At 42.3% G+C, this 57,671-nt stretch carries 41 protein-coding genes (2 of these 41 running past the window's edge); 11 read left to right on the top strand and 30 right to left on the bottom strand.

Annotated elements, in window-relative coordinates; genetic code table 11:
* Together recB and recC are read right to left on the bottom strand one after the other, a co-directional pair.
* A protein-coding gene (recB, locus tag RM556_RS00720) for an exodeoxyribonuclease V subunit beta (protein ID WP_311373621.1) crosses the window boundary here: on the bottom strand, nt 1-3,338 show its 5' portion. Its footprint begins 538 nt before the window's first position; only the first 3,338 of its 3,876 coding nucleotides appear in the window; the start codon lies at nt 3,336-3,338; its stop codon lies off the left edge, out of view.
* Nucleotides 3,335-6,862, bottom strand: a complete 3,528-nt coding sequence (gene recC, locus RM556_RS00715; RefSeq protein ID WP_311373620.1) for an exodeoxyribonuclease V subunit gamma — start codon at nt 6,860-6,862, stop codon at nt 3,335-3,337. The genes recB and recC overlap by 4 nt, the downstream gene beginning before the upstream one ends.
* 404 nt (nt 6,863-7,266) lie before the next feature.
* On the opposite strand from recC, the gene RM556_RS00710 reads away from it, so the two are divergent.
* A complete protein-coding gene (locus RM556_RS00710; RefSeq protein ID WP_311360044.1) occupies nt 7,267-7,920 on the top strand; it encodes a dUTP diphosphatase in 654 nt (217 codons plus the stop codon).
* A gap of 77 nt (nt 7,921-7,997) precedes the next feature.
* On the opposite strand, the gene RM556_RS00705 is transcribed toward RM556_RS00710, so the two are convergent.
* The 7 genes from RM556_RS00705 to RM556_RS00675 all read right to left on the bottom strand — a co-directional run bounded on the left by RM556_RS00705 (nt 7,998) and on the right by RM556_RS00675 (nt 20,579).
* Nucleotides 7,998-9,137 (bottom strand): topoisomerase IV, encoded by a 1,140-nt coding sequence (locus RM556_RS00705; RefSeq protein WP_311360043.1) that lies wholly within the window; start codon nt 9,135-9,137, stop codon nt 7,998-8,000.
* A gap of 10 nt (nt 9,138-9,147) precedes the next feature.
* Nucleotides 9,148-9,558 (bottom strand): phosphate ABC transporter substrate-binding protein, encoded by a 411-nt coding sequence (locus RM556_RS00700; RefSeq protein WP_311373619.1) that lies wholly within the window; start codon nt 9,556-9,558, stop codon nt 9,148-9,150.
* Between the two features lie 224 nt (nt 9,559-9,782).
* A complete protein-coding gene (locus RM556_RS00695) occupies nt 9,783-10,202 on the bottom strand; it encodes a phosphate ABC transporter substrate-binding protein (RefSeq protein WP_311360041.1) in 420 nt (139 codons plus the stop codon).
* Between the two features lie 141 nt (nt 10,203-10,343).
* Nucleotides 10,344-12,017: an AMP-binding protein gene (locus RM556_RS00690; protein ID WP_311373618.1), complete on the bottom strand. Its 1,674-nt coding sequence runs from the start codon at nt 12,015-12,017 to the stop codon at nt 10,344-10,346.
* A gap of 172 nt (nt 12,018-12,189) precedes the next feature.
* Complete coding sequence (locus tag RM556_RS00685; RefSeq protein ID WP_311373617.1) at nt 12,190-16,692, bottom strand: EAL domain-containing protein; 4,503 nt, start codon at nt 16,690-16,692, stop codon at nt 12,190-12,192.
* Nucleotides 16,693-17,034: 342 nt separating this feature from the next.
* On the bottom strand, nt 17,035-18,879 hold the full coding sequence (dld, locus tag RM556_RS00680; RefSeq protein ID WP_311373616.1) for a D-lactate dehydrogenase: 1,845 nt from the start codon (nt 18,877-18,879) through the stop codon (nt 17,035-17,037).
* Complete coding sequence (locus RM556_RS00675) at nt 18,876-20,579, bottom strand: L-lactate permease (RefSeq protein ID WP_311373615.1); 1,704 nt, start codon at nt 20,577-20,579, stop codon at nt 18,876-18,878. Before RM556_RS00675 ends, dld begins: the two co-directional genes overlap by 4 nt.
* A 292-nt stretch (nt 20,580-20,871) precedes the next feature.
* Here RM556_RS00675 and RM556_RS00670 point away from each other — a divergent pair, with 292 nt between their 5' ends.
* Nucleotides 20,872-21,777, top strand: coding sequence for a LysR family transcriptional regulator (locus RM556_RS00670; protein ID WP_311360036.1), 906 nt, complete (start codon nt 20,872-20,874; stop codon nt 21,775-21,777).
* 71 nt (nt 21,778-21,848) lie between these two features.
* On the opposite strand, the gene RM556_RS00665 is transcribed toward RM556_RS00670, so the two are convergent.
* The gene (locus tag RM556_RS00665; protein WP_311373614.1) at nt 21,849-22,985 is read right to left on the bottom strand and encodes a DcaP family trimeric outer membrane transporter; all 1,137 of its coding nucleotides are present in this window, start codon (nt 22,983-22,985) and stop codon (nt 21,849-21,851) included.
* A gap of 151 nt (nt 22,986-23,136) precedes the next feature.
* Nucleotides 23,137-24,453: a ribonuclease J gene (locus RM556_RS00660; protein WP_311373613.1), complete on the bottom strand. Its 1,317-nt coding sequence runs from the start codon at nt 24,451-24,453 to the stop codon at nt 23,137-23,139.
* A gap of 339 nt (nt 24,454-24,792) precedes the next feature.
* On the opposite strand from RM556_RS00660, the gene RM556_RS00655 reads away from it, so the two are divergent.
* Nucleotides 24,793-25,482, top strand: a complete 690-nt coding sequence (locus RM556_RS00655; RefSeq protein WP_311373612.1) for a heparan-alpha-glucosaminide N-acetyltransferase — start codon at nt 24,793-24,795, stop codon at nt 25,480-25,482.
* Here RM556_RS00655 and RM556_RS00650 read toward each other — a convergent pair.
* From RM556_RS00650 to RM556_RS00640, 3 genes are read right to left on the bottom strand one after another with little or no spacing between them, the layout of a single operon-like run.
* The gene (locus RM556_RS00650; protein WP_311373611.1) at nt 25,474-26,235 is read right to left on the bottom strand and encodes a sugar-binding protein; all 762 of its coding nucleotides are present in this window, start codon (nt 26,233-26,235) and stop codon (nt 25,474-25,476) included. The two genes, RM556_RS00655 and RM556_RS00650, sit on opposite strands and share 9 nt — an antisense overlap.
* A gap of 39 nt (nt 26,236-26,274) precedes the next feature.
* Nucleotides 26,275-29,169 (bottom strand): gluconokinase, GntK/IdnK-type, encoded by a 2,895-nt coding sequence (locus tag RM556_RS00645; RefSeq protein ID WP_311373610.1) that lies wholly within the window; start codon nt 29,167-29,169, stop codon nt 26,275-26,277.
* A complete protein-coding gene (locus RM556_RS00640) occupies nt 29,132-30,514 on the bottom strand; it encodes an MFS transporter (RefSeq protein WP_311360030.1) in 1,383 nt (460 codons plus the stop codon). The genes RM556_RS00645 and RM556_RS00640 overlap by 38 nt, the downstream gene beginning before the upstream one ends.
* A 207-nt stretch (nt 30,515-30,721) precedes the next feature.
* Here RM556_RS00640 and RM556_RS00635 point away from each other — a divergent pair, with 207 nt between their 5' ends.
* The 7 genes from RM556_RS00635 (at nt 30,722) to RM556_RS00605 (ending at nt 37,884) form a co-directional block, all read left to right on the top strand.
* The gene (locus tag RM556_RS00635; protein ID WP_311360029.1) at nt 30,722-31,723 is read left to right on the top strand and encodes a LacI family DNA-binding transcriptional regulator; all 1,002 of its coding nucleotides are present in this window, start codon (nt 30,722-30,724) and stop codon (nt 31,721-31,723) included.
* Nucleotides 31,724-31,809: 86 nt separating this feature from the next.
* Entirely contained in the window at nt 31,810-32,472 is a 663-nt protein-coding gene (locus tag RM556_RS00630) for an ABC transporter ATP-binding protein (RefSeq protein WP_311360028.1), read from the top strand.
* A 42-nt stretch (nt 32,473-32,514) separates the two neighbouring features.
* Entirely contained in the window at nt 32,515-33,543 is a 1,029-nt protein-coding gene (locus RM556_RS00625; RefSeq protein ID WP_311373609.1) for an HlyD family efflux transporter periplasmic adaptor subunit, read from the top strand.
* Nucleotides 33,533-34,531 carry an efflux RND transporter periplasmic adaptor subunit gene (locus tag RM556_RS00620; RefSeq protein WP_311373608.1) on the top strand — a complete coding sequence of 333 codons (999 nt, stop codon included), beginning with the start codon at nt 33,533-33,535 and terminating at the stop codon, nt 34,529-34,531. Before RM556_RS00625 ends, RM556_RS00620 begins: the two co-directional genes overlap by 11 nt.
* The gene (locus RM556_RS00615; protein ID WP_311373607.1) at nt 34,528-35,754 is read left to right on the top strand and encodes an HlyD family efflux transporter periplasmic adaptor subunit; all 1,227 of its coding nucleotides are present in this window, start codon (nt 34,528-34,530) and stop codon (nt 35,752-35,754) included. The genes RM556_RS00620 and RM556_RS00615 overlap by 4 nt, the downstream gene beginning before the upstream one ends.
* On the top strand, nt 35,754-37,007 hold the full coding sequence (locus tag RM556_RS00610) for an ABC transporter permease (RefSeq protein WP_311373606.1): 1,254 nt from the start codon (nt 35,754-35,756) through the stop codon (nt 37,005-37,007). Before RM556_RS00615 ends, RM556_RS00610 begins: the two co-directional genes overlap by 1 nt.
* A gap of 82 nt (nt 37,008-37,089) precedes the next feature.
* The gene (locus RM556_RS00605) at nt 37,090-37,884 is read left to right on the top strand and encodes a transporter substrate-binding domain-containing protein (protein WP_311373605.1); all 795 of its coding nucleotides are present in this window, start codon (nt 37,090-37,092) and stop codon (nt 37,882-37,884) included.
* A 77-nt stretch (nt 37,885-37,961) separates the two neighbouring features.
* On the opposite strand, the gene RM556_RS00600 is transcribed toward RM556_RS00605, so the two are convergent.
* From RM556_RS00600 to RM556_RS00530, 15 genes are all read right to left on the bottom strand, one after another.
* Nucleotides 37,962-38,780, bottom strand: coding sequence for a tetratricopeptide repeat protein (locus RM556_RS00600; protein ID WP_311360022.1), 819 nt, complete (start codon nt 38,778-38,780; stop codon nt 37,962-37,964).
* Nucleotides 38,781-38,873: 93 nt separating this feature from the next.
* On the bottom strand, nt 38,874-39,416 hold the full coding sequence (locus RM556_RS00595) for an NTP transferase domain-containing protein (protein ID WP_311373604.1): 543 nt from the start codon (nt 39,414-39,416) through the stop codon (nt 38,874-38,876).
* Nucleotides 39,417-39,479: 63 nt separating this feature from the next.
* On the bottom strand, nt 39,480-40,283 hold the full coding sequence (locus RM556_RS00590) for a hypothetical protein (RefSeq protein WP_311373603.1): 804 nt from the start codon (nt 40,281-40,283) through the stop codon (nt 39,480-39,482).
* Complete coding sequence (locus RM556_RS00585) at nt 40,284-40,775, bottom strand: hypothetical protein (protein WP_311373602.1); 492 nt, start codon at nt 40,773-40,775, stop codon at nt 40,284-40,286.
* Between the two features lie 14 nt (nt 40,776-40,789).
* Nucleotides 40,790-41,341, bottom strand: coding sequence for a hypothetical protein (locus RM556_RS00580; protein WP_311360018.1), 552 nt, complete (start codon nt 41,339-41,341; stop codon nt 40,790-40,792).
* Complete coding sequence (locus RM556_RS00575; RefSeq protein WP_311373601.1) at nt 41,341-41,787, bottom strand: hypothetical protein; 447 nt, start codon at nt 41,785-41,787, stop codon at nt 41,341-41,343. The genes RM556_RS00580 and RM556_RS00575 overlap by 1 nt, the downstream gene beginning before the upstream one ends.
* 20 nt (nt 41,788-41,807) lie before the next feature.
* Nucleotides 41,808-42,701 (bottom strand): hypothetical protein, encoded by an 894-nt coding sequence (locus RM556_RS00570; RefSeq protein ID WP_311373600.1) that lies wholly within the window; start codon nt 42,699-42,701, stop codon nt 41,808-41,810.
* A gap of 13 nt (nt 42,702-42,714) precedes the next feature.
* The gene (locus RM556_RS00565; protein WP_311373599.1) at nt 42,715-43,281 is read right to left on the bottom strand and encodes a hypothetical protein; all 567 of its coding nucleotides are present in this window, start codon (nt 43,279-43,281) and stop codon (nt 42,715-42,717) included.
* A gap of 113 nt (nt 43,282-43,394) precedes the next feature.
* Nucleotides 43,395-44,687: a hypothetical protein gene (locus RM556_RS00560; RefSeq protein ID WP_311373598.1), complete on the bottom strand. Its 1,293-nt coding sequence runs from the start codon at nt 44,685-44,687 to the stop codon at nt 43,395-43,397.
* Nucleotides 44,688-44,744: 57 nt separating this feature from the next.
* A complete protein-coding gene (locus RM556_RS00555) occupies nt 44,745-45,305 on the bottom strand; it encodes a hypothetical protein (protein WP_311360013.1) in 561 nt (186 codons plus the stop codon).
* Nucleotides 45,298-46,899 carry a hypothetical protein gene (locus RM556_RS00550; protein ID WP_311360012.1) on the bottom strand — a complete coding sequence of 534 codons (1,602 nt, stop codon included), beginning with the start codon at nt 46,897-46,899 and terminating at the stop codon, nt 45,298-45,300. Before RM556_RS00550 ends, RM556_RS00555 begins: the two co-directional genes overlap by 8 nt.
* Nucleotides 46,896-49,124: an FHA domain-containing protein gene (locus RM556_RS00545; protein WP_311373597.1), complete on the bottom strand. Its 2,229-nt coding sequence runs from the start codon at nt 49,122-49,124 to the stop codon at nt 46,896-46,898. Before RM556_RS00545 ends, RM556_RS00550 begins: the two co-directional genes overlap by 4 nt.
* Nucleotides 49,114-51,705: a bifunctional serine/threonine-protein kinase/formylglycine-generating enzyme family protein gene (locus RM556_RS00540; protein ID WP_311373596.1), complete on the bottom strand. Its 2,592-nt coding sequence runs from the start codon at nt 51,703-51,705 to the stop codon at nt 49,114-49,116. Before RM556_RS00540 ends, RM556_RS00545 begins: the two co-directional genes overlap by 11 nt.
* 310 nt (nt 51,706-52,015) lie before the next feature.
* Nucleotides 52,016-52,519, bottom strand: coding sequence for a hypothetical protein (locus RM556_RS00535; protein WP_311360009.1), 504 nt, complete (start codon nt 52,517-52,519; stop codon nt 52,016-52,018).
* Complete coding sequence (locus RM556_RS00530) at nt 52,506-52,958, bottom strand: hypothetical protein (protein WP_311360008.1); 453 nt, start codon at nt 52,956-52,958, stop codon at nt 52,506-52,508. Before RM556_RS00530 ends, RM556_RS00535 begins: the two co-directional genes overlap by 14 nt.
* A 151-nt stretch (nt 52,959-53,109) precedes the next feature.
* Between RM556_RS00530 and RM556_RS00525 the strand changes: the two genes are divergently transcribed.
* Nucleotides 53,110-55,200: a S9 family peptidase gene (locus RM556_RS00525; protein WP_311360007.1), complete on the top strand. Its 2,091-nt coding sequence runs from the start codon at nt 53,110-53,112 to the stop codon at nt 55,198-55,200.
* 143 nt (nt 55,201-55,343) lie between these two features.
* On the opposite strand, the gene RM556_RS00520 is transcribed toward RM556_RS00525, so the two are convergent.
* Nucleotides 55,344-57,671, bottom strand: partial view of a M1 family aminopeptidase gene (locus RM556_RS00520; protein ID WP_311373595.1) — the 3' portion only. The gene runs 1,227 nt beyond the window's last position; the window shows 2,328 of its 3,555 coding nt (coding positions 1,228-3,555); its start codon lies off the right edge, out of view; its stop codon occupies nt 55,344-55,346.

Genomic DNA, 57,671 nt, shown 5'->3' with positions numbered 1-57,671 from the left:
ATCGGAAAATAAAACTCAGCTTCTCTGAGCGTTTGTGACAAACTAAGATCAGCTAAGCGTAATCCATCCTTAAGTGGACTTAATAAGCACGCTTCTAGCCAAACAAAAAGTGCGTCTTTGTCATTGTCATCTAAGTCAGTGAATTTAGTTAAGGCTACCTGTGACGCTTCAGCCCAATTGGCATTACTGAAATCTACGTTTTCTAAAATATCATGCAGCAAATTGCCTGTTTCAGCTCCTTTTTTGAGAGTAAACCTGAGCTCTGTTGGCAAATTCTGCTCAGTGTTGTTGTACTCTCTGGCATGCGTTTTATGCTCTAGATTTGATTCAACTTTGTGCAGAGTTAACTGCTTCGGTTGTGCGATATCAAAATGCTCATTGTCATGAGAGGCTGTGAAGCGACTGATATTCGAAAACGAACTAATAATCCAAGGTAAGCGCGTGCCTACAGCCAGCGTTTCGAACGCTGTCATTAGCTGAGGCTCATGTTCTGTATGTTTATCACGATTAGCGAAGGCCGGCGCTTCAAGCTCCAAAAAGCCATCACCGACCACTATCAGTGAGTTATGGTTACAAGTTACCGTTTCTTCATTAGCTGAATTCTGTTGCTTGTTTTCGCATACATTGGCTAACATCCAGGGTAGCAGTGTATTACTTGCGGCTTCTTTTTCATTACTACTATTAAGCACTCTTGATGGTATGCCCAAGCTACGATTTAATGACGAGTTAGCCGTTTTGATATCATCGACAAGTCCAAGGTAACAACGATGTTCAGCTCGCGTAATAGCCACGTACAATAAACGAACATCCTCCTCTTGAGACTGCGCTACAAAATGCTGTACAGAATGCGCAGTGGCCCCCAATTGATAAATGGCTTGATGTGTCTGAGGGTCTTGATAGCGAAAATATTGAATCGGCTTCATGCGGCGCATCGAAGGGTCTTTGTATTTATTCGCAAACGGCACGAAGACCACCGGATACTCTAAGCCTTTTGAACCATGTAAAGTGACAATTTTTATTAAGTTTGCATCGCTTTCAAGGCGCAGCTGCAACTCATCATCAGTAGTATGATCGAAAACCTGATGTCCTAACCAAGCAAGCTGTTGTTCCGGCAGTTTATTCAATGTCGCTATAGACGCTAAGGATTCTGCCACATGCATCATATTAGTGATACTGCGTTCTGGTTTCAAAGCTGGTTGATAGTTCGCTTTAATAAGATGCATTAGCAGGCTAAATACGCCCTCGTTTTCCCACAGCCGAAGGTAACTCTCACAACTAGCGCTTAGATTATCCCACGATGGGTGCAAGGGATCTTTTAGCATGTCGCTGACAAGAAGACGTGGGTCGGCACTCGCTCCTAACTCATTATTTTCGTTCAACACAGTGTTGGCCAACATGCTACTAGTTAGTCCCGCCGAAAGAACTGGGATATGCTTATGCTTGTGTATGGCCAGCAGCACTCGATAAATTTCTATTGCCTCTGCAGACTCAAATAACGGTTTCTTCTGGCTTAAATAAACTGATGATAAACCTTTTTGCGATAAACCTTGCTGCATGATATCGGCCTGAATACCATCTTTAACCAGAATCGCTATATCGCTCGGCTTAGTTCTCACGTTTCCAATCTTAGTTTCAGCCAGCAAACGCTGGATTTCGAAACAGCTCCAATCCACGATTTGAGATTCAAGCTCAGCGGGTTTGTTTCTTAAGCGTGACTGAGCATCTTGTCGAGCGCCATCACTAGCGACCATGTATGTGACCGCACTGCGTTTCTTCGATGGGTCGAATAAAGGATGCTTTGCTGCCTTGGCGCCATCCGTGGAGTGAATAATTTCGTAGTCTATGCCTTGCCCAAAAACAGGCCTAGGTAGTTTCTCACGTAAGGAGTGCCCCCAAAATATGCGATTGTATGCGGTGATCATAGCGTCACTCGAACGCCAATTAGTATCCATCATCCATATTTCGTCAGCTTCCTGCTTTGCTTTGAGGTAGACAAAAATATCCCCACCTCTAAAGCCATAAATCGCTTGTTTTGGATCTCCAATCATGACTAATAGACTTGTTGGGTCGTTGCGCGGGTAGAGTAAGTCTAAGACTTTGTATTGGTGGCTATCGGTATCTTGAAACTCGTCGACTAACGCAACTGGGTATTGTGCTCTAACCGCATCTATTAGTGTCTGATTACCGCTATCTAAGGCTTGTGCCAACTGTCTAACAAGATCATTAAAACTCAGTGTTTGCGCTTGCTCTTTCGCGCGTTTGAGATTTTTCTGAACATGCACAATACCCTCTTCGGCTATATCTAAGACTTGAGCAAGACGCAATTGTGCTAATAACTTAGTTCTCCACTTTTGGCTCTCAGCATTCAGTTTTTTTCTAAACTCTCTGACTGGTTCCAAGGCAGCTTTTAACTCAGGGAATTTTCCGTAGCGACCACCTTGTATAAATTGCCCAACTTCCTCTGGCGCTACAATTTGGTCTACAAATTCGCTGAAGCGCTCAATTAAGCTTTCCTGCTCACCCGTATAATCAACCTGGAGTGAGGACAACGCACTGAACGACTTTAACCAAGCTTCAAGTACAGCGTATTCTTCACTACGCTTATCGCAGTCTTTATGATGAGAAACTACCGCCTCAAATAAGTCAGCACGATGTTCAGTGACACTTTTCAACAGAGAGTCATCCAACACATCATTCTCGTCTAACCAATGGAAAATATTATCATAGGCACTCTGGACTATGTCCTTCAAGCTTGGTCGAGACAGAGACTGTTGACTATCAAACGCGGTTTGAAAACTGCGATGGAAGGCCGCAGGGTCGTGCCAGTCCTGCTCTGCCAGCGCTAATAACTTATCACTATCATGACTAATACTACGCACCCAATCTTGTACCGCTTGTAAGCTCATCGGTGCAGTGTCATTCAGCAGCTCTGGTTCTAACTCCATGTTCAGTGACACTGCGAATTGCTTTAACACTCGCTGACAAAAACCATGGATCGTAAAAATAGCAGCTTCATCCATCGACAATAATGCCGCTGTCAGTAGGTTGCGACCCTCTTCAATTCCCGTGATGGAAATCAACTCTTGGGTGAATGTGTCCGGCTTTTCCTTTTCCCAGTCATCTGCCAACTCTCGTAAAAAGGCTGCTACCCGTGACTTAATCTCTTCCGTAGCAGCTTTAGTGAAGGTCATGACCAGTATTTGTTGTACTGGTAACCTTTTCTCTAATACTAATCGGGCATACAAGCGTGTGATGTTGAACGTTTTACCTGTGCCTGCACTCGCTTCAATTAGATGCCTTGAGTGCAAGTTGAGGGCGAGAGGATCAAGTATCTTCATTTCGAATCCTCCCCTGAAAAAACACCTGCTGAGTTTACATCCGCTTCTTGTATTGGCGCTGAACTCATTTCAATACTTGCAGATAAACGTTGGAAACACGCTAAAAGTGCCTTCACACTTTGTAGTGAAAAATCAGGCACTTCGTCAAAATAGTGCGTAAAGTACGGCGAACTAACAAAACGAGCCGGCATAAATGAGTTAGTAAAAACATCTTCCCAACGTTTCAACATCAAGTGGTGATCCGCATATTCTTCTGCAGTTGCAGCGTGTGGGTCAAATGACTTATCGCTACTGATTTTTTTAATCAAACCTTCTGCTAATTCGGGGATCACTAGTGCTGGTTGACGCATTCCTTGCTTGTAGTATTTGATGAGTTCATCTAGCAACTCTCTCGCTTCAGATGACCCTATTGTTTTAAATCGTGTTACCCGACATACCGTATCGCCTTTCACTTTCTCAAGATTAAAAAATGCGCTGCTGTAGGGCTCGTCCGTCTCATCTGAGTCAGCAATGCAACACAAATACTGACACCAAATTTCAAACAAGCTTTTTAATTTGCGGTTACTGGTGTGAAAACCCAATACCGTATGCTTAGCCATTTCAAACTGATAGCTCAACTCACCATGACTCAATGCTAACTTTCCGGATTTTAATTCAAGAGGCCAATAATTTTGCAAATTTGCAGCTAAGACATGGCTCTGGCTTATCCATTCATTTAAGGTAGCCCTATTCACTTCATCTCTTGGAATATCACCAGAGCCTAGCAGACGTTGTTGCAGCAATTGGATCGGTGATCCTGCATTCACCGGCTCAAGTGTGTCATGTGCATTCATTTTATTCAGTTCTTCAGTACAGAAATGAATCACGCTATATTTATCTAAATGATTGACTACAAAGGGCTCTACATCCAGTATCTTAGGTTGAACCTCATCTAAGTACAGACCTTCAACTTGATTTGCGTAAGCTTTGACCGGGTCTTTATAAAATCGTACTAAATCATTCATACTCAGGCTTATTGGTGCCTGTGCACTCGTATTCTCATCGCAAGTCGTTTGCTCAGTACAACTCTCACGGCTTGGCTTTATTTGATTTTGATGAATGAGCGTCATCAATCGATACCAGCCCACATCATAACTTTGCTGTACTTTACGTATTGGTAGCGCGGCATAGTTTTCAGATGAAAATGGGTGCAAAGACTGCTGTTCACATTGCCCTACTAATTCGCCAAACTGCTTACCTATATAGTCTGTAAATTCGCTGAGCACCAAGCTGGGCTCTTTCACTTTATTGTCTTTGATACTGCGTCCTTGATAGCTCAGGTACAATGTTTCTCTTGCCGACAGTATGGCCTCCAAAAAGAGGTAGCGATCATCCCCTCGACGAGAACGGTCGCCTATTTTTCTGCCTAATTGGGGAATAAGGTCAATATCAATTTGACTGTTTTTACGCGGAAACCCTTCATCGTTCAAACCGAGTATTGCTATGATTTTAAAAGGAATACTGCGCATTGGCATCATTGAGCAAAATGTTACTTGCCCGGTCATAAAATGGTTTCTACTGTCGGGGGAAGAAAATGATTGTTTTAAGGCGTTTCGGATACTCAAATATGACCACTTTTTGGCTGTTGCATCTGTCTTATCATAGTGTTTAGCCATATCGACATGTTCGAAAAACTGCCCCAGAGTTTGACTTAATAAATGCAAGGCATAAGTATCGTTACCGGACTCGTCAGCGGTGCTAAAAATAGCATCTTTCAAGGCTAACAAGTATGCCTTCCATTCATCCATCGTGCGCATTTGAGTGAGCGTTTGACGATATTGTGCTAACTTCTCAATCACTTGAATAAGTTTACCCAAAGCCAGCGCGGACTGTCCTTCAAGTAAGTTTACCGGCACGCAGCCATCAGCAAGAATACTCGTGTTATCGGCGTGTACGAAACCTTCTAAGATCCGAGATAAACCCCATTCCCAAGTATAAAAAGCACTCTGTTCCGGCGAGCCCACAACAGCTTGTCGATGCTGCTCATTTAAGCCCCAAAAAATATTGCTACGTTCAATCCAGTGTTCGAACATATCAAGGTCTGTCGATTGAATTTGGAATTTAGACATTACGGCGGGCAGTTGCAGAAATGACAGTAACTCAATCACACTAAAACGACTATCAGGTAGCGATAATAATTGCATATAAGCCGCAATGAGAGGTTCAGCATCAAGTGCTGTGCGATCCGCTATTGAGCAAGGGATCTTTTTGTTTTCATCTCGGTTTAGCTCTCTAACACCTTTACCAAAAATCGCCCCAATATACGGAGAGTAGTCTTCAATAGCTGGACACATCACCAATACATCTTGAGGTGAAAGTTCAGGATCATCTGCCATTTTAGCAAGTAGAAAATCATGTAACACTTGTACTTCACGCAAAGGACTATGACATGACCTCAGTACGATTGATTCGTCGTTCTTTGACTCAGCGCCAGAGTTTGTTTTACTTGCAAGGCCTGTTGCATTGCTCCCCCCATTCTCACCTTGTAATATTTGTGATTGCACCTGATGAAGATAACTTATGCCAACCGAACTGCTGGGATAATCAGCATCGAAGGCCGATATTTCGTAATTGCTCGCATTCGAAAGCAGATTGAATAAATCTTTGCCCTGTTCACCGAGGTTTCGCAACAAAGGATTGATATTTTGTTGCGATACCCATGCATCAATTTGACCTTGTTTCAGTTTTGCAGCAATCGCTTTGTCAGAGCTCGCATCTCCCCAATAGTCAATACACGGGTTTAAATGATAGAAGTGAATATGTGAATACTTTGCGATTTGATTGAAGAAATCCAAGGTTTGTGGCGCCATGGTATTAATCGCAAAAAAATGTATTTCTTTGGGTAATACGTGCTTACTTTTTGCAAGTGCCTCTACTGCGTTTTTTTGCAGTCGAACCGGGTGGTTTGGTTCCTGTTTGACTAACGCTAACCATATCCAACGCTGCCATTGTTCATGTTTGAGTATACTTGCATTCACTCTATCGGAGGAAGCACCAGACGCAATCGATTCGCCCGCTTCCCAATCTAGTAACCATTGCGGACGGAACATTAAATATTGTTCAAATGTATCCGCAATAAGTCGAGCGAGATCAAGCCTTTTCAGTTCAGTTGTGTTGGAATCTTGCGAGTGCCAATACATTTCTAGCTTTGCTTCAAACCCTTGCTCAATGAAAGCTGGAGACGCTAGTATTTCCTCAATTCGCCATTGCATTACTTCCCGTTTGTAGGGCGATTGCAAAGGCACCTTATCATCTCCCAAAATATCGCGACACAGTTGCCATACAAAACGTGTTGGCATTGGAAAAGACAAATTCATAGCAATACCGCTATGTTGCGCAATCTGCATATTTAACCAATGTTGCATCCCTGTACTCTCGACTAAGATAATTTTAGGCGCTAGAACAGCTTGTTCACTTTTCTGGATAACGGCGTTAAGCAAATAGCTTAGATGCTCTAATTTGTTGGAAGGATATAGGGTTAGCACTACTTCTCGTGAGGTCCATTTGCGATGGATATACTATGCCATGATTCAGCATTTGATGTCATTGAGAATAAGAAAAAACCCAGCAAGCTAAGGACAAAAGCTTGCTGGGCTAAGTGTTCAGCGAAACATGGGACACGACACCCATATTCCGCGTGGGGTTGAACACACACACAACACCAATGTGTTTGCAAATTCATTGCCAACTCGCAATTTATATATAAATCATACACTTATGATTTTTTGTTTACTCTACAAGGAGCGGGATGTTTGCTACTTGTGCACTTTAATGCATTTCGCGCACACTTTTGGTGCTGTGATAATCTTCGCATGACGGATAAATCATTAGTGCTTCGCTTTCTAAGTCGATACAATCTCACCAATGTTTTTGAGGAGAAGAATGAGCAATGTTAAGTGAAACCCAATTATCGACCATGTTAGACCTGCAAGATGGTATGAATAAAAAAGTAAACCCACAATGGTTACACGCTGGTTACAGTTACTTGAGAGCAGCAATGATAGAGTCAGTGGAAGCCATTGAGCATCATGGCTGGAAATGGTGGAAAGCACAGCGCCTTGATCTTCCCCAAGTACAAATGGAACTTGTTGATATTTGGCATTTTGCCTTATCCCATATCATCATTCAGCATAATGGCAATATTCAAGCCGCTGCAAATGAGCTTGCGGCATCCTTAAATGACCAACATACCAGCGTGACTTTTGACGGAAAAAACATTGATTTTGCATCCGCAAATTTAGTTGAAAACTTAGAGTTAATGGCTGGACTTTGTGTCGCTAAACGCTTTGACATTGCCCTGTTTATGCATATTGTCAAACAAGCAGAAATGACTTCAGATGATTTGTTCGCTCAATATGTGGGTAAAAATGTGTTGAACTTCTTTAGGCAAGATCATGGTTACAAAGAAGGGACATATATTAAAATATGGGATGGTCGCGAAGATAATGAGCATCTGGTGGAAGTTTTACGCGAAATAGATAGCCAACAAGATAATTATGCAGATTTGTTGTACGCAGGTTTGCAAGGCCGTTATCCGCAATAAAAAAAAATGACTACTCACGCCTGTGGGTAGTCATCTTTATAGATATTAATCGGGAGCGAGTAACGCGCTACACCAAACTAAAAAACATAGTTAACCGCAAACCTAAGTAAGGTTCTGTCGGTATCATCAAGGTCATTAGTGTTGCGAGTAATATCTGCTTTGAGTGCTAAGTTTGTGTCTAAGTCATAGCGAGCGCCAACAGAAACGGTACTTTCCTCAGCGAGTGCTAGTTGCTGAACACCAACAACAATTTGAGTTAACGCAGGTTGAAATGGTGCAGGAGCTGCAGCAACTTCATCTAAAAATTTTGGTGGGTTATTCAAATCAGACTTTTCATAGGTAATAAACGGAGTCCATTTACCTGTTCTAATACCTGCTGTCACATAGTAGTTAAGCTCGTCAGGATAGAATGACTGTTCGATTTCAACGCCAGTAAACTCGGCTGCAACAAACCAATTGAATGTATCGTACTCGATACTCGCACCATAGAAGACACCAGTGTCATCATTTGCATCAAGTGTACTCGCTAAATCAGGTGCAAGCTGCTCGAGTTGCCCTATAGTCGGCGCTAAAGTAGGTATATCAAAAGTTGCTTTACCTGTTGCATAAACACCGCGGAACTTCCAATTGTTATAAGTGAAATCCCCTGTCAATACAACAACATTTTCAACGTTTAGATTTGCGCTGGCGCCACCTAATGTAAATTCATTATCAATCGTACCCGTCGTTGCTTGAAAGGTGTATTCCAAGTCACCTGAGTAGTCAGAATAATCAAGTCTAACGCCTTCAATATTGTTAAAAGGAACATTATAAACTGATTGCGGCGCCGCTACCCAGTGATAGGAGTAACCTACATCCAATGAAGCGGAATACCTAAATAAAGGCATTCTCAATCGACCACCAGAAATGCTGGTTTTGTCGCTAATCTCGTATGTAAGGTATGCCCACTCAAAGTCAGCAGAGAAATCATTACTGCCGCGCGCTACAACCTGACCGGTTGCGGTCGTTCTGCTATTGATGTCACCACTTACTTGAATAGCGAACAAACTCTGTGAACTAAAGTCAAGGCGGTCTTCATACCCATACAAGGTGTCGTCACTGCTCGTAATACCGCCAGTAAGATTTGCGAAGCCGTTAATTCGAACGTCTGCTTGCGCTTGAAAAGTAGCAATCACTGCTGTTGCAACTACTGCTAGTTTACTATTAAATTTTATCATGTTCATGTCCTTACAATTCAACGACTTTAACTGCGTCAGTTACAGATGACTTATTGATGTAACCAATGACACTCGGATTTTTAGATACTAGATCAACGACTTCTGCGTCATTCGCAACTTCTTTTGGTGGTATACCTTTGCCCGTGAAAACAAGCTTCGACCAATAAGCTGAAACTTGGCTTGAGCTTCGACCTAAGACAGCCTCATCGAATTCTTGACGAATCTGGTTGTCGGCAACTTGATTAACCGCAATCGTTTCATTGCCATCTGCAAATTTCTTATCTTTACCTAAGAAGATTCGCTGGACAGTTTTTGAATCAAGTGCATTCCCATTTGCCGGATTAACAACGACGACAAGTTCAGCAAAGGCTGAGTTTGCTGCCAGTAGCAAGGTTGCTGCAAAGAACATTTTTTTCAACATAGTTGACTTTCCTCTATAACAGATTGTGTGTGTTTTATTCGCTAAGTGAGGAAGCACAAAAAAATGGCAAAACTCTACTCTAGCGTTACAGTGCAAGTGCTCATCCATTTTCGACTTTACTATGACTTTTAAGGGCAACGTTTTGATCCTTTGCAGATCGCCCTCTATTTATTGCTATTCAGTTTTCTGGTCGTGCATCCAGGTACTTTTCCTATAGCGGATAATCAATTCAGTTTGATTATCGACACTGTGTCTCCGGCATCAGCGCTATCCAAGTAAGCAATCGCATTTGTATCACTCTCGATAGCAGCGATAATTGCTGCCGTATCATTCAGTTCTGCGGGCGGTACGCCCTTCCCGGTGAAAACCAACTTCGACCAATAGGCCGAGACCTGACTTGAACTTCTACCCAAGACTTGTTCATCAAAATCCGAACGTAGCGGGTGTCCACTAGAAAAGTTGATGGGATTTACAACATTACCGTTGCTAAACTTTTTCTCTTTTCCTAGATAAATGCGTTGTACTGATTTAGCATCGATGTTTGAAGCATTCGCTTTATTTACGATCATGACCAGTTCCGCATTTGCACTCGCAGCAGTCAGAAATAAAATGAACAAAGAGGTAAATACGGTAATTTTCTTCATATGCTCATTCCACTCTATTTGTTTACAGCAAGATTATATCTTTATCACCTTTTGCAATATGTATAAGATTACATACCATATTATAAAATTTACATATAAAAAAAGCGGCTAATGCCGCTTTTAAAATAATAAAAAATGATCTTAATCGTTCCAGACCACACTATCCGTGTAATTCGTCAAAATAACTGACTTGAACTTTTCTTCGATAACGTGCCGTTTTACTTTCAATGTTGGCGTCAACAAATCGTTCTCAATTGACCATTCTTCTATGAACACCACTATACGATCGAGCTTTTGGTGACTTTCAAGACCTGAATTGACATCATCTAGCGTCACTTGAAGGCTCTGCTCAATGACTGTTTTATTGTGTGCACGAGCTTCCTCAGAAAGCACTAACAACGCAATAGGCTGGGGTAAGTTAGTGCCTGTAACACAAACTTGTTCAATAATAGGGTTTTCCATCAGTTTCGCCTCAATTGGCGCCGGCGTTACATACTTCCCTTTTTCGGTTTTAAAGATATCTTTTAAACGCCCTGTTATCTTCACATAACCTTCACTGTCGATAACCCCTTTATCACCTGTTCGGAGGTAACCGTCGTTGGTGAACACGCCAGCGGTTTTTTCAGGCTCTTTATAATATCCAATCATATTACATGGAGAACTAACCTGTATTTCTCCGTCATCAGCGATACGAACATCCACACCATCATAGGCTTTACCAATACAGCCAATCTTATCCGCTCGGAACGGGACGCTGCTAGTGCCATAAGCACTGTTTTCAGTCATCCCCCAACCTTCAGAAATTTCAATGCCAATACTTAAAAACCATTCTATGGTAGCTGGCGCTAAAGGTGCTGAACCCGATGCCCACAAACGCGCAGAACCGAGCCCCATTTCATTACGAATTTTCTTTGCCACTTTTTTGCCAACAAAGGGAATACTTAACAAAAAGCTAAGTTTCTTCTGAGGGATCTTGGCGAGTACGCCCATCTGGAACTTAGTCCATAAACGCGGAACAGAGATAAACAAAGTTGGTTGGCATGCCTTTACATCTCGCGTAAATGTATCTAAAGACTCAACAAAGCGTATTTGCATCGTTGAGTAGTAACTTGCAATTTCTACTAGCACACGCTCAGTGATGTGCGCCAAGGGTAGATAACTAAGTATCCTGTCGTCTTTGGATACTGACAATGCATTTAAGCTATTTCTCGCCGCCCAACAAATAGTTTTGTATGTATGAACAACGCCCTTAGGCTGACCAGTACTCCCAGAAGTATAAATGATGGTCATGATCTCGTTCATGTCAGGCACGGGACTATCAAGCACAGGATCCACGCTCGTGAAGCTCTCCCAAGAAGTCTTAACAGGAATGTTAGGGTAAGGTAGAGCAACCTTTTCAACACTATCTGGAATAGCTGCAACTTGTGCTTCCATGCTGTCTAACTTACCAACAAATATGAGTGGACAATTCGCATGTTCGAGAACGTATTGAATCGTATCTTTTCCCGCCGTCGCGAAAATGGGGACTGAAATATGCCCTGCCATCATAATACCAAGGTCAGCGATCATCCACTCAGCGCAGTTTTTTGATAGGATCGCAATTCGACTGCCTTTTGGATAATTTAGCGCTCTTAAGCCTGCAGCAACTTTCCTTGCAGCTTGGGCTGTTTCCGCCCAAGTATAAGTAACTTCTTGACTACCCTTCGGTTGTGTTAAAAACAAATCGTCAGGGCGTTCTGCTTCCCATTGATAAAGCATAGATAGTGGTGAGGCGACATTATCTTGCGATATCAAGTTAGCATCATCTAAAGGCATATTTATTCCATAATTTACAATATTTTCACATACCTATAATAATGATAGATAAATGAGAATATACAATAGGTTTTTTTCATTGTTATTCTCAGTTTTTTACGATGTTTAAAAAAATAACAGCTAAGTAAACCGATGAATTTATCGCAAAGGCAGGAATGACGCGGTGATGAAATTAATTTGAGGACGCTTCGTCTTGTATGGACTTCGCTTCAGAAAACTGCAAGTTCCAGTCTTTTTGTAACAATTCATAACAGTTTTGGTTATTTACTGGCCTAGAGAAATAATAACCTTGTAAGTAACGACAATGTGTCTTACTGAAATAAGCCACTTGATTAGGTGTTTCTATTCCCTCTGCAACAGTGTCCATTTTCAGCATTTTCGTCATAATCAGTGTCGATTCGATAATCGATTCGGTACCACTATCGACATCTATATCATCAACGAAGGATTTATCGATTTTTAACACATCGATTGGGAAGTCTTTGAGGTATCGTAAACTCGAGTAACCAGTACCAAAATCATCCAAAGAGATTTTGAAGCCTAACTCTCTCATTTCATGCATATAATCGAGTGTATTATTATTATCATCAACTAACAGGCCTTCAGTAATTTCAAAGCGTAAACATGAGGGCGGCAGTTTATGCTCAGCAAGCAGGCTCAAAATCTTTTCAAAATCAGGCCTACTTGAAAAATGTTTTGCAGACAGGTTAATCGCCATATAACCATCAAAGCCCTCAGCATACCAGCTAGCTACGTCCTTCAGGCCGCGCTCTATCGCTTGCATCGTCATATCAACAATCAAACCAATTTGTTCAGCGATAGGAATAAACACACCAGGCGAAATAAACTGATTGTTGGTATTCCAGCGCATCAGCATTTCGAAGCCCGCTGTTTGCTTGGTATTTACATCAATAATCGGCTGATAGTAGTTCTCAAACTCGTTGCGACCGACCGCAACCTTCAGTTTGTTTTGCATTAGCATATCTTGCTGCACACGATCATTCATAGCTGACGTAAAATGTTGGAAACGGTTTTTGCCCGACTCTTTCGCGCTGTACATCGCCACATCGGCATTTCGAAGTAAGCTTTCAGCATCCATCGCATCATCTGGATACATAGCAATACCGGCACTTGCTGATACACTAACCGATTGAGCACCAAGATAAATAGGCTGTTCAATTACTTCCAATATATTACCAATTAGGCGGTTAACATCTGCAATACCATGCACTTCTTCTAAGACAACTACGAACTCATCTCCACCTAAACGAGATACCGCATCGTTTTCTCTGAACTGCTGCTGGATGCGTTTACCAATCTCTACAATCACAATATCACCAGCTTCATGGCCAAAGGTATCGTTGATCGGCTTGAATCTATCAAGATCAATAAATACAACAGCAAGACTAGTGCTATGACGTCGCGCGTATAATATAGATGTTTTGAGGCGTTCAATTAACATCGTGCGGTTTATCAAACCCGTTAACACATCATAATTGGCCAAACGCTGTAAACTTTTTTGCGCCTCTTTCTGCTCAGTGATATCCGTCATTATCACAAGATAATATTCAATTAAACGTTCATCATTCTCGTCGGCAATAGCGTTAACGTCGGTGATTGTCGTAACTGGTTTATCCGACAAACTGAGCTCAATTTCTGACTTCCATCTTTCACCCGGTTTTAGATTGGATAGTTGAGAAATGAAGTGCTGTTTTACGTTCCCCAACTTGTTATAAAGCGTTCGAAATTGTTTAGTAAACTCGGTATTTTCATTGATAGAAAAGGCTTTGCAAAAACTGGGGTTTGCCCCTAATGGCAACTTGTTTTTGTCGAGAATAATTACCCAGTCTCTGGTGTGTTTGAAGGCATCGCCAAATAACTTAAGGCGCTCTTTTGAAGCCATACTTTCCGTTACGTTCGTATAGGTTCCTGTCACAAAAATATCAGCATCGTTACCGCTCGAAATACTCCCTGCGTCTCTAAACCACAAGTACTCACCATTTTTGTGTAACATTCGATATGTATTATCGAACTGCTCGTCTTCGCCTCGTATAAACTGACGCCAAGCTGATAGATATTGCAAGCGATCAACCTCATGAATCAAGCCAAGGTGTTTCTCAAATTCAAGCTGATTGGACTCTTCTGTATAGCCCAAGTCGTTTTTTAATCTAGTGGTTGTCATTAGCTTCGTTTGCGAAGACCATTCCCAGATATCAGAATTACTTGCCTTTAGTGCGCTAGTTAGGCGCTTATTATAGAGCCCAATCTGCTGATTAGCCTTGGCTAACACTTTTTGCGTATGGTTTCTTCTGATAATAAAAATCAATAAGGCTGAGAAGAAAAAGACAACATAAAGCCCAATCGCTAGTGGTGAAAGCAGTGGCGCATAGTTAACCGTGATGAACAGTTTTGCTGATGAATTGGGTGAACTTAATCCCTGTTGCTTGAAAACTTCAAGCACGTGATTTCCAGGAGGCAAGCTAGAAATTTCGACTCTATTCTTAACCGTTCCTGGGAAATTAATCACCTTATCGTTACTGATCAACCGATAGTTGTAACGCTCTGTTTCAACTGCTCGGTAGTTTAAAGACGAGAAACCAATGCTCAAGCCCAAGTCGTCGTGTTCCATTTCTAAGGTCATATCGTTTAATGCTTTAAGCGGCAGATTTAACGGCCCAGAGAAAAGGCTAACGTCGGTTATGACGGGTTCGCTGTGGTCGACAACCTTATTCAAGCTAACTTCAACTGGAGAAAATATCGTTAAGCCTTTAGTTGAACCATAAGCTAGACGACCATCCAATAAAACAGCATGTGCACCACTATTGAACTCAGTTGAAGAAACACCATGAATGTACTGATAAGAAGAAACAAACATGGTATCAGTGTTCAGTTCGTGCAGCCCAGAGTGAGATGAGAACCAAAGATTATCTTGATAATCGAGAGCCAAGTCATACACCAAATTTGTTGGTAAGAAGTTACTTTTATTTAACTCAGCTATTTGCTCGAATGTGTTGCCATCAAGTTGAAACAATCCTCTTCCAGCATATGCTAACCAAAAATTATTCTTTGTGTCTCTAAGCCAATCTGATGGAAGCATCTCCAAGGTAGCCCCCTCTTTGACAATCGAGTGTAGCACTGAGAGCTTCTGGGTTTTGGTATTAAAACCTATTAACCTACCAGCGTCAGAAAGCAATAAGTTGGATGTTCTTATGTCAAACCCAATAATACTGCGAAGGTTATTATGATTAAAACCCGGCTCGTCGATTATGAAGGTTTCACTCGATTTGTCTTTTAGATTAAATTTAACTAGCTCAGCATCATGCAGAGACCAAACAATATTTTCGTCCTCCTTGACAATAGACCATGAGTAGCCCTTAAACAAAGCCTGAGTCTCGCTTCCCTCCTCGCCGAAAAAACCAACAGAGTTGTCGCGAGTATTAAATGTTCTCAACCCGTCTCCGGTTGCCAACCACAATTCGTCTTCACTCACACTGATAATTTGACCTATGGACGATTCCGTATAGGTTGGTTCAACTACTTGAGATGTCATAAACTGTTGGATGTTTCCAGTGGACAAATCAACCTTATTTAAACCATTTTCAGTGCCTACCCACAATTCTCCATCTTGATGTTGATGCAGACCCCAGACAATATTGTTGCTTAACTTTTGGCTGTCGGGTGTGGTAGTAAAATTTGTAATTTCCAAGAAATCAGTGCTCGTAGGTGACCAAAACATTGCACCATTAAACTTTGTTCCAAACCAGATATTACCCTGCCGATCATGCTCTATTGTATAAATCCGTTTGAAGGATACTTCTTCGAGATCCTGTTTGGGTTGCAAGAGCAAAGTAAAGTGAGTGTTTTCAATGTCTGATTGATATAAACCTTTGTCCGTGCCGACGTAAACCGTGTCTTCATCCACGTTCTCTATAGACCAAATATTGTTTGTTCTATCGATAACACTTACGTTTGGCATAAGCGAGTCATTTAAAACATGTTGCTTTAATGCTGAAAGTGACGTTCGATATAAACCTTCGACTGTCCCAATCCAAAGGTTGCCATTGCTAAAAAGCCTAAGTTTTTTGACGTCATTGTTATTGACCGTTTTGGATAAACCATCAACGGAGCTGATAAAATCTATTTGTCGGACTTCTTGATTCTGCAAATTTTTAGAATACAGGCCCCGGTTTGTTCCAACTAACAGAATATCACCGGACTTAAGCGCCACTCTGATATCCTGCGTGTCGTTTATCTGAGCTTCCGTTAGCTCAAATAGTATTTCGGTTTGCTCACTTTCATAACTATATCGAATCACTTGTTGATTCGCGGCTATAATGATATTCCCTTCATCATCCTCGACAATAGATTCTACATACTGATGCCAGTTTTCGTCATTCAGATATTTTCCAGCAAACACTTGCTCAGTTTTACGTGTCGCCAAATCAAATTTATAGACGCCACTTAATCCGGTGGATATCCAAATCTTATCGCGACTATCCTCAAATAAAACATATATTGGGTTACTAATAAACTCACGGTTTTCACCCTCAATACTAATAACATTGTGGCCATCGTAACGATTGAGACCTTCCTCAGTCCCAACATATAAAAAACCAGTTTTGTCTATTAAGAGGTCATATACAGTGTTCTGATTTAAACCATCAGAAGTGTCCAAATGCAATAACCGAGGAGATTCATGAAGTGGCGTTGAAGCACTTAATTTAGCGATAATTGCAAAAAAAAGGCAAAAAGAAAAGAGCACATATCGTGTGAATTCGAACAAAACCGTTTGAGGCTTAAAATTGTAGTGTCGAGCAAACAGTGTCGTCATAAAAGTCCGAAGGCTAAAAATACATCTGCTTCTTTATGATAGAAGTTAGAGTCCTGACTTATATTGCTTATAACTTAGCCAGAATCGAAATTTACCTCACACAGACTCATTTGTCACGACTCAAGTTATACTTTCATCGACGTTTTGATACCTTTTATCGATTCCATCATTTATTAAGTTTATGACTTAATGACAACAAGAACAGTTTCGTTTTGTTTTTTCCATTTTACCAATTCCTGGATTGAACGTATTGGTCGGATCCAGTTCTTGATAAAACTGCCTTAAATCTGGCTCCGCTTCATACAAATGACCCACGTTGTGCTCTGCTGGATATTTCGCACCGCGCTGGTTCAAGAGATTAAGCATCGCCTTTTTCACGGCGCTCGGGTCGCTTCCTTTCTTCAAGATGTAATCTTGATGAAACACGTAGCAAAAGAAGTGGCCGTAGTACAGTTTTTTATCAATAGACTGCTCTATGTCAGGCGGCAGTTTTTCAAGCCAATCTAATTGATTTCTTGGTATCGCGATGTCCAACGCCAATATGTCTCCAACGCTTTTCTCTCGCATCGTTTGATAACGAATGGCGGCGCCTGCCGCAGCAAATCGATGCAAATAGGCGCGTTGGGCTTCATCTTTGTCGCAAATAAAGAAGTCCCCAGTAGGAGATTCTTTGAAAAACGTGTTCAAGAACACTTCTGCTTCATGTATCCCTTGATTGCTCATCTTCAATATCAAGTGGTGTTCATACTTTTCGCGATAAGCGAGTAAGCGCTTTGGCAAATGAGATGGAAATAAATAACTCATTAACTGTAGACACTTGTCAGTAATAGCATTAGGAAGCCATGAAATTTTATTCAGCACAGCATCTATACGTCCTTTGATTGAAAACAATTTGGGGAGTTGGTCTGTACCTAAATGCAAAACACTTAGAAACGTATCTTTGCCGTACTTCTTAGAAACATCGAATATATCTCGATGCATATATTCGCCAACTTCAGGAATATTTTCCATGGTTCTCAGCATTTGACGACGCAGTTCAGCAAGTTCACGTTCGCTATTGGTACCTATGTAGAAAGTCTGTTCTTGCTCTGCAACTGGATAGGTGTCTAGTCTTACCGCAAATACTGCAAGCTTGCCAGCACAACCACTCGCTTCATAGAGGCGACGATGATCAGCATTAAATCGGCTTGGCGTGTCAGCCTCAACATCTCTAATTCTTTCAACATACTCACGGTCAGACGCCAACTTACTTGTTTTAGGTATATCGTCCTGACTAAATTGTCCATTTTGTAGGTTATTCAAAATACTTTCTGGAGAATCACCTAAGTCGATACCCAAATGATTAACCAAACACAGTTCGCCGTGCTCGTTTATTTGTGCGTAAATGGATAATTCAGTGTACGCTGGACCCCTTTTTACTAGGGCACCACCTGAATTATTAGCCACGCCTCCTACAATTGATGCGCCTAAACATGACGAACCGATAACGGAATGAGGAGCCCGACCTACTTCGCCCAATTGCTTTTCCAGTTGATGCAAAGTCGCGCCTGGCAAACTAACAACCTGCTCTCCACGGTTCAGCAAGTATAAATTATCCATTGCCAAGGTATTAACCACAATCACGGGGCGATCATACTGATTACCGCTTGGCGTGGAACCTTCTGTTAAACCTGTATTTGCGGCTTGCATGACGATAATAGCATTGGTTGACACACACACTTTCAAGACCTGCCAGAGTGCAACTAGGGTCTGAGGAAATACGACCGCAGTCGCACTGCCTCCTCCTGAACGCCATCCTACGCGATAGTGCTCATTCTTCTTTGGGTCTGCCTGAATAAACTGTGGATCGAGAATGGTGTTCAATTGCGCTAAAACATCATCATCACTGCACGCCAGAACCTCTCGATTATTGACACCCGCGTAATAAACATCAGCATCGACCTGAAGCGCTTCGGCTTGATGATGTGCGTGTTCATTGTTGTTCAGTATACTATCGTCGTGCCCTGAATCTGTTGGTTCTCGTCCGCTCATACTAATGGTCCTGTAAACCCAATGACATAAATGGCTAACATAGCAATGATGCCAGTGAAGACAACATAATACAGTGTCGGTAAAATTGTTTTTCTTAAAGTCGCGCCTTCCTGCCCTAGCAGTCCCACTGTCGCTGAAGCTGCAACCACATTGTGAATCGCAATCATATTCCCTGCAGCAGCACCCACAGCTTGCGCTGCAATTAGAATCGTTGGTGAAATCTGCAAATTCATGGCCGCTTCAAACTGAAATTGACTAAACATCATATTTGACACAGTATTTGAACCGGCGATAAAAGCACCTAAGGCCCCTATTGTCGCACTTATCATTGGGAAAGCACTACCAAAAACATTCGCGAACAATTCAGCACTGGCGACTGGCATACTCATGAGTTCAGAAAGATTAACACCTGAGTTAATAAATATTCTGACCATTGGGATAGTAAATATCAATACAAAGCCGGCTCCAAGGATGGTTTTGCTAGAATCTTTAAATGCTGCGCTAAGTGCGCCTCCGGGTTTATTGGACTGTATTAACGCGGCAAAAATAGCACTAATCAATAACAAACCACCTGGCAAATAAAGTGGGCTAAAGCCAGCATTTATACCGGTTTCACCAAGTATAGAAGAGAAGCTCAATGTCACATCTGTCAATACCGCTTTGAACTCAACAAACACGCGTGAACACACTAACAGTAATGCCACGAGAAGATATGGCATCCATGCCACCACTGGTGAGATCTTTTTGCCGACGGTTTCTAATTCTTTTTTCACATCATCAATCACTAGCTTGCCCAACCATGCCGCCGGCCACTCTGCTTTTGGCGCAAAATCCCAATGCGTTTTAGGCATTAAAAAGCCTTGCTTGGCAGCCGTAACAACAACCGCCATGCTAACTAAGCCCCCCATCAATGAGGGAAACTCAGGACCAAGAAAAACCCCTGTTAACGCATACGGGATTGTAAAGGCTAAGCCTGCAAAAATAGCAAATGGTAGAACGCGCAAACCTTCGGTCCAACTTTTATTTTTGCCAAAGAATCGAGTCAACATCATCACCATAAACAAAGGCATAAATGTACCCACGATGGCGTGAATAATAGCAACCTGACTTGTGATCAGTTGAATAAATGCATCCCACTGCATCCCTTCCTGCAAAAGCTGTGCGGTGATTGTTGTAGAATCGAGGCCTTTGTTAACACCAATCACAACAGGGGTGCCCACGGCACCAAATGACACTGGCGTACTTTGAATCATCATGCCCATTAATACAGCTGCTAAAGCTGGAAAGCCAATTGCAACCAACAAAGGCGCGGCAATGGCAGCAGGTGTACCAAAACCAGATGCGCCCTCGATGAATGTACCAAAACACCATGCGATAATGATTGCTTGTACTCGACGGTCTGGAGAAACATTGGTGAAACCAGCGCGGATAACGGCAATCGCACCAGTGTGTTTCAAAGTGTTGAGTAAAAATATTGCGCCAAATACAATCCACAGTACAGAAATCGTGATAATTAAACCCTGGATAACAGAAGATGACACTCTATTGAAGGTCATGTCCCAAACAAAAATAGCAATAACAGCGGTTACGGCAAGTACCACTGGCATTGCTTTTTTTGCTGACCATTGCAAACCAATAAGTAGTATTCCTGCAAGTACGATTGGCAAGAGAGCCAGCAATCCATAAGTAGTTTCGTTCACGTGTTTGTCCTCTTTTTATGTATCAAATTGTCTGCGGCTCTTTGGTCTTGCATTGGGCAATTATTAAAAAATTGTTAAGAGAATGCAGAATGGAAAGAACTCTACTCCTTGTTAATCAATTGATATATTATGCATAAAGACAATGTTATTTTCCTTTTTTGACATAATCACTGAATAATAGTGATTAATATCGATAAAGGCCCTGCGAGTGCTGATTCTCGCCGTTAACGTCCAAACCTATCTAGTTTGACGACCTGAAATCAGACATTAGTCGCATAAATGGAGCACGCGAATGGTAAAAGCCGATGATATAGTTCTTTTCGTCCAAGTCGTGGACGAAGGCTCGTTTTCAAAAGTAGCTGAAAAACTGTCTTTAACAAACTCAGTTGTTAGTAAGCGTATTGGCCGTTTAGAAGCCAGCCTCAACGTGCAACTACTATATCGTACTACTCGTAAACTCAATCTCACTGATGCTGGTCGAACGCTGTATGGGAAGGCTCGACTGGCGAAACTAGCTATGCAAGACGCTGAAAACGCAGTCACGGGCTATGCGGATGAAATGCGAGGCAATATTCGAATTACCATGCCTGTTGTTTCTGCAAATCTGATCCTTAGTGCAGCGGTCGCTGATTTTTGTAAACAGTACCCAAAAATTACGGTAGAGCTTCAAATCAATAATCGCTTTGTTGACCTTATTGGTGAAGGCTATGATCTTGCCATTCGCACTGCATACCTTGAAGACAGTTCGCTGATAGCTCGACGCTTAATAGATAGCCAATGGGTTATTTGCGCATCTCCTGCATACTTGACGGCAAACGGCACCCCAAGTGAGCCTAGCGACTTAGATAAGCACGAGTGTTTAATTTATAAATTTGAGAGCGCTGGTACTGATATTTGGCCAGTAAAGATTGAAGGCGAAGACCGTCAGATTCAAGTAAAAGGCCGCTTTCATACTAACAATTTAAATGCGATTCGAAATGCCGCTTTGTGTGATCTCGGTATTGCCTTTTTGCCAAAAGCATTGGTGCACGAGGAGTTAGAAGATAAACATCTAGTAGAGGTATTATCAAGTTATGCCGGTAAGCGAATGGGAATGTATGCTGTTTATCCAAAGTCTCGCCAGCCAGATCAGAAACTAAAATTATTGGTAGCGCACCTCAGGGATGCGCTACACAATAAAGAAGAATACTACTGCTAAACCTTACACATTATCATTTAGTTGACTGTTGATGCGAAAAACAGTCAACCAACAGCAGTACTCATTGCACTTTAGAAGTTAAACTTCAAAGAAAATTGCGCATACACTGAAGAAATCGCATCTAGATTACTATCATCAATGGCATACTCCCCAAACTCTACACCTGCGTTCATTTGTTCGGTCACATCAGTAATTAGATTGATGCCCCAGTGTGACCTCTCTCGCTCTAATACATCGGTTTGAGCGGCACCATAAAATACAGTAGATCGCCATGAGTCACTCCAAAAATGTCGATATGCCACAGTAAATGCAGTGGTTTCTTCCACTACAACCTCTTCGGCAGGTGTAGTGACAATATCGGGCGTTAGTGCTGCTGCAACGTAACGACCGGGCTCACCAACACTCACTTGGAAACGAAAATCATCTTTGCCACCTGTTTTTATACGTCCAGAAAAGTTTGCAGCTAATGCGGTCTCGTCGATGCCTCCTTGGTCTACTTTTCTAAGTAAGGTTCCAAACGACAATTGTCCCCAATCTGCTTTGTGATTGTAGCGAACAACCAAATCTGGAATAGATTCATCTCTATCGATCTGAGTGCCTGTCCCACCTACAGCGCTAGCTGGAGTGCCATTATCGCCATCACCATTTGTTTCTGGGTTTTCAATCGCAAACTGCCAATTACCGCTGGTATAACGTACTTGAGTTTGACGGATAAATACTTCACCTACGTGCGGCCCTCCGAAATCTAGGCTTTCTGGCAACGCGGCCAAGGGCATAAATGTGGACCAGTTCTGACCAACCATCCAATTTTTGTATGTAATGTAGAAATGACGTAATCGTTCATTCGAACTATTGCTGACGACCTCGTTTCCGCCGCCACCGTAGAAATCCCACTCAATAAAACCACTCACTTCACCGTGAGTTATTTTAAAGTTAACTCGAGATTCACGAACATTGAATCCTGTGTGAGAGGTTTCAATCGGCTCTCCCCCAGGAAAATTGGCAACCCAATAGTCTTGATAAGCGATATCGCCATTGACGTGACGAATGTCTGCTTTGGCATAACCTCCCAGTACGACTTTGGTATTACCCTTGTCTGTTTCCACATATAACAGTTCAATTCCGGCCATGCTTGATGGTGCGAAAGTGAGAGACGAAATGCCGGCAATGACTGCTAACGCGGCGGGTTGCTTAACTATTGATTTCATGAATCAGTCCTTGGGTTGTTATCACGTGTGCGTGATCCCAATCTAGGAGCTTATTCATGCAAGAAAAACCAAGTTAAAGGGAATGTGTTTTTCCATAAACGACATAATCCCTCCCTTATTTCGTCAAAATAAATAACCTTGTTGGTTTAGATTACTGTTCCGCTTTTGGAAGGCCCGTTATGTCAATTCGTCCTGTGTTAACTGCCTTTCGAATTAAAGCTACGCTTGGGGCTAGCTGAAAGACATCGCCATTTTGCCCTACTAACTGCTGTTTAATGCCCGCCTCGGCCGCAACCTTTGCATTGGCTTGCATGTGCTCCGCTTCACCATGTACCGGAATCGCGATTTTGGGCGATACCCACCCATACATATCACTTAAATCTGATTGACAGGGATGCCCTGAAGCGTGGATCACCTGCTCACTGTTTTCAGAGTTAATCACCTCTACGCCTTTTTCACGCAGTCCTGAAACCATCTTTTCAATGGGCTTCTCGTTACCTGGGATAGTGATGGCACTAAAAATGACAGTGTCACCACTTTCAAGCTCACAATCTCTATGCGTTCCTGCAGCCAGTTTTCCTAAAGCCGCACGGGGTTCGCCTTGGCTGCCGGTTGCGACAATCAGTACTTCATGTTTAGGTAAAAAGCCGATGTGTCTACGATGGGCAATTTTCAGCTCATCTGGCCAATATCCGGTTGCTCTCGCAATGCTATACATGTTCTCTAATGACCGACCAAGTAGGGTCATATAACGTCCCGTTTTCGCTGCAACTCTAGCGAGGCTAATTAATCTCGCCACATTGCTGCCAAAGCAAGTCACCACAATTCGATTTGATTGCTTCTGAAATGTCCTCAATAAACCAAGCTCACAATCTCCTTCGGAAACCGAGTATCCTTCTCTGAGTGCATTTGTTGAATCACACACCATCGCACTTGGCTTGATGCTTTTAAGTGCTTTGTACAAAGCGGGTTGGAAGGGCTCATCAGTAATTGGATTGAAGTCAATTTTCCAGTCTGCTGTATGGAAAACAGAAGCAACAGGTGTTTGAATAAATAAGGCCTGTGCATCAGGAAGTGAGTGCGTAATGGGTAACCAAGTGACCGAGAATGGACCAATATCAAGAACCTGTCCCGGTTCTACAACAACAATGGTGACTAGGCCTGATATTGCGGTGTAATAAAGCTTTCTTCTGAGCACTTCCGCCGTGAATGCAGTGGTATAAATTGGACACTTAAAGCGTTCCCAAAGCGCGGGTAAGGCACCAACGTGGTCCTCATGTGCGTGCGTGATAATAATACCGCTTAAACTTTCTTGCCGATTTTCTATAAAGGTAGGATCAGCGGCAACGACATCATATGTTTTGGCACTTTCGTCCTTGTCGTCATTTGGGTTTAAAGGGGCTTTAAATGTTGCGCCACAATCTACCATTAGCCAACTATCGCTGTGTCCATAAAGATTCATATTCATGCCTATCTCCCCCGTTCCACCCAGAGGTACGAACAAAAAATCCTTATGGCTGGGCCTTACTGTTTGATAGTTACGAATACACCTTCTCCCATGCTAATTCTTTCATTGCAGTTTGATGTTATTACAAAAGTTTAATGTAAAAACAGCCAAAGTAAGCAAACCGATCATTTTTTTTGACAGTAATTAGATACTTGTGTTCCCGCCTCTGTGTGATTGGGTACTAGAGGGCCTTTAGCCGAGCGAAATGCTCGGCTTTTTTATGCCATTTGAATTGCCAAACAAAAGAGCTTACCCTACTCCGTGTTGGTCTTTGCTATTCTATTCACTTGGAGTTACTTTTTGTTTTCACAACGGATCTTCACCCTCGACTTACTGCGCACTTTTGCCATCGTATTGATGGTTATTTTTCATTTTATCTATGATTTGAAATTTTTCGGCTATGTCGATTGGAATACACCCGACGGTGAAGGATGGAGAAGTTTTAGACACGTGATCCTGATCTCATTTTTTTTGTGCCTAGGAGCGTCATTGCATTTGTCTCATGGCACTAGGATCCGTTGGAGAAAGTTCTCTATTCGTTTGTTGCAAATTGCGCTCAGTGCCTTGGCAATTACTATCATGTCGCTGATTATGTTTCCCAAGAACTATATCTATTTTGGCGTATTACACTTCATTGCTGTCGCCAGTATTATTTGTATTGGCTTTGCATCACAACCCAAGCTTAGCATTGGACTGGCAATTATCATCATCACTTTATATCAACTGAATATCGTGTCTGGCCTATGGCCATTTACTACCATTAGACCTTATTTACCGTCTTACTCAAATGACTATGTAGGTATTTTCCCTTGGTTAGGTGTTGTATTTCTTGGTATCGGGCTTGGTGCAACGAACTGGTTTAAGAACGATCCTTTACGTCGCTTTCAGAAACACCCATACTTAGCTTTGCCAGGCCAGCATAGTCTAGTGATATATTTAGTTCACCAGCCCTTGTTCTTTGCCTTGTTTGGTTTACTCACGCTATTGTAAGACCATTTTTTCAAAAACATCAGCGGTTTTATAGCCTAGGTTTTTGTCACCATTGACGGCTTGAATGGGGTAAGAGCCAATAAAATGCTCACGCGTTCCCTGGCCATCAGCATCACAATAAGCAAGCATAAATCCGATTTTTTTATCTTTTTTCAAGGCAACCGGCTTTTGTTTTTTACCTGGTAAGAAAGAATCGTCATAAACTGAAATTTTCAGTTCCCAAGTAATTATGTGTGTTTCTGGAGACCGCAGCCACTGACTTTGAATATGATCGTTGTAAGTTTGGATACTTGACTCAGATGAGCTAGCACTTGGTCCCATATCACTGACATTACGATCAAGCCCCACGTGATATGCAAACGCGTTGTAATTAAATTGGTGATCGCCACCTGATGCATCTTCATCAATAAATACTTCGACGCAATCATCATCCCAATAATTAACTAATGGATCTGGGTGAGTATCTGCAAGCACATCATCTTGTACTTCGAACAACATATACAAGGCACTCTTATCCCACAGTAGCTTATAACGCCCCGTAAAATCTTGTTCACTGAGGTTTTCACCAATCAGGAGCTGGTCCACTGAGCGCCATTTTGCATTTTGCCATGCTTGCTCAGTTGCTAGCGCATCGATCGTGATAGCGCCAGTCGCCTTCGGTAACGTTGTTGGAGGCGCCTCCGTCGCACTAACTGAAGCCGTAACTAATAGTAAAGTAGTTATGCAAATTAACATTGAGTCATTTTTTTTCATTAAAGTACTTCCTCATCATTGATATCCTATCTGGTTGTTCTATTCATCATTTGGGGTTTGTTTCGCAATAAAATCATGCATTTGATGCAGAAGTTGTTGAACGTTATCTTGCTGACCTCCATCAATCACCAGTGTATTTTCACTGGGACTTGGCATCTCTAAACTTGCCAATTGCGATGCCAATAAATGGGGTGAAAAAAAGTGACCTTTCCGGCTCAATAGTCGTTCCTGTAGGATACTCTCGCTTGGCGCCAACATAACTAACTTCGTATTCACATTGATAGACATAAGAAGCGCACGGTGCTCTGCTTTTAAACCGGAGAAGCTGACTACAGTATCATATCCATGCGCCAGTTTTTGTGCTGCAGTCAATTGTAAACGAGCCAACCATGGTGCTCGATCGTCTTCGCTCAAAGCGACTCCTTCGGCCATTTTTGCTATGGCTTCTTTGGCATGTAAAGCATCCCCTTCAATAAATACTGCACCTAGTTTTTCAGCCAATGCTTGCCCAAGAGTTGATTTGCCCGCGCCAGAGACACCACATACCAAGATCAATTTAGCGTGACACTTTTGTTTATCATTAGGTAGCTTGAGTTTAAGTGTATATTGCTCCCCTTCTTTTACATTTTCAATGCGAAGGTCTTTAGCCATGCGCCCGTTAATTTCCAATTTTGGTGTTAGGGTATTTCCAAACTCAATTTTCAAATGAATGTCAGCGTTTCGAAAACGATAGCGTATATCGCAATTACCCATACTCGACGGTATCTGAGGCTGAAGCCACAAATCTTTGCCACAGCCTCGTAAACCAAAGAGTTGCTCAATGACTATGCGGTAGATCCATGCAGCCGTACCTGTATTGAAAAGATGGCTAGATCGCCCCGCGGTCTCTGGAAATTGAGTATATGCACCGCGAAAGTAGTTGGGTAAATAAATAGGTAATTGGCCAGCTTGCTCTGAATGCATGGCTGATAGCATTTCTTTTAGATTGAGTAAGCCTTTATCTGCTTCACCTGAGGTAAACATGGCATAAATCCAGAAAGCGAAAGCATGATTATACACTGAGCCATTTTCAGCAGACCCAGGAAACTTCTGCGTGACTCGACCTATTCGTTCATCCATCTGAGTATAGCAAGGCGCAAGCATTTGATTGCCAAAAGGCGTTTGTAAATGCTGATCAACGGACATTAACATTTTGCTTTTGTACTCGTCGGAATCGATACCTGCCAGCAAAGCCCAGCTTTGTGGATTCAGGTAAATCCGGCCTTCTCTATCACTACTGATACCAAATAACTCATTATCATCGGTAATGCCTCGAGCAAACCAATTACCATCCCAGCAATGTTGAATAACCGCTTGTTGCAACTCACGAAGAGAATGCGCGAAATCTGACTTAGGTACATCGACCTTATAGTCGTTTACTAAACGTATCCAGACCTTGATTGCTGTGGCTGTGGCTAGTGTTAGCCAAGATGACACGCCCTTTCCCTTTGGGCCAACCATATTCATAGGGTCACACCAATCACCTTGCTCGATAAAGCATAAACCTCGATGATCTCGTTTAGAGAGTACCCAATGTAAAGCGAGTTCAATATGCTCAATAAGCGACTTTTCCTCACTGCTATCTTGAAAAGCAAGCATTTGATGGAGAACCGAAGTGTCATTGGTTTGATCTAAATATACTTCTAAGAGCAAGGGTAACCAAATACAATGATCGGAATGAGGTATTTGATTGATATATTTCAGCTCAGCTTCAGGATGGATCAGGATACCATCGGGCATTTCACCACTGGCAAACTGTTGCTCTAAAGACCTTAATAGGCATTCGCGGGCTGAGCTTGGTCGCAAAAAGCACATGCCGATATTATCCTGCAAATAATTGCGGGTTTGCGGATCTGTGGTTAAACGATTGACGTCACCGTGATAGTAAACTTGCCTCGGTAACCAATGGTTGATGAAATCATCGAACTTTGCATCTCGGCTCTGTAGTTGAAAGTTTTCGTAAGCTAGAGGCGCATGTTCTGCTAATGTTGAACTAAACGCTTTTTCGCAGAGGCTGACATGTTTTTTACGAATGCTCGCCATTTCAGCAGAGCGATGACATGGGCCAAATACAAACTGCCGCCTTTGGTGTTTAGGGCTAAGCTTCATGCGATGCTGCATTATTGCTACTGGTGTCTCATAAAAAGCGGGCTTATTATTTAGCGAAACTGTCTGAATACCTGCAGGCGAATGCAAACCTTTCACTCCCTCAAAGCTGAGCTGATTTGCACACCAACTGTCTGGTTTGTGACTGCTCGTCAGGAAAGTGCATTGAGCCGTGTCTTTCAGTTTAGGATAATCGCTTAATTTCTGATAAGGCGTGACATATTGGGCGACAATTGAATCTTCATCGGGATAGTAGTTAGCAGTTTGATTCATCCAAGACATGTACCCCAATGTAAAATAGCTATACACAGAAACACGTCGATTTTGTCCAGTTAAATCGGCAAGCGAAATCTGCCAATACTCAAATGGGGCATCGTTGGCAAGCTGCAAACACAAATCAATAGCAAAGCCGAGATGTTCAATCTGCCATATTACCTGCTTTGGCGTTGCTGTGAATTTGAATTTATCGAGTGCCTCATTGCATGGCGCAAAAGGGACCGAAAAAACAGTCTTGCTTGCTTCGTCTTTAATATAAAAAAAGCGACCGGGATGATGAGCGAAATAGGGATGCTCCGGTTGCATGAACGTCTTTGCTTCAATATTGGGAGCGAATGCATACTTGCTTGGCTCAGGTTGCATAAACTGAGCAATAAGATAGCCACGACAGTTCACATTCAACATCATGTGCTGGTTCCACAAGAACGCACTAGCGTTTGGTTTACTGCTAGGTGAGTTTATACTTTGCTGCGCGTTAGACATGGCCTTTACCCACATTACTTCTCGTTTCATCTTCGTCGTTATTTAGCAACCCTAGTTCGCTATGAATAACGACCAATTGTTCTTTTGATAAAGCGTAAAACCGGATACATATGACCGAAAGCACGGCAAAGACGCCAGGAATGAGTGTCATTAACAACAGTATGCCTAACTGGGAATTGCTAGTCTGTTGTACATTCGCTGCATAACCCATATACGTTAACACCCAGCCGATAGTCGCCCCCGCTAGCGCTCCTCCTAGCTTTTGCGCAAACGAAGCAGCACTGAAAATCATGGCCGTTGCCCGCCTACCCGTTCGCCATTGAGAATAATCGGCTGTATCAGCATACATCGAAAATACTAAGGGGGATTTCGGCCCCAAACACAAGCCAATAGCTGCTTGTAAAACAAACATTAAAGCAATCTGATCTTTGGGAATAAAAAAGAATAAACTCGACAAAATGGCAACCAGTACCATAAGAATAATCAGTAGCTTCTTTTTATCAAACCAATTTAAAAGAAACGGAGTGAAGGCAGTTCCAATAAGTAAGGCGACCATATAAAGAGCCGTAAAATCACCTATTAAATCCTCACGCTCAACATAGTATTTAAAATAAAAAGTACCGCTGCTGGCTCGCAGTGAAATAGTGACCATGATCAGCATGGCTAGGATAAATAGTATCTGCCATGGTCGATTATTGAGTAAATCTTTGATGTCTGTCTTCACTGGTGTCGGTGTGCGCTGTGGGGGATGTATTCGCTCTTTTGACGCCGCAAATGTAATGGCAAATAAGACTGCAGCTATTGCACCATAAACAGCCATAGTGAGTTGCCAGCCAAGTTGTTCGTTGCCATTACCTAGGTAATTGACCATGTCATGAGTAATGTACGCAACTAAAGTGCCACCGCTAAATGCACCAATAAACCGAATACTTACCAGTGTTGTCCGCTGCTTTGAGTCTGCCGTCATTACCCCCATTAGTGCGCCATATGGCACATTGATGAAGGTGTAGGCTAGCATCATGAATATATAAGTCGCAAACGCCCAAACGATCTTCCCAGTATCATCAAGATCCGGCACAGTGAAAGTTAATATCCCAGCCGCGACTATCGGGATAATTCCCCATAACAAATAGGGCCGAAACTTTCCCATTCTGGTCTGGGTGCGATCAGCCAAAATCCCCATCACTGGATCGGACACGGCATCGATAAGGCGAGTAACTAACATCATCGTCCCGACAATGGCTGGATTCAGGCCAAAAACGTCGGTATAAAAAATAAATAAGAAAACGTCAAACACACGCCAATAAAAATTGGAAGCGACATCACCACAGGCATAACCTACCTTTTCTTTTAAGGGTAATTCGGTTTGATTCATGGCGGAAGTCCTTACAACACTGCGTGTATTCTTATGTAACGCCAATGTAAACGCGGCGTAAAATTTTTTATTATGATATAGTTATACATAAAAATGTAAGCGCTTTCAATTTAATTTATAGTTTATTCACATTCGCTGCGAGACAAAGACCAAAGCATTGGCTAAAATGACACTAGAGTGTTGTATTAAAATAAGAAAAATATAATTATGGCAACAATTTACGAAGTATCTAAAGCTGCTGGCGTATCGCTCGCAACCGTCTCTCGCGTGATTAATAAGAACGCTGTAGTTAGCGCTAAAACTCGCGAAAAAGTTGAACAAGCGATGCTTGACTTAGGTTACCGTCCTAACACAATTGCGCAGTCTTTAGCGTCAAGTAAAAGTAATAGTGTCGGTGTACTTGTATCTGAATTGGACAGTCCTTTCTTTGGCGAAATGATGTCCGGTATCGAAACCGAATTAAGACGAGCCGGTAAGCAAGTGATTTTCGCAGCCGGCCATAACACCGAAAAGATTGAAAAAGAAAGTATTGAATTTTTACTTAGTCGCTTTTGTGACGCACTAATTATTCACGTGGAAGAAACGCCAGAAGAATATTTGCAGCAACTTTCTGAAGGTAAAGTCCCTATTTATTTAATCAACCGCGTTTTAGATTCAATGAAGAATCGCTGCGTTCATATGAACAATGAACTGGGGGGCTATCGTGCAACGAAATTTGCGCTCGATAATGGGCATACTCAAATCGCGTATATCGCCGGCCCTCAACAAAAAGAAGATGCCATGGAGCGCCTCCGGGGCTACCAACAAGCATTGACTGAATCAGGTATCGACTTTGATGACAGCTTGATTGTATACGGTGACTATTCAGAACAAAGTGGCTCTGATTGTTACAAACAATTAGTCGACAAACCCAAAAAGTTTAGCGCATTAATTTGTGGAAACGACGAAATGGCTTCAGGTGCAATGAAACAAGCGCGTGATGAGGGTGTAGATATTCCTAATGACCTATCCATTATTGGTTTTGATAATACCTCATTTGCACAGTATCTTTACCCTCAACTAACCACCATTGACAATCCAATTGGTCAAATGGGGCAAATGGCAGCGTGTATGGTGCTAAACGATGTTTATGGCCATAAGCATGCGATTCAACGATATTTTGAACCAGAACTAGTGAAAAGAAAATCACTGATCCAATACACAGAATAAATAGACTCAAACTAATCGGTTCTTTCATTGTCTACGTATGTTAGTGCAACGTTGTTAATGAAAGACAAGGATGTGAACACTACACCATGATTGAAATTCAGTCCCTTAAAAAGCGATTCCAAAATGGCGAAGAAATTGTCACTGCCATTGATGATGTATCATTAACTATAAAGCAAAACGAATTTGTCGCGATTATGGGCAGTTCAGGTAGCGGAAAGTCTACACTAATGAATGTACTTGGGTGTCTCGATACGCCAAGTGACGGTAAATACCTACTCGACAACAAAGATGTTGCAAGTTTAAGCGATGACGAATTGTCGCGCATTCGTAATGAACATATTGGCTTTATCTTTCAAACCTTCCATCTACTACCCAAATTAGATGTAATCGAAAATGTAAAGCTCCCACTTCGTTACTCTAATATCAGCGCAGAAGAAGCTAACGAGCGCGCCTTTGAGCTGATTGAACGAGTAGGCTTAAGTCATAGGAAGTACCATAAACCTTTCGAAATGTCAGGTGGACAAAGGCAAAGAGTTGCAATAGCTAGGGCACTCATTAATAAACCCAGTGTTATTTTAGCTGATGAACCTACCGGAAATCTCGATAGTAAAACGTCAAGCGAAATTATGGATTTACTAACAGAACTTCATCAAGCCGGACAAACCATTGTCATGGTTACTCATGAAGATGATATTGCACAATATGCTCAAAGAACCATAAGAATGAAAGACGGAAAGGTTCTCAATTAAGCCAAGATTTATCTGCACCCAATGTGCAAACAGGAAATTAACATGGCCGAAAGTAAGATGCTAAATAATCATATCAATACCAAACGACGTCGTTTTTATAAAACGTGCAGCGTGATCTCTACATCACTCATTATTTTGCTGGGTAGCGCTAACATGTCCTTCTCCAGCGAATTGCTCCTTACTGGTAAGGTAAGCTCCTCAGCTAAGCAGGTGGTTAATGCGCCCCAGTCTAGTCGATGGCAAATACAAATCCAATGGATGGAGGAAGAAGGTGAAATCGTCAACGAAGGTGATGTCATTGCTGTATTTGATGGCTCGAATGAACAAAGCCGCTTAGATCAAAACATTGAATCATTAGAGCGACAGGTGCTTGAACTAGAACAACTCAAAATGGAGCAGGAACGAAAGGTCAGCGAAGCCGAGGGCAGTCTAAAGTTAGCCATCATGCGAGTCGACAGAGCAAGGATAGAGGCCTCAGTACCCGCGTCGGATGTTAGTCGCTACGACAAAGGTCAATATGATTTGGCCTTACAGCGTGCGTTATTAGAACAAGTAAAAGCCGAAGAAGCATTGCAGCGAGCGTTGAAAGAACGTTCAACTGAGCTACAAAAGAAAAACATTGATAACCAAAAGGTAGAAGAGGAAATTGCTTACCTCGAGGGCTTGCTGAATAAAATGAATGTCAAAGCGACACTTTCAGGCCCAGTGAGTTACGCCATGCATCCGTGGACTCAGCAAAAAATCGCAGCCGGAAATAACCTTCAACCGAGTTGGAAGGTACTGGATGTGCAGGCAAGTTCAGATTTTCAAATTGAAACCTGGGTACATGAGATTGATGCTGTTGGTTTACACGAAAACACACAAGTTGACTTAGTAATCGACGCCTACCCTGAGCAACGTTTTAAAGGCGAAATAGAAAGCATCTCCAGTCAGTCCGAGAAAAAATCACAATGGAGTAAAAGCGCTTACTTTCCGGCTATTATACGCTTTGTAGAAGAGCCTGATTTAAAACTTTTACCCGGTATGAGCGTTAGAATTCATGTAAACAAAGGGGCCTCAGATGATGCTTAAGCAACGTGCTATTTTACCTGCCGCATTGGTTTTCTCTCTAGCCTTGTTTGGCTGTGGAGAAGAAATCATCGAAATGGCGCAGGACAGCGGTGACAAAACCATCAAAGCACCCGCCGAGCTTGTATCAATGCAAGAAGTCACTATTGGTCCGCCTAACGTTAGAAGAATGTGGAACTTTAAAATTGAATATCTGGCAAGAGAAAATGCCATTGTTAAACCCGGTGATGTGCTGGTGAAGTTCGATGGTCAACGTTTGCGCAATGACCTTGTCGGCCGACAAAGCGAGCTAGAGGCAGCCATTAAAGAGGCCGAACAACGAAAACTCAATAATGAAGCGACGCTTAAAGACCTGTTGTTGGATTTAGCCGAAGCCAAAATGAATGAAGATAAAGCGCGCAGAAAAGTTGAAATTACTGATGCTTCTCGCTCTGAAATCGAGCGCAAAAAGCAGCAAGCAGAATTCATCATTGCGAGAGAGTCTCACTTACAAGCGCAGAAGCGAGTCCAACAACATAAAAACGAAATGGCAATTAACCAAAAAGTACAAAATGCCAGAATCGAAAACCGCCGTGTTCGTGTGAAAGATCTGCGAGACAGCATTGCTAAACTCACCATCAAGTCACCTAAAGACGGGATGGTGATTTACTACGATTGGAACGACGCAAAACCAGCCGTTGGCGATACGGTCTATATGGGAGCCACGCTAATGACCTTGCCTTCCCTCGACAATATCTCGGTGAAAGTCGAATTTGATGAGTCCCATACAGCTAAAGTGAACCTAGGGCAGGAAGTCAAAGTGACATTAGACGCATTTCCCGAAAGGCCATTCAAGGGCACAATCAGTGAAATAGGCAAAGCATACAGAAACAAATCTCAACGCAACTTAAAAGTCGTCTTCGACGCATGGGTAACATTAGATACCCTAGACAACGACGTAATGAGACCGGGTATGAAAGCAACCGTTGAACTTCCCGAGGAAGAAGCATGAAAATGATGAATAAATACAAGGTCCCGTCAGCAAGCCTTGCACTCTTATTGTCTGCTTTGCTAATTAGCGCTTGTTCCGAGGAAGAGGCTACCGTACCAACCTATGAAATTACTGACCGGAGTTTTGAAATAAAGGTATTTGCATTTGGTGAAATTGAGGCGGCAGAGGCTCAGCGCATCCCCTCCCCTGGCAATCAACCAATGACCTTGGAGTGGTTGGCGCCCGAGAACACGATTGTTCAAAAAGGCGATGTAATAGCTCGCTTTGATGCTCAACAAATCATAAAAGACAGTCGAGCAGAAGAGTTTGAAATGCTCAAACTGCAAGAAGACATGACCAAGAATAATGCGATTCAAAACCAGCAGTCCAAAGATATCGAATCTGATCAGACGTTTGTAAAGCAAGAGTTCGATTTTGTTGACCGCTTTGCGATTGATGATTTGCGTATATATTCGCAATTGGAGATCATCGACACACTGCAAAACCGTGATTTCTTGGAAGCCAAGGATGAGTTTTTAGAGTGGAAAGAAACCAGCATCGATAAGCAGCATGAAAGTGAATCAGCAGTGCTTAATATCCGCAAGCAGGGGCACGCTGCCAAATTTCAACGCTATCAACAAGCGCTATCGAAATTAGAAGTCGTTGCTCCCTACTCTGGCTTATTAATATATGAAAAAGACCGCCGTGGTGAAAAACCCTCGGTAGGACAGACAATATTCCCGGGCAGGCCAATCGCGCAAATTCCAAACTTAGATAATATGCAAGCACGCATATATGCCTTGGCTAACGACGCCATTGACTTGGCATTGGAACAAACAGTGAGCATTCGTCTTGACGCCTTTCCTGAACAAGAATTCACTGGCAAGATAAGTAATGTTGCGGGCTTTCCACGCTCTATAGAACGCGGTAATCCGGTTACTTATTATGAAGTTACCGTGACTTTAGATAAACAAGACAAGCAACTTATGCAGCCTGGTCGTAAACTAACCGCTAATATCCAAGTTAAAACAGCCAGCAGTGCTGTGGTTATTCCTCTGCAAGCAATTCATCATGACCAAGGTAAGTCTTACGTTTACTTAAAAAAGAGCGGCACATTCGTGCGCAGTGAAGTCAGCAGTGGTCGCAAGAATCAGTATTTAGTAGAAATAACAGAGGGCGTTGAAAAAGGCGATATTATTGCATTGAGCGTACCAGAAAATATCGCAGAAGGTGTTCAATCATAATGAACAAATATATTATTTTACTGAAAGACGCTATTGCCGAATTGTCCGCGCAAAAACTTCGTACATTCCTGACCTTGTTAGGCATGATATTTGGCGTTGGCGCTGTTATCGCTATGCTGAATATTGGTGAAGGTGCTGAACGCCAAGCATTGAAGCTCATTGACTCAATGGGCGTCAACAATATCATTGTAGAAAGCAAAGAGTATCCCAGCGAAGAACTCGTTGAAATACGCGAAGAAAGTTTGGGTTTATCTATGGGTGATGTAAATGCAGCCTTGTCGACCTTACCTTTCGTTGAGGGTTTTAGCGCAAGTAAAAAGATACGCGTGCACGATATTTACAGTGATGAAAGCAAGTCACAAGCCGAAGTCCTTGGCGTTACGCTAAGCTACTTTGAGCACGCAAACCTCAAGTTGGCAGCAGGCAGGTTATTAAATGAAGCAGATAACACAACGATCAGTCAATCAGCGGTACTCGGATTTGATGCCGCTGCGGAATTGTTTCCCGACCTAATAAGTGACCCTAGCCGTATCATTGATAAATACGTGAAAGTGAATCACGTGTGGCTGTCTGTAGTTGGTGTACTGAACCCTCCACCTGGTGACAAAAATGAGTTTCAGGGGGTAAAGATTGGCGGCGATCGGTATCGTATTTTTATTCCTGTCTCAACCAGCACTCAGAAGTTTTCCAGTGACGTACTCGCCAGCGAACTCGACACAATCAAGCTAAACATTTCGAAGCAAAGCGACCCTGTAATCGCCGCTAAAGCAGTTGAACAGCTGATGCAGTTGCGCCATGGTGGCGTGGATGACTATACACTTGTCATCCCCGCAGCCTTGCTTGAGCAACAAAAGCAAACACAGCAAATATTCAATATTGTGATGGCTTGCGTGGCTGGTATTTCCTTGCTAGTTGGCGGCATCGGTATCATGAATATTATGTTGGCGAATGTAATGGAAAGAACCAAAGAAATTGGTCTACTGCGTGCTGTTGGTGCAACTCAACAAGATATCAAAGAGCAATTTTTGGCTGAAAGCTTCGCAATATCGGTATTGGGTGGGATTTTGGGTATTGTATTTGGACTCGTGCTTTCAGAAATAATTGGAACCTACTCCGGCTGGGCAGTTAGTTGGTCTATCCCAGCGATATTTCTATCTTTGAGTATCTGTATGATTGTCGGCGTTGGCTTTGGTGTTTTCCCTGCAATTAAGGCCTCAAAATTGAACCCAATAGATGCTTTACATAGTGATTAAAAACCAAGTACTCTAGTCGGCGAAAATGCTTTCTTCTTGGAAAGCATGCATTAAGTTAACAGCCCAAATTCTAAGGTTCTTCATGGATATCAAAGCTCATCTGTGCACAGCTATGCTTCTGCTAGGCTCGATATATTCAGGCCTCGCTACAGCCCAAGGAGCGCCAGATGCATGTGAGGTAGTCAATAGCGCACCCAAAGAAATTAAACTTGCGGTCGCTAATTACGAACCTTGGATGATCATTAAAAGTGGCAAAGTGAGTGGAATCGACTTAGATATCGTGAATGAAATAGCTGCGCGGCTAGGTGTTGAAGTAAAAACCGTCGAATGCAATTGGGCTGACTGTTTGGAGAAAAGTCGCGTAGGACATGTTGACCTGCTGACCAACATGTTTAGAACACCGGAACGTGAGCGCTTTCTAACTTTTGTTGAACCTGCATATTTACTTGGGACTCATCGAGGCTTTTATATGTTAGGCGATCAGAAATACCTACTAGAAAACTACGCTGACTTAAGTGATAAGGTGGTAGGTTTCGAAAATGGTGTTCCTTCTTTTGACAAGCTCGATAAAGACAATTCGCTTGATAAACGCTATTTCGAAAGTGCTTATAAAGTCCTGCAAGCTTTACTAGAAAAAGATATTAAAGTGGCTGTGGGACAGGACAATGTCTTCGACTTTATTATTAGTAGTAATGAAGCATTCAGAACGAGTATTACAAAACAACGCTTTTCAGTGTACACGGAAGAACTCGGTTATTTCGGCATATCAAAATGTTCAATAAAACCTAAATTATGGGCCGCCTTTGAAACGCAACTCACCAAGCTAATCAATGAGGGCTTGATAAACAAGTTCGTCAAAAGGTACGAAAACAACTAGCGCCCATTCACCTAGTGAAAGAGCGCTAATTTAGTTACTTCTAAATACTCGACCATTACTCAGCCATCTCGACTTACTTAGCGTGAGACAATACCAAAACTCCCTGGCAATATAACAACACTTGAGAAATCATCGAGCTTATCTGCTGTTGTCGATTTGCATTCAATTCGCTCAGCGCAGCTTTTCCCTTTAAAGCGTGTTCCTAATGATTTAATAGGCTTCCGCATACTTAATAACTGACTGTTCAGCATATTCGTTAACGAAGGCCCTGATATAGTAATTCGCTCAATATCATCATCTGGCCACTTACTTTCACCTTCCTCGCTCTTTAACATAGGAGCCATATTTATTTGCGCAGCTAACATTGGAAAAGTATCACTCGTTATCTCAGTACTTTTCCTAATGTGGTCAATAATTTCTGGCACGTTTATCTGGCGAGACTCATAAGCTGACGCTAAATATTCGTCAGCTTTCTTCACATTTTTGACGCCATATTCATCGGTCAGATAAACAACACCCAACATAAATTTTGCTGTTTTGTGATTGTTCTCTGCCGCTTTTTCTAAGTATTCAATACCTTCTTCGACGTCCTGAAAATCAGATTCACTCACATACAGCAAGCCAGCCATATACTGAGCTGAGGTGATTTTCCCTCGAGCAGCTTTCTTAAAATACGTTAGGGCGGTTCTTGGATTAGATTCAACACCATAGCCATAGTAATAAAAATTACCCAGCACAACATTTGCTTTCTGATGGCCATTTTTTGCTGCTTTTTTAAAGCCCTTAAAATAAGCTTTACACTCTTCTGTCATGCAAGGCTCTAGTTTTGCTGCCGCCGATGGCGCAGAAAAAAATAGAGAAAATGCAATTAGTAAAAGTATCGAATAGAGTTTCATAATCAGTTCCCTTTATTATTTGTCATTGACACATACACACTGTTTAAAGATTACGCAGAAATCTTAACCTTAGCAAGTTCTCGACTCAAAAAGCTAAGAGAAGCTTTTCCAGTCTTGCGGCGTATTGATATTAAGAAACTCGTTTGAATTAATGTTGACGCTGGACTCATCCATTTGATGTAAAGGTGCAACATTAAGTAGCTGCTTTAATGGCAAACCTGGATGTTGCTTGATGGTGGCGGCGAACGCCAAATGTTGCTCATTCAAATAAATTGCCGCCGGCAAGTAAAATTGAGAAAAAATAGTCGATTGTTTACTCTCAATGCAGCGTTGTAATAATAAGTTTAAGGTATGCTCTTTTAAGGCTGGCATATCGTTTGGCACGACCAGTAAAATATCCCTTGGCTGCATATTTAATGCATGAATAACGGAGTAAATGCCGCCCACTGGACCTTTATGTTGAAAGGTATCTTGTATACCAGCAACTGAACCACTCTCGACTATCTTATCCAAAGCACATGATTGTAAAACAGAGGTGGCATGCGCAAGTAAGCTTCGTCCATCTTTTATCAATTGCGCCTTGTCACGCCCCATCCGAGTAGACTTACCTCCATTCAATACAACACCCACTTTCATCCTATTACCTCAACTCGCAGCCTTCAATCGCTATATAAAAAAAACGTGATAGCTTTCACTATATCACGATAAACAAGGCTTAGCAGATAGAAGCCATGAGGTATCTAGCACTCGTCCATTGACTTTAATATTGCGTAGTCTCAATTGCTTGTTGACGAGCACATAAGTTGCACCAAACTGCCGTAATTCTGCTGAATCATGATGATTGATAAGCTCATTTGCAATTAGCGAAGCCAAGGTAAAATCAAGCGCGTATGGAAACACTCTCACCGGCGTATCATGCGCAGCATAAAGTGAAAGTAACTGGCGTTCATGCTTACTTAAATTCTGATTCACTACTCGCAAAAATTCACTTCTAGGCGCTTGCCCATCTTGTTGATTACTGAGTATGGTCAATTGACTTTGTGTTTCCTTATCCACGGCACCAAAAACAACGCCTTCACAGCGATACATATGCTGAACGATCTCGTTTCTTTTTCGGTCATTTTGCGGAAAATAAAACTCTACCGCTTTTGCATCTAGTTCATTCAAGGTTGTCAGTACCGCTTGAGTTTGCTGTGTGCTCGGCGTCACCGTTTTATAAACTTGCTCGATAGGTCTTTGTTTTGGCACCGAAGGCAAGGCGATCTTGAGCGTTGTAACTGCATGCTGGTTTATATTTACTGTCGTATCATCGGCAGTGTCATCGAAAGGCTTGTCATATGCACCGGTCTTATTGTTTTGTATCGATTGAGCAGTCGTCATAGCTTGCGGGTTAGCCTCGTGAGCTTGCTCGCTTGTTTGGACGTCATTAAGGGGAGAAAACCAAGCTATGCCAAACAACCAAATCAAGGTACAGATGAGTAAACCAACGCTAATCCATTTCATTTAGTTGCTCAATGCCCGCAAGGAAGCCATTTCCATTTTCGCCACCACGTCTTGCAAACGCGCTAATTGCTCTCTTTTTATGTTCTGAGCATTCCCAGTGTCGCTTGCTAACTTACTTGCAACCTTTAGTTCAGTCGAAACCTGATTATTTTGCCTTGCCACACTCATTTTAGGCTCTACTGTAGACTGCGGTGTTAGGACATCGGTCTTTTCTGTCAGGAAATCAGTTTGTTGCCTTGATTGTGAAATTAGCGTTTGCATCGCACGCATTGCTTCAGCCTGCTCCTCCAGCTTTACAGATAACGTGTGTACTTGCTCTTGCAGATGCTCTGTTCTCTTAAGAGCTAATGTGTCAACAGAGTGTGTTTGCAATGGCTGCGGCGAATCCTGCCAAGACGATAGCCAAGCCTGACCCGCTTCAGATTGTAAGCTTAAGTAAACCAGTGCTATACAGAAACTAGCAACAAATACTAAAATACTAAAATGTTTCATACATCCCTCCTATTTCATTTATTGGCAACGTGATCTCGCGTCAAACTAGCGAGTCGCTTTGCCATCGAAATACTTGCCAATGCTCGAATTAACGTAGCACTTGGCAAACCTACAACGGTAGTCATAAACGCCATTGAAAATTGGCCAGTGAGTTCGCTAATGATGCTATTGACTGTCTCAGGGCTGAGTTCTTGTTGTGACAAGCTTCCGATCCCAAGACTGATACCTAACAAAGTATAGGTTAACGACAGTGTTGAAATTGCGTTAGCTATCTGATGACTAACTTCCAAGAAAAATTCTTTTTCTTTTAAGGTAGTGTCGTTTCGAATAATCTTATAAATGGCCATAAAGCCTGTTGCCATTAACGGCAAATAAATAGAGACAAACGACACGCTGAACACTTTCTGGATGTAGCCAATCAGATCCAATGCACTGGTTTGTGTTGTGAAGCTCGCTATTGCTAGCAATATCACGGCACAGGCAAACGCGATTGCACACTTCACAAGAATAGCTTTCGGCCAAAGAGCCAATCCCTTTGAGCGACATTGATGTTTGACCAATAACATTAGCGATAACCTGCTTTAGTCTCAAATATGCTTTGATTGCTTAGGTTTACCTGCAATAACCATTGGTTCATGGCGTTAAGCTCGTTCTCAGCACCAGCGTGCACCAGAAAGGTGGTGTCATAGTCATTGAAAGCGCGCTTAACCATATTTGACTGGTGTGACAGCAGTCGTTCGTCGCGCAAGACCATACGTTCCATATCAGCTAGCTGACGCTGCTGTTGCATAAGCTTTGCATGCTTTTTTTCTACGCTTAAATTATTGTTTAAGAACGTGGCAATCAGCGCAGCTCTCTCACGTTCTAAATTTTTCAAACTGAATAGATCTTTGTCAAATTTAGAATTATTTGCGCTTGCTCCGAAACTCATTGATATAAAAAGAGCGAGTGACAGTGGCACTGAAAATAATGTATTGATCTTATTTATTGGCTTATTCGTGGTGTTTTTCATTTTTGGCTCCTGACATGCTCTTACAGAAACAAATCTGCAGCTTGACTTGGTTTAGTGAAATTATTAATAACAGCGCCTTCGTCGGTCTCTTCGTAAGCCAAAGCAAACTCAATAGACTGAGCATCTAAGGCAACGAGCTTCGCCATGTAAGAGATCATGAGTGCTTCTTGATCAAGTAAGGATTGATCACTGGCAGCTTGCATCAACAACTGGCGAACGTATTCTTGCGCACTGACCTCAACACCATCGATGGTCGGTGCCATAGACGATTTGTGTTTCGCTATAGCAGACTTCAATCGTTCAATTTTGTCTAAATTGGCAGCAAACTCATCAGCATATGGACTTCGACTATCGAGACCTTGATTCAAAAGCGTTTCGTCAACTTGAGCAATGACTTTTTCCATACGCTTTTTCGCAGCTTCTTGACGTTTCCGTATGGCTTGCATATCAACATTAGCTGATGAGTTGGTTTGGTATAACAATTGTTGCAAGACATCTTCGTAAACACTTTGCTTTTTATTTAATGCTTGCTGGCGCAGCACTTGGCTCAATTGCATGTCATCTAAATAACTAGATTTTAGTTGTACAAGACTCACACGCTCTTCAATCATCTCTTGCTCGGGAACATCTGTAAGAATGGTCTGCAACGCGACTATTTTGTCTCCTTTCGACGCGATTTCATTCTCTAATTGGAGTAATTCACTTGCTAAAGGTGACATATCGAAATCTTGTTGTATGCGCTTTTCAATCAAATTGGCAGGCAGTTTGATTAAGGTTTCGGAAGCAACAGGTTGCCAATCAGCATCTTGCGCCATAGCCTGTGGCATTTGCATCCAATACAAACAAAGCAAGATTGAAATTGCGATGCGTTTTTGACGCTCTAATCGCTTGATAAAAAGTAGTAATAAATTCATGTGTGGGCTCCTATTAGTTTCTGCGCCAATGATATTGACGACTCAGTTCATCACGCATTGACTCATTAATGTTCAGCATTCTAATTTGATGACTTGCTAGCGTGTCGTAGTTCAGTAACGCGGTGATTGTGTCTACAAACGAACTATAATCGGCATAGAGTAAATCTTGCTGTGGAAATTGATGACGAAAACGCTCAAAAGCCATTTCAGCCCTCTCTGAATCACCAGCCTTGATATAATTGATAACTGCCAAAGCACTCAATTGCATCGCTCTTTGATTGTCAGGGTGCTTTGGATGTAAACGTAAATTTTCAATGCATCGAGATGCGCGATCAGCTAAGGCGATATGTTGTGCAGGATTGCTGTGTTCCCCCATATTCTGCTGTTGCTCTCGTAATTGCGTGAAGCAAGCCATTGATAATCCCGGGGTGGCTTCAGCTTCCATTTTTTGGGTAGCACGAGTCTCGGAATTAAGTGTCTTGGTGTTCAGTACAGACATTGGTGCAGCGTCATTGGTATTTGCGCAAGCGGCTAACACAAAGACAGCGACAAAAATAATGAGTAGTGATTGAGCCTTCATAGTTCTCTCCTGTTAAGTCTTACTGGAGGCTATGAAATGATTAGGCTAGTTTTTTAGCAGCAGTCTGTTTTAACCGTAAAAAATATAGAAAATTTGTCTTTGAGTATGTTCACTTACTCTGGCTTTACAAGTAAACGATGTGATAGATACTGAGGATTCACATTAATTGTCGTAAAGAATTCAGCTAACACTTCTACTGACAGGTTTTGAGATGGAGGGACGCGACCTAAGTAGTCAGTTAGGCTAGCAAGATCGCTAAGATCCAATCTTTCTGGCGTAATGATCAAGTAAAACTGTCTATTTGCCTGCTGGTATTGCGGTAGGTTAATACGCCACACACGTTCATTATCATTCTCTAAAAAGCGTAACTCCATGACCGTTTTAGTATCGGTGATCATCCACACTTGAGGTACACTCTCACCCGTATGTAAATACAAGCCGCATAGGTCATCTAGGAGAGCCGGTGATGCCTGAGTCACATATTGCCCGCCGACATTTAAACGAAACGTTTGCGCATTTGCATCGCAATTCCCGCCACTTTTTTTGCTCATCACATATTCTACTTTACTCGTCGATGGTGACGATTCATGCATTTGCACATAGGTGAAAGTCAGTAGTAATAATACAAAGGGAATAAGGACATATTTTATTTTGCTGCGCAGCAGGTGATTTAGTCGACCAAGCAGCATACTGTTTGCAGCGTTGTGGCTTTGGGCCTTTGTATATATGTTCGATTGAGAGACCTGATTGCTTGCGTCTGGCACAGCAGGTCTTTCATTTTGCACTGTTGGCAAGAAACTATTTACATGTTCAATCAGCTCACTTAGCTTACTACACCTATGCATTGAACAATCCAGTTCAGGAAAGTGCTGACTCTTGTTAGCTTCTGGATAAACAAACTCTGCTAACACTCCTTGTTTTTGCCATTGGCTAACTTGTGCAGAGGCTGCAATGATTTTTTCTGCAACCGCCGTCACACCTTCCACATGCTTATCTGTGGTGTTTACTTGACCTGTAACACAAAAAACAATATCGCCTTGTTCTACTATGCCAGTGCCAAGTGACACGCTCTGCGATGCAAGTTTTGCATTTTCTGTGGTGACTGCGCGTGACGTTTTTGCTAAATCCGACAAATAATGAGCTAAATAAACACCCAGCTGCCAACTTGCGCCCTGCTCTATGTTCCGAGATAAATTAAGTCTACAGGAAGTGCCACCAAACTCTCGTTGAATAAGCCCAGTGCTTTTTTGTACAAAACGGTGATACGCACTACTAATATTAGCCATGTCTGAGGTGCCATTGAGGGTAATGACGCTTTGCAAATCAGGATCATTCAAATCCGTGATGTTCTGCACAGCAACCAAGCCTTTTGTGCTCGCAATAAACACGTGAACAACTTGATTCATCTTATACCTACGTGCAGTTTTTTTACCTTTCGACTCATATTCAGAGAGAGATCCTCTTTAATGTTGTTGTATGAAAATTTGCGTTTCAACATGACACAATAGCGCATAACTTTGGCTATCTTTGTCTATCACAAGCTGCGTTTTACTATCGATCAACTCAGGAAAGTGCAACACAAAGAATTGATTATCTCGCAACAAGTGAAGATATAAACCTTGTTCAGTGTTTGGCAAATCAGATTTTATTTTAAGGGTAATGTAAGCTTGGTTTGGCATGAGTCTATCTTGCTTTATGCGTATTTCAAACTTGTCATTACTGCGCTCTTCTATATCCGTTTCGGAACTGGCCGCGATTTGCGCGTCACTTTGCGTAAAAGACAACTTGTTAAGCACCCAAGCAAACTGCTGGGCCAAATCGGCTTGTTGATTGATTAAACCCAGTGTCTTCTTTGCAAAGACCGAGTTGGGTCTGCAGGCACAATAGACAAGATCGTTGAATAGCGGTCGTGTTGTTTTTGAAGCGCTCTCACTTGGTAAGCTTTGCGTTAATACACGCAGTTGTTGTTTGGCAATAAATAGGCTTTCTGTATTACTGCCAGGCTCTAAATTTTGGCTATCCATTGATGCCTCCATGTCTTTTTTCAAATTCACTAAAGAATATGAAAAGGTCAGAGCGATAATTTTCCTCATTTCGCACAGAGGCTGTCGCTTTTTTAAATTTTCCTATGGTTGACATACACTGGTGTAAATTATTTATCGCACTACTATAAATATCAGCATCAGCATATTCGCTGCCTTTTCGAAATCCGTCTCGATTATTCGCTTTCAAGTGTTGCATGGCTAGTTGCATGTGCTTATTAAGCAAAGGGTTCTGTAATAAAGCGGCACTCACACCACTAAACGTCAAGTCCCTGATTTTTGCGCTGCGCACGACATTATCCAACGTACGCTTACTTTGTTCGTCAAGCATATGACTGAGTGTAATTAACAAGGCTCCCAGGCATCTTGCATCTTTCTTCTCATACAAAATACCGACGCAACTAAGCATAGCGGCACAGGCATTTTTAATCCATTTATCCAACACCAGTGCGTAGGCGTCGTAGTCTAAGGCTGGTTGCCTAAGATCCGTGACATTACTGTTGGTGCTGTGAATATCTTTTTGCCGACTGCGTTGGATTATTTTAGCTTGCCAAGGAGAAAACACAGTGGCTCGAAGCAGGGATAATGATAAGCGGTGTATACTCTCTTGCTGCTCTAGCAATAGAGCAACATCTTGGTATTGTTGCTTGCTGATAAGCTTAGGCTGCTGAGTTAACCGACTCATATCTGCGATGCCGTCAATACAGTCTGTATAGAGTTCAAACAGCGATGCTCCCATTTGCGGTTCTAGTTCACCACCCTGAAAGTCAAAAAAGGCCTCATCGATGTTATTAGCACGCTCCACTTTTAATTTATTTTGATTTAGCTCGCAAGCAAGGTCGTAGTCTAAAACATCTAGCAACGCGCTCTGATACTTTACATATCCCTCTTGCTGGAAGGCAGCTTGCCAAAATTGCAGTACCTGCTTATCGTTGAAGCGAACATCAGCACTATTGCTGCGCTTCCATTCATGAATAAAGCGAAATTTTTGTTGCACATTCGCACTCGGCAGATGCTCTTTGAGCAAAGCATAAATGCGCTGTTGCAGTAATGAAGCAACTTTCTTTACTTGCGCTTCGCTGTCAGTATTTAAATTAAGTTCTAGCTCTTCGATAAACCCGCTAAAATAACTAGATAACCATTCCAGAAATGCACTTAATACTGCAATACGAGTTGCGCTAACCGTAAATGACTGTTGTTGGGGGGTAATTTTCAAACCCACTTCGTCTAGCTTGATACTGGGCTTAGCACTGAGTCTTTCCTCACTACTAAGAGTGGAAAAATGCTGTTCAATCATTCCTTCAATAGATGCGCGAAACCCCTTAGGGCTAATTACCTCTTGTAGCCAAAAGAAGTCTAGTAATGCCTGGCCCTGCCGACCATATTTTACGATCGGCCAACATAAGTAGCAGAGTTCTAAACATAACTTGCCATAGTTACGACAAACAATGTACTGCGCCAACTTGTCGATTGTTTTCTGAGTATATTTAGCGTCGCCTAGCAGATTGGGTGTCTCTCGAAGTAAATCAAAATCAGCTTGTAAGGTGCTACTGACACCAAAAGAAATAGGATTCACTTTTTAAACTGCTCTTTATCTGATTGGCTAGCCACGCCGATGCCAGAGCTCTGACTTTGTGATACTGGATGCAAGGTTAATGTAGCCACATAATCGTCAACTTGTATTGTGACATTATCCATGATTGGCACTTTACCTTTTAATTCAGCGCCATTCACTTTAATAACGAATGATTCTTGAGTCGTGTCGCCCATGCGGTCTAGATACACACCACCGTCAATTTGTAAGGATGCCACAGGCAGTAATAAACTCTTTTCATCTCGACTTATTGCTTCATCATGATACTGCGCCCACTGCGATTCGCTATACCACATACAATCGTGCTCGCGTTTTACCAAGATAAATACTTCGCGGGAGAGATACCATAAAGTGTGCTCATAGATAGACGGATTTAAAAAGCCAACAGCGCCCATATTACTGCCACGCGGTAACATGGAGTTTTGCGAAAGACACAAAGCTAGACACGAATCCCGCCGAACATAAGCAATTTGCAACGCAATTGTACCGAGATCATCTGGCGGTAATAAGTGTATCTGATTCATTTCCTTCAGGACGTAGTCCCGTTCAGTTTCGATATTTTTGTACTGCAACCAAACACCATTGCTTGCGCCAATATCAACAAGACTAAAATGCCCGGCATCCTGCCGAGTTACAGCTGCGCTCTGCCCTAATCTCGACAAATTACTTTGCGGCAACTGCAAGTGTAAATCTTGATTCAGAGCACTGTTTTTATTCGGTCGCCCTATATGCATTTGTGAAGACGTATTGATGATCAGCTGCTGGTTTTTTGCCGAAATAACAAGCCCTTCGCATAAGGCACTTTTATTTGCGCTAATCCTCTCGATCAGTTTCTTGATGGAATCTATTTGTAAGTCAATGACTGGGCGATTGTACTTCTCATGACTTTTACACAAATCTAGGGCGGTATAGGCTTTTTCCAAGGCAAGGAAGGTATTGTTCTGCTTGGCAAATGAAACGGCACTAGATACCAATTCTTTCCATAGTTCTCGTTCATCTTTTATTTCTTGGTGCTTGGACTGTTGCTCTGATATTGCGTTCTCTAAGGCCCTTGCAGAGATATTTGATGCATTTTGTTCCAAAGCTCTTTTAACAAATACATTCGCCGACTCGACTTCATTATTTTGCAAAAGGTTGGTAGCGTTGTCGAACCACATTCTGGATTGCTCAACCCGTTTTTCGAAGTGCGAAATTTTATTCTTCCAAGATTTGCTGACTAAAAATGGAAACGGTACTTTTTGTATCGTATCAAGCAGTGTTAACCAACGACCGCATTCATTCTCACGTGCATATCGACGTAAGTTGTTCTCTATCCAAAATCGCAACAATAAAAGTAAAACCAAATAAATAATCGCAATGAAAACTAACCAAAGCCCTAGGTTTTGCCAAAAGTAAGCCGGTTGGGTTCGCGTTAATTTGAATAACCTATCTTGCTGAATAAAGCGAATATTGGCTTCAAGCCCCAAGCGCTGACTCAAGCCAGCGGCTTGCTGCCGAAATTTTGCAGGTGTTAATGGGGATGTAACACGAAAAGATATATCTTTAGTTGGCAGTAAAAGTCTTAAAAAATGATTATGTGTTTCTTCTGTCAGCAAGGTAGTGCTAATGTTAGCCGCACTGGGCAACAATAAACTAGACAATACGCGTGACTCTTCTGGCGTAAACTCTTTCATTGATACTGTGTAAGTATAGCGTTTTGCGGAACGCGCTATCGTCGCGGCAAAGCGGTCACCCAATGTTGAGGCAAGCTCTTCGCTTAAGTCTCGAATAGCCGAGCTAGACACTTCTTTTTCAAACTCTTCGCTAATGCCAGCGCTAAAAATAACGACGCCAGAGACCGGATCTACGGCTTTCAGACGCATGACTAGTTGATCATTCATACCGGTACGTTCTTGTCTGAGTTTGTATAATACAAGTAAATTAATATTTGGATGTGTTTTTAACATACGGGAAGATAAGGACATTAATGACTCTTCACCGCAATTGGACAATTCACAATTCAAGGACAAGGCGCTAGGAGACACTAGCGCTATTTGTTGACTAGTAAAGGCATCAATAAGTTTATCGTTAATGGCTTCCGATACGCTGAGTTGCGAAGAATTATCCTGAAAATCAGAGACTAGTAAAGCTTGCCAGTCATTTGCCAGAGCATTCCCTGACATGAAGGCAGTAAAGATTACCAGCAGTTTATATAGACTACTCTTCATCTTTTGGTCCTGTTTGCATATTGGGTTCTAGCACTTCCACCAACCTAAACCCGGTAGTATGTGAGCGCGCATTTTTCTGCAAAGCTTGTTTAGCTTGAGTAGACAGCGCCACATGATTTGTGAACCATGAACCGCCCTTCACAATGGCCTGATCGCATCTTTCTTGAAGGGATGTGTTGGCAGCAGCCACGCAGTCTGAGGTCCACTCCTGTACATTACCGTGTAAATCGAAGAGTTGCCACTGATTTGCAGAAAAGCTCATGATCGGTCGCGTGCTGAACCGATAGTCATCACCCCGCCAATTTAGTGAGTAACAATCTCGACAATGTGCCTGATCTAAGCGGAATGACTCACCCCAACTATATCGATTTGTTGCTTGCCCAACGCTTGCTGCATGTATCCATTCTTGCTCTGTAGGCAAGCGCAAAAAACTATGGGTCTGTTTTGTAAGCCAAGGAATGAACTTGTCTGTTATATCAAACCAACTCACGTTGACCACAGGGTGATCGGCTTGCTCAAAGATGACCTGACGCGGGTCATCAGAGAGTAAATTAGACGCAAGGCACTCACCGTCATCGATACATCGTTGATACAATTCGTTAGTCACTTCAAATGACATCATTCTTATTCGCTCAGAGCTAGCCTCTATCTTAGGTAACAAAATAAACTCTACAGGCGTGCCATCTGCAACACTAAGGTCTGTCTCCCCAATAAAATAGCGGCTATTGGATAGCGTTAAGTTCGCGCTTATTGTCACGACCTTATCCAACAAGGCGCTGTCATCGAGGATCAAGCGCTGCTTTTCTGTTAAATAGCCGGTTTTACTGATACGAACAGTGTAATTGCCAGCAATAAGCTGCTCCGGTGACACCATCTCACCATTTGCGGCTTGAAAACTGACCATCGCGTCAGCGGGCTGAATATTGAAGCTAATTGGAAACACTCTCATCGGGCCTTCTTGCACCGGACTTGTTTCAGCGGTCTCCCCTGAGATTGCATTGTTATCTTGCACTACTTTTACCGGTTCTTTTATCGCTGCTTTTGTTGGTGTCGTCACTTGCTGAACTTCAATGCGCTTCGTGGCGGCCTCTTCACCAAACTCATTGATGTTTGGCACAAGGGCTGCGATAAAAATGACGAACAAAGCCATACTAATGCTAATGAAGGTGCGCTTAGTAGAGCGTAAGCGGGGTTTTAACGTGTGCTTTTGTCGCGAAGCACTTTTGCTATCGGTATGGCTTTTATTCAATTGAAACGTTTTTAAGCTATCTTCAATTAACTTTTCGAGAGTGGCTTTATCGAAGTGCATGTCGTTTGGATTTGCAATGTGAGTCTCAGTCTTATTTGGTAACACAGCAAGACCAAGCTGCAACAAGTTATCGCGTACATCTTCGGGTAGAGCTACTTTGGGAACGTCTATTCCTTTTTCTATTTGAAAGGCTATTTCCTGCTTTATCTGCTCTTCGACTTGCTCTAGCCAAAGAACAAAACGCGCAAACGCAGGTTCATTGTGCTTTAGTTGCCGCTCAACAATGCTAATGTATTCTTTTAAGTCAAAGTGTTCAAAGTCGTCGTGCAAAGTGGCTTTTGCAATAAGAGATAAACGTCTTACGTCAAAATCGCTAAGGTAGCCATGCTTTCGAAGCACTTCAACGATGTCGTGTTTCAATTGTGTTAAGCCATTAGCTTCTTGGTTATCACCGTGTTGTAAGCCTGATAAAAGTTGGGTCGCATTCTCATCGACTTCTGCTTCATATCGTGCTTCAGCAGAACCGCTTTCAAGCTCTTGGTTACGTTCGAATGCGTTCACCAAAGCAGAAAACTCAGCCGCATTTTGCGGCCTTTTGTTCGGATCGTTTTCAAGCACTTTAGCTAGCAGAGTGAGAAAATGAGCTTGGTTTCCTATTTTCGGCAAATCGGTATTGATGTGTTTATGTTTTCCAGTAAAGCACCTGAACAACACAGCTGCCAAAGAATACATGTCACTAGCAGCATTAAGCTTCTCTGTACCTGCTACTTGCTCAGGGCTAGCAAAGTATTGACTGCCAAATTTCGCCGTCTGCTCGCTGACATTTTGTGTACTATGCGCATTTGGCTCATTGAGTAATTCAGATACCCCAAAATCAGCAATTTGCACTTGCTCATGATCGTCAATCAGTAAATTGCTGGGTTTGATATCGAGGTGAAGAATGCCGACTTTGTGGATAGCTTCTAATGCATGAAGTACTTGCTTTGCAATTTGTAGGCATTGGTTTTGACTCAGCCTGTTATCTTCTCCTAATAGGTCTGCCAATGTTCGTTTATAGTACGGCATCACAATGTAAGGTTTTTGGTCCTCAGTAAAACCGAATTCCATAAAATTCACAATGTGAGGGGCAGAGCTTAAGGAATGAAGCATTTTACTTTCTTGTAAAAAACGCTGACGCCAGGCAGATTCGCTTTCAACCGGTGTGTGTTCAGCAGCAAATACCTTGATGGCTACCTGCACATCAAGTGAAGGCTCCATGGCCAGATAGACATCGCTAAAACCACCGCGTGCTATCAGCCCTACAATGTCATACTTGCCAATTTTTTTAATCAAAAAAATACCCTGTTACACAAACGCCAAAAAGCCGTCATCACACACCTTACGATAAGTCTAGCTCATAATATTCGCGTTATCTGACCCTTATTCGCAATATATACCAGTTTCAAACACTGAAAATATTGGCTTAAACATACATGGGCCTTAAATTGCACTGCTCTTACGCAAAGAACACGCAAAAACTATACAAAGACCATACAAAAGTCATGCAATAACCATGCTAGAACGAGGAGGTAGCCGATATTTGTAATATAAAAGTCAGAAGGCTCATAGTAGAGCACACAGAAATGAAGGCAAAGTGGGTGAATCACCAGCCATAAGATGGGACATCAGCATCCGTATAGCGCAGAATATGAGTATTGCGCTCAATTTCGACAGCACTGCTAACACCATTGTTGATATGAGGTGTTTTGGCATTAGGTTGCCAATCATTATTGACCTGTTCAAGAGTCGACAGGCTTGCACAGACATTCTCACTTAGATTAACCTTCAGTAGCTTGGCAGCACTCAACATGCTTTGTCCTCGCCTGACATTTTTCATGCGTAAACTCTGCAACAATCTTATATTTTCTTGCCGAGTATCCTTATCGAAAGAATCAATTTTAGCATTACTTACATTGCCAATAAGAGCATTGCTTCGCGCCATCTCCTGAGGCTTTAGCGCTTGATAGCTTGCACTGAGAATAATGGCGAACATCACAAGGAATATCACACTTTTAGCCATGAACATGCCTTGCCCTCTCTGCCACTTATGCAGTAGTAACGCCGACTTTTCATCAGCGGATGGTGTCGCCCTATTAACGATCTTCAAAGGCAGCCTCCCATTCATCTGTCATAACAGTAAGTGTAAATTCTTGTGCTTTGAACAAAATTTGCAATTCCCTTATTTCAGAAACAGGCGTTTGTTGTGAAACAACTAGGACGAGTTCATTTCCCGCTTGCATATTTTCTGAGAGGTAAGTGGCAATCATTGCTTCGCTTGTCATCTTATTTAAGGGTGTCATATCTTGCTCAAAAAGCTGCCCCATATGCCAGAATAAGAAGTCTTGCTGGGGTTTTACGCTTCCCTGTTCTGACTCTAAAACTTCATGCAAATGGTCACCCATAATCTTGTCTGTTTCTTGTGAAATATGAGAAGTACTTGCTTGATTTGCGCTCATCGACAATAGCGCGAGCATTAACAGAGCGAAAAATGCCATTGATAGCGCCAGTGCCACTTCAGTCATCGCTTGTACGCTTGTGTCTTGCATGTTGTTGACAACTCTTTAATCACGTTATTATTACTAAGTGATATGAAAAGATTAGAAAGCATTTTTGTTTTTGAACTAAAAGGCTATAGTCTCTATACAAAAAGAGTCAAAATTTTCCGATTGGAATAACAATGAAAAATAAGGAAGAAATATGAAATTTCGATTTTCGCTGATACGGAATGCGAGGTCTGTCTGTCTCGCTGCGCTCATGAGTGTTGGGATGGTCAGTCAAAGCCTCGCAGAACAAGATCGAGTGTTAAATTATGAAGACGTCTTTGAACTAGAATATGCAGCAAACATTGAATTTCATCCACAGCAAGAAATGTTGGTATATGAACGCCGCTCAATGGATGTGATGCAAGATAGAATGAAAGTCAGCTTATGGACCTACGACCTAAAAACCAATCAACATTTACCGTTGTTGGCTGACGAACATTCATATACCTCACCTGCATTTTCACCCGATGGTTCGCGCTTACTTTTTCTCTCTAGTCGCAGTGGCAGCCAGCAAATCTATGTAAATTGGTTGGAAAGCGATCGTACAGCAAAGCTCAGTCATTTAAGTGCTAGTCCCTCTAATCTTGCATGGTCGCCAGATGGAAAGTCGATTGCATTTACTATGTTTACGCCAACAGAAGCAAAAAGTATTTTTAAAGAGATGCCAAAAAAACCTGAAGGTGCAAATTGGGCTGGTACAGCCAAATACATTGATACGACTCAATATCGCAGAGATGGCGCAGGGTTTAGCCCAAGTGGCTTTACTCAGGTATATGTCATTTCTGCAGACGGTGGTTCTCCTAGACAAATCACAGATGGCAATTATAACCATGGCGGGGCCTTAAGCTGGTCAAAGGACAGTCAGCACATTTATTTTTCGGCTAATCGAAATAAGGATTGGGAGCTACTTCCTCTTGAATCCGACATCTTCAAAGTCAATGTGAGTTCCGGTGACTTGGAAAATGTGACAACGCAAAGCGGTCCAGAAACGTCTCCTCAGGTAAGCCCTAACGGGAAGTTGCTAGCATACTCATGGGTAAACGATAGAAAGCTCAGTTATCAAGTCAACCAGATCATGCTTCAGGGAATTAACGACGACAGCAGTAAAGCCAAATCCTTGACCCCAAAACTGGATCGCGCTATCAACTCAGTTAAATGGGCAGGTGACAGCAAAGGTTTGTATTTCTCATACTTAGACAAGAGTTCAACAAAGCTCGCATACGTATCGACAAGTGGAAAACTAAAGACCCTAATAGCCGAAATCGGTAGTCAGGCCCTTGGTCGTCCATATACCTCGGGCGATTTTGATGTGTCTAATAAAGAACAAATTGTATTTACTGCGAACAATCCACAGCGCCCAGCTGATTTAGCGTTAATGGGTAAAAACAATAACTACAAGCTCCTAACTCAGCTTAACGAAGATAGTCTAGGGCATCTTGAATTGGCGAAAACCAAAAAGGTTGCCGTAAAATCAAGTGTTGATGGTCGAGAAATTGATGCTTGGGTAGCTCTACCACCTGGCTTCGATGCAGATAAGACATATCCTTTCATATTAGAAATACATGGCGGTCCGCATGCAGCTTATTCGGATACCTTTAGTATGGAAGTGCAATTGATGGCAGCCAAAGGGTATGTTGTTGCATGGTCAAACCCACGAGGTAGCTCTTCGTTTGGAGAAGACTTTGGTAATCTCATCCATCACAACTATCCGTCTGAAGACTACAATGACTTAATGGATGTCGTAGATGCGGTAATCGCAAAAGGTTATGTAGACGAAAACAACCTATTCATCACAGGTGGCTCAGGTGGTGGTGTTCTGACAGCATGGAGTATTGGTAAAACGGAACGCTTTGCCGCTGCTGTGGTAGCAAAACCAGTAATCAATTGGCTTAGCTTCGCATTAACTGCAGATGCTTACCCCTTCTTTACTCAATATTGGATGGAAGACATGCCATGGAATATCAGCGATAAACTATGGAAACGCTCTCCTTTATCTCTGGTAGGAAACGTGAAAACACCTACCATGCTGTTAACGGGTGAAGCTGATTACAGAACGCCGATGAGCGAAACAGAACAATACTATCAGGCTCTACGTTTGCAAAAAATAGAGTCAGCTATGGTTAGGATCCCTGGCGCGTCCCACGGTATCGCCTCTCGTCCTAGTCACTTGATTCAAAAAGTGGGTAACATTGTTGCGTGGTTTGACAAGTACCGCAGTGGCGGCACTGAAACCTCTGTCGACTGATGGCCCAGCGGCTAGCCTATCATGTGGGCTAGCCTGTCATCCCCGCCGTCTTATCATCCCCGCTATATTGTCATCCCCGCTCTCTTGTCATCCCCGCGTAGCTAGGGATCCAGATTCCTACTTTCACAGTGATGATATACAAGTTAAAACCGAGCAATGTTATCCTTGCTGTCTCGGTCAATGAAACGCACGAAAGGATCTACTCCAACAAAAGCAGGTAAAGTATCAGAGGTAAATTTTATCAGATTGTCGCCACTCACTAATTTATGCTTTTCACGATATAAAATCGTGTTTTCAGCAGTAAAATCATTGGGGTCTTCGCTGAATAAAACAATTTCAACATCATCTTCAAATGGCTGTTCTGTTTCTTCACCTCTACCATCTGCCGACAGTTTTTTCGCAATCACATTTAATGTGACTTCAAACTTACCTTTTGCAGTCTCTCGGATATTGCTTTCATCGATTTTCATGTCGTATAAACTGATTTGCTTGAATTGATCGTCGATATACTGATGATTGCTTTGCGGTGTATTCCGCTTCATTGCAACTAAGAGGTCTAAGGTTGTCGGTTGGAGGGAATCACTAAATTTGTACTCTTCAATAAGTTCACGCAAGGCTTTATTTAAAGCGTCCTCGCCCATACGGTCGCGTATCGCCATCATGACAACTGACCCCTTTCTATAATGAATATATTGTTGATTTTCAGCTCTTAGGATAGGCATCTCTTCCAAATACTCATTTGCTCTACCACGCAAATAACTGTCTAATTCGTAAGTGAGGAACTTGCGAATTTTTTCTTCTCCATACTTCTCTAGCATTACTAGTAAAGCTGCATATTGTGACAAAGATTCAGATAGTACCGCGCTACCTTGCACATTAGCGGCGTTTAACTGGTGACCAAACCATTGATGAGCAACTTCATGTGCGGTGACATAATAAACCGGATCGATTTCATCCTTATTTCGCAAGTCAGTGACAAACCCAATATTTTCTGAGTATGGCACCGTATTCGCAAAGCTTTGAGCAAAACTACGATAACCAGGAAACTCTATGATCCGGAGTTGTTTATGCTGGTATGGACCAAATACTCGAGCAAAATAATCCAAAGAGTCTTTGGATGACTCAATCATCCTGTCTATATTCCAATGGTGGTCTTTGTGATAATAGACCGCTATTTCAATGCCGTTGTGAACTTCCTTTTTCACCTCTAACTCAGCTGACATAAAGTTGAAAAAGTTCACCATTGGACTGTCCATTTCATATTCAAAATAGCGACGCCCGTCTTGCTCCCATTCCTTTTTCAAATAACCAGGGGCGATAGCAAATTGCTCTGCTGATGTAGATAAAGTAGCTTTAAAATCAATGAGTGCCACGTGTGGACCAAAGAAACTCTCATTGTAACGGCTAGTATCCTCTAGTTTGTATGCTCGCCTTGGCGGCGGTAAATCGCGCTTTCTGCGCTCATGTTGATCGGCCAAGTAATATGACTGATTCACACCAAACGTCGGAAACAAAGTGAAGTTTGAGATAAAGGTGCCATTCTTGACTACCGTGACATCTTCACCTCTGTCTTTGAAGCCTTTATGTTCACGTACAACACGAACAGTTCCCTCTCTCTTTTCACCCGGTAACATGGGCTCATTAAAGGTAAACCAAACCGTATTAAAGTCAGCGTCTTTAGGCCCCAATACACCGCCTGGAATAGTCACTTCGGAGATTGGACTATGCTGAGGATGATTTACTAGAAAGCGCTCTATTGGCTTATCTGATCTATTCTCGAGCATTATTGTCGTTATGCTTTCTACTCTCCTCACTTCAGGAAAGATTGCGACATCAGCGTCGATTGCAACAACCACGGGAACCGAGTCGTCTTCATATTTCGTATACTCTTTCTCGTAGTACTCACGCAATGCTTGACTATCATCATTGGTCACAAACTCATTCACTACTTTTGTATTGTAATGAATCACCGTACCAGAACTAATAAGGATAAACGCAGCAATGAACACTGTTGCTAGGCCACCTTTACCAATTTGATAAGGCAAGAGCTTAAAGCGAGATTTCAAACCTGAGTGCGGGCCTCGATGCCATAAACCAAAAGAAATAACACTCAATATAAGAGCTAATGCAGACCAGTAAATTAAATACCAATGTTGAGTCACAAGCGTCCAACCGTAGCCATTCATATCAGAGTATCTTAAGCCTGGCGTCGCGCCGTATTGAAACATATTGTGTTCAATGCCTAATTCATTGAATACCAAAGAGACAACAAAGAAACCAACAAACAAGAGCATTCCCATGTACTTATTCGAACTCAGGGTTTGTAGTAAAAACGACAGCACAACGAGTAAGATTAAACCACTTGCCGAGTAGTAAAATAGCGAGACAATATATTGCACAATATCGATATTCGCATAACCCAAAGCGAATTGATTAGCGATGGCTGCAAACATCCCTATCGAGAAGATACT

The organism is Alteromonas sp. W364, from assembly GCF_031846205.1.
Classification (GTDB): Bacteria; Pseudomonadota; Gammaproteobacteria; order Enterobacterales; family Alteromonadaceae; genus Glaciecola; species Glaciecola blandensis.
This window is presented reverse-complemented; position numbering and strand designations above follow the sequence as displayed.

Coding starts and splice junctions, on each gene's coding strand:
- RM556_RS00660 (WP_311373613.1), bottom strand. CDS start 24,453: ATGAATATGAATCTTTATGGACACAGCGATAGTTGGCTAATGGTAGAT.
- RM556_RS00610 (WP_311373606.1), top strand. CDS start 35,754: ATGAACAAATATATTATTTTACTGAAAGACGCTATTGCCGAATTGTCC.
- RM556_RS00695 (WP_311360041.1), bottom strand. CDS start 10,202: ATGAAGAAAATTACCGTATTTACCTCTTTGTTCATTTTATTTCTGACT.
- RM556_RS00545 (WP_311373597.1), bottom strand. CDS start 49,124: ATGAAGAGTAGTCTATATAAACTGCTGGTAATCTTTACTGCCTTCATG.
- RM556_RS00705 (WP_311360043.1), bottom strand. CDS start 9,137: ATGATAAAATTTAATAGTAAACTAGCAGTAGTTGCAACAGCAGTGATT.
- RM556_RS00555 (WP_311360013.1), bottom strand. CDS start 45,305: ATGGATAGCCAAAATTTAGAGCCTGGCAGTAATACAGAAAGCCTATTT.
- RM556_RS00560 (WP_311373598.1), bottom strand. CDS start 44,687: ATGAATCAAGTTGTTCACGTGTTTATTGCGAGCACAAAAGGCTTGGTT.
- RM556_RS00575 (WP_311373601.1), bottom strand. CDS start 41,787: ATGAAAAACACCACGAATAAGCCAATAAATAAGATCAATACATTATTT.
- RM556_RS00635 (WP_311360029.1), top strand. CDS start 30,722: ATGGCAACAATTTACGAAGTATCTAAAGCTGCTGGCGTATCGCTCGCA.
- RM556_RS00710 (WP_311360044.1), top strand. CDS start 7,267: ATGTTAAGTGAAACCCAATTATCGACCATGTTAGACCTGCAAGATGGT.
- RM556_RS00665 (WP_311373614.1), bottom strand. CDS start 22,985: ATGAAATCAATAGTTAAGCAACCCGCCGCGTTAGCAGTCATTGCCGGC.
- RM556_RS00630 (WP_311360028.1), top strand. CDS start 31,810: ATGATTGAAATTCAGTCCCTTAAAAAGCGATTCCAAAATGGCGAAGAA.
- RM556_RS00670 (WP_311360036.1), top strand. CDS start 20,872: ATGGTAAAAGCCGATGATATAGTTCTTTTCGTCCAAGTCGTGGACGAA.
- RM556_RS00605 (WP_311373605.1), top strand. CDS start 37,090: ATGGATATCAAAGCTCATCTGTGCACAGCTATGCTTCTGCTAGGCTCG.
- RM556_RS00645 (WP_311373610.1), bottom strand. CDS start 29,169: ATGAAACGAGAAGTAATGTGGGTAAAGGCCATGTCTAACGCGCAGCAA.
- RM556_RS00580 (WP_311360018.1), bottom strand. CDS start 41,341: ATGTTATTGGTCAAACATCAATGTCGCTCAAAGGGATTGGCTCTTTGG.
- dld (WP_311373616.1), bottom strand. CDS start 18,879: ATGAGCGGACGAGAACCAACAGATTCAGGGCACGACGATAGTATACTG.
- RM556_RS00620 (WP_311373608.1), top strand. CDS start 33,533: ATGATGCTTAAGCAACGTGCTATTTTACCTGCCGCATTGGTTTTCTCT.
- RM556_RS00650 (WP_311373611.1), bottom strand. CDS start 26,235: ATGAAAAAAAATGACTCAATGTTAATTTGCATAACTACTTTACTATTA.
- RM556_RS00585 (WP_311373602.1), bottom strand. CDS start 40,775: ATGAAACATTTTAGTATTTTAGTATTTGTTGCTAGTTTCTGTATAGCA.
- RM556_RS00690 (WP_311373618.1), bottom strand. CDS start 12,017: ATGCCTTTAGATGATGCTAACTTGATATCGCAAGATAATGTCGCCTCA.
- RM556_RS00595 (WP_311373604.1), bottom strand. CDS start 39,416: ATGAAAGTGGGTGTTGTATTGAATGGAGGTAAGTCTACTCGGATGGGG.
- RM556_RS00525 (WP_311360007.1), top strand. CDS start 53,110: ATGAAATTTCGATTTTCGCTGATACGGAATGCGAGGTCTGTCTGTCTC.
- RM556_RS00600 (WP_311360022.1), bottom strand. CDS start 38,780: ATGAAACTCTATTCGATACTTTTACTAATTGCATTTTCTCTATTTTTT.
- RM556_RS00570 (WP_311373600.1), bottom strand. CDS start 42,701: ATGAATTTATTACTACTTTTTATCAAGCGATTAGAGCGTCAAAAACGC.
- RM556_RS00590 (WP_311373603.1), bottom strand. CDS start 40,283: ATGAAATGGATTAGCGTTGGTTTACTCATCTGTACCTTGATTTGGTTG.
- RM556_RS00640 (WP_311360030.1), bottom strand. CDS start 30,514: ATGAATCAAACCGAATTACCCTTAAAAGAAAAGGTAGGTTATGCCTGT.
- RM556_RS00615 (WP_311373607.1), top strand. CDS start 34,528: ATGAAAATGATGAATAAATACAAGGTCCCGTCAGCAAGCCTTGCACTC.
- RM556_RS00625 (WP_311373609.1), top strand. CDS start 32,515: ATGGCCGAAAGTAAGATGCTAAATAATCATATCAATACCAAACGACGT.
- RM556_RS00700 (WP_311373619.1), bottom strand. CDS start 9,558: ATGTTGAAAAAAATGTTCTTTGCAGCAACCTTGCTACTGGCAGCAAAC.
- RM556_RS00530 (WP_311360008.1), bottom strand. CDS start 52,958: ATGCAAGACACAAGCGTACAAGCGATGACTGAAGTGGCACTGGCGCTA.
- RM556_RS00565 (WP_311373599.1), bottom strand. CDS start 43,281: ATGAAGGCTCAATCACTACTCATTATTTTTGTCGCTGTCTTTGTGTTA.